The organism is Pseudomonas sp. MB-090624 (assembly GCF_003205245.1).
GTDB classification, from domain to species: Bacteria; Pseudomonadota; Gammaproteobacteria; order Pseudomonadales; family Pseudomonadaceae; genus Aquipseudomonas; species Aquipseudomonas juntendi.
Genome location: NZ_QJRK01000030.1, coordinates 19,224 through 75,432, shown reverse-complemented (window position 1 = coordinate 75,432; position 56,209 = coordinate 19,224). Strand labels below are relative to the sequence as shown.

Genomic DNA, 56,209 nt, shown 5'->3' with positions numbered 1-56,209 from the left:
GGCACGGCCTGGACCAATGTGGGCGTTGGCCAGGTTGTCAGCCAGGCCAGCATCGAGGCCGGCAACCTGAAGTTCGTTCCGCTGCGCAACGAGTCTGGGACCGATAATTATGGCGGCAACGGCGTGGGCAACCAGCAAGCCGACTACGCGCAATTCAAGTTCAAGCCGAATGACGGCACCAACGTAGGCACAGATTCGACCATGAAGGTCGACATTCGCCCGGTTGCCGACAAGCCCACGCTGAGTTTCGGCAGCGCCGACATCGATTCCAAAGGCCTCACCAAGGAAGTCTGGAACAGCCTCAAAGGTCTTGGCACGGGTGGTAACGGCATTACCGGCGATGACCTGAAGACGGTCTTTGCCAACTCGGGCAGTGCCAGCTCCAGCAGCACCACGACCAATGTTCAGTCCGATGGCAGCGTTGCAGGTGGCACCGGCTCCAAAACCTCTGGCCTGATCTACCTCGAAGCCGGCAAGACCTACACCTTCAGCGGCACTGCCGACGACAGCTTCGTGGTCACCATCGGCGGTAAGACTGTGGTCACTGCCACCTGGGGTGCTGGTGGCCAGGTGTCGGGGACCTTTACCCCGAACACCAGCGGCTACTACCCGCTCGAGGTCTACCATGCCAACCAGGCCGGCCCAGGCAGCTATGACCTGAACATCAAGGTCGGCGACGGTGGCGTCACCGACCTGAGCAGCTCGAACATCAAGATGTACCAGAACGTGACCGAGATGGCCAAGGCTGGCCTGGGCGTGTCCGATCTGCACACTGTGAACGGGCAAAGCTACTATGACGGTTACAAGCTCAATGAGGGGCCGGAAGGCGGCTCGGTCAAACTGGTGGCTATCTCCACCGCCCTCACCGACACTGACGGTTCGGAAACCCTGAGCGTAAGCCTGAGCGGTATCCCCAAAGGGACCGTGCTCAGCGACGGTGCAGGCCATACTGTCACGGTAGGCAGCACGCCGGTGGATGTAACGGGCTGGAAACTCAGCAGCCTCACGCTGACGCCACCGACCTACTACAAAGGTTCGTTCGACGTTACGGTCATCTCGACTGCCACTGAAAGCGTGGGTGGTTCGGCTATTACCACCGGCAATATCCCGGTAACCGTGTATCCCGCGACCTACAAGGCCAGCGTAGGCACATCGGGCAACGACGCCATGACCGGCAGCGAAGGTAACGACATCATTGTTGCAGATGTTTCCGGGCTGAACGTTGTAGCGGGCAAGAACTACAACATCGCGTTTATCGTGGACAGTTCCGGCAGTATGACTGACGACTCGATTGCTGCTGCCAAGTCGCAGCTGGCTTCGGTGTTCTCCACGCTCAAAGCAAGCTTGGGTTCCGACACGTCGGGTACGGTAAACATTTTCCTGGTGGACTTCGATTCGCAGGTCAACATGAACGTTGCAGTGAACCTTGCCGACCCGAACGCCCTCAGCCAATTGCAGGCTGTTTTGAAGTCGATGCAAGGTGGGACAGAGGGTGGCGGTACTAACTACGAAGACGCCTTCAAGACTACTGCAAACTTCTTCAAGAGCACGATGGCTACCGGAAACGCCGGTGCGGACAACCTGACGTACTTCATCACGGACGGCAAACCGACGTTCTATCAACGCAATGAAGTTACCGACAAACGGCTGTGGACGGGTGGCAAGACCCTCGACGATGTTGTCAATGTCAACAACTACAAAGTGGGTGGCACCTTCAGCGAATGGGCTGATGCGACGCACAAAGTTGATATCAGCAGTACTGGCGTGGTCAAAGTCTCGACCTATGGCTATAACATATGGGGTAACTTCGTTCTTTACTCTAGCGACACGCTGGGTACGATTCATGCTCAAGGCGATGGTACCTACGAGTTTTCCAGCCAGGGCGGCACTGGTAAGGGCACGACCTCGAACTGGAATGATTCAGCCTCGAATACAACCGACAGCTTCGTGCTGTTGGGAGGCAGTTCTACAGTTCCCGGTTTGAGCAAGGTCTACGCTATTGGCTTAAACGACGACATCAGCCTCAATGATCTGAAGCCTTACGACAGCGCAGGCAAGCCGCAGACCAACATCGACCCGTCCGACCTGGCGAAGGCGATTCTCGGTCATACCGAAGCCACGGTGCCAGGTGCCGATACCATCGACGGTGGCAACGGCAACGACATCATCTTCGGTGACCTGATTACCCTCAATGGTGTCGTCAGCGAGGGCTACCAGGCCCTGCAAAGCTATGTCGCACAGAAGAGCGGCGTTGATGTCAGCTCCATCACCACCAGCAATGTCCACCAGTACATCACTGAGCATTACAACGAGTTTGACATCTCCGGCGCCAAAGACGGCAACGACATCCTGTCGGGCGGCAATGGCAACGACATTCTCTTTGGCCAAGGTGGTAACGACACGCTCGATGGTGGCAAAGGCAACGATATCCTGCTGGGCGGTACCGGGAACGACACCCTCATCGGTGGCCAGTGCGACGATATCCTGATCGGTGGCAGCGGCGCAGACACCTTCGTGTGGAAAGCGGGTGATTTCGGTAACGACGTCATCAAAGACTTCAAGATGGGGGACAAGGACAAGATCGACTTGAGCGATCTGCTGCAAGGCGAGAAGGGCAGTACCATCGACAATTACCTGAAGCTCACCACGGTTGAAGGTACGACCACCTTGCAGGTCAGCAGCGAAGGCAAGCTCAACGCCGCAGGCGGTATCGCCAATGCCGATGTGACCATCAAGCTTGAAGGGGTGAACTGGTCCAACACCACGATCAACTCGTTGATCAGCGGTGCTGACCCGACCATCATCATCCACAACAAGGACAGCTGATGTGTTGAAGGGGCCGCGCCTGACCGTCGCGGCCCCTGTTTCATTCCACAAGGCCGCGCCCGCAAGGGCCCCATCAACCAAGTAATGGCCGTGCCGGCTCTTTCCTGGCACCTTCCGACAGCGCATACTCAGGCGCTGGGCCTGCGTGCCTGCTGATCTTTGCCTATGCTGCTGCCTACCAACAAGGAACCAAAGTGACGAGGGACACCGCCATGTTCTACGTGCAACGCAATGCCGCCGGTAAGTTGCTGCGTGTAGAGGCAGCCGCTTTTGATGAGTTCACCGAGATGCTCCCAGCCGACCATGCGGATATTCAGGAATGGTTTGCCGATGATGTCGTGGAAAACAGCCTCAATCAGCTCAAGCAAAGTGACCTGGACATGATCCGCGTACTTGAAGACCTGATCGATGTGCTGACTGCCAAGGGCGTGTTCAAGATCACCGACCTGCCCGCCGGCGCGCAGGCCAAGCTGCTCAACCGTTCCACGGCGCGCAAGGCGCTCAGCAGCCTCAACAACCTGATTGACGAAGAAGAGCAGGGCGGGCTGATCTGACTGCAGGCGGTCCCCGCGGCAGGACAGTTCTAGGGCTGTACTTCAAGTGTATCTGGTGTTTGCGACCTTGCCGTCAATCAAGCTGTGTGCCGGGTTGGCGGTGGTGTCTTCTGGCGGAAGGGCTCGTGTTCAATAACCTGGAGCGGTTGACCGTGCTGCGTTGGGAGACGCCGCGTGGATGACCCGCACAAGCACAGCGGTAAATCAAACTTATCAATATACGCTAGCCGCTCGCGCAGGTCCCTTCCACGGAGCAAAACGATGGGGTGGTTACATACGTATGCTGAAGCCGTCATCTTCAGAAAAATTGAAGATGAATTCTTAAGTGCAGCTGGCTAAACTTGACGTGCAAGGATAAATCAAGTCTCACGGTTTTTGCCGGATGGTAACTGCTTTAAGTTTATCATGATATTTAGAATCGTCTATGCCAGTCATTTTTTTTATGGTGTTTGCTGGGTCTTTATCTAGAGTGTCTGCCAATTCCTTTATGTGGCTGGCATAGCTGGATCTGGACGCTATGCCCGTAACTGCTGTTGTGCCTAAACCGTATTCGTCTGCCATTTTCCACATTGATGCGGCCGCAAGGTCTATGCGGTCATTCTTATTTTTTAGCTCGCTGTTCCGGATCGAGATAATTAGCTTTTTAAGAGAGTTTATTTGTTTTGCGACAGGTTTAAGTTTTGGATCTGAATATAGCGGGGTGGGAGTCACTTTTTTATTGAACATTTCTCTTTGTAAGGGAATCTTGGCTTCGCGGTAGGCCTGCTTGTCAGCAGCTTCTTTAAGTAATTTTAGATTGGGGCTAGAGGGACCAGCGCTTTTGTTAGAAACTTTACCGTGCCCGCTAGGGTCCGAGTGGTTTAGTGGATCATTTTCACAATAAGCGTAGGCATTGCGACCGCCAGCACCAAAGGGGCTCCAGGCATCAGGAGTGAAGAAACGCATTAAACACGAGCTGAACAGTCTGTAACTGCCCAGCAAATAGCAGCTTATCGAGGCTTCGGGTAGCTGCCCATTAAATTGCAATCGACCACTGCCCTGGAATCGTTCTTTAATGTAACCATATGGCGTGTAGGCTAGGTTCGTTAACGCTTTGGCTCTTTTTGTGCAGATGACACTCCGGCTTGGGTCCGCACCCGGTAAAATGGTGTAAGGTGCCCTCCCTTGCGGGAGGAGCCGTTCGCTGATGAGCTCTCTGTTGGCACGCAATGCCATCCAGGCTTCGTCTTGAGTCAACAATGTGCACAGCTGTCGGCCTTGATAGAAACGCCTGATATTCTGATCGCGACGTGACATTGTTAATTTCCTGTGATTCCGCGGGGCTGTAGAGTCAGCATAGATGCGGACGCCACTCCCAACAACTGGTAAAAATACTAGTTTCAATGCGCAGGAGAGTGAAACTCTTGGTGAAAGTGAATGGCTGTCGAACTTTGATTGTTTGCAGTCTTGTGCTCAAAATATTGAGCAGCTGAGATACGGTAAGATGCAGAACTAATGTGTAATCCTGTTTACACCTCTTCGCGGGAAAGCTCGCGTCTATAAGTATCCGATCAACTTGTGTAGGCGCGGGTTTACTGGCGAAGAGGCCGGTACAGGCTACAAATTCTGGTACTGAGCTGCCGCATTGCTAAGAATCCTGCCAATCTCCTCCCGCAAGGCGGCAGGCTGCTCTACCACCACCCTGTCCCCATGGCTCAAGAGCCACCAGCGTAATGGCCAGCCGTCACTTACCGTGCCGCGTAACCGATGCCCATGCTCCAGTGCCGTCAGTTGCATGTCGCTGCTCAATGGCGCATCCCGCAACTGCCGCGCCAGTGCATCGCTGATTCGCGCAACCAGCTCCACGCCCTCACCCTGCGATGGCTGCAACGCATCCCCTCGCAGATGTGTCAGCAAGTCGAAATTACCGCGCAGTTCGCCCACCGCACTGGCCGCCCAGTGCCAGCCGAACGGTATGCTCTTGTCATTGCGCTCCAGCGGAAAAATCAACGAAAGCTCATTCAGGTCGCGTTCAACGGTACGCTTGCTGACAGTGAAGCCCACGTCGCGCAGGCGCCACACCAGCTCGGCGCTGGTAATGCCCGGGGAGCGACTGGGTAGCTGACGCAGCAGCGCCCATTGGCGGCTGAGGGTGGCGCGAGTGGTGGCGAACGGCAAAAGATAACGTCCTTGTCTAGGCTTGCCGTCATAGCATGGCGGCAGGCGAGGGGCATGGCAATTGGCCACGCCCTGCTCAGATCAAGTAAGTCGCATTTGGTTGCCTGGTGCCGAATCGTTCGCGACAGGTTTTGACGTGACATCACGCAGAATCACGCCTCATCACAGCCGAAGGTTGGGGTTGTGCGTCGTTCAATGAGGATGAACATGTCTGCTGCCAGCAATATCCATTCGCTGCTTGCCCGCCTTTTGCCCGAACGGGTCATCGCCGCCCCGGCACCGGCCGGCAGGCGGCATCGGTTGTTCGCCGGGGTAGGCTTGCCCAGCCAGCGCTCGCTGCTGATCAACCGCCTGGACGAAGCCAGTGACCTGCAGGCCGTTTACGCCGACCTGCGCCGCCAGGCATTGCAAGGTAGCGTAGCGGCGCTCAACGACCTGGGCTGGATCTGGCTCAACGGCAAGTATTGGCGCGCTGATACCGTGCTGGCCGGGCACCTGTTGCGCATGGCGGCGCTGCAGGGCAATGCTGCCGCGTGGTTCAACCTTGGCCAGCAGCATTACTTCGGCAAGGGCGTAGACCCCTCCTATGCCCAGGCGGCGGATTGCTACCGGCAGGCCTTTGAGCGCGGCATGCTGCATGCCGCGGCGGCCTTGGGTGACCTGTATGAAGAAGAAGTGTGCGATGGCGAGCAGCAATGGCAGGTAGACCTGGTGCAGGCCTACCAGTGGTTCATGCGCGGGGCCGAGCGTGGCGAAGCGCGTTGCCGCTTCGAGGTGGGTTATCGCTTGATGCACGGGTTGTACGTGGAACCCGACATCAAGGCCGCATTGTACTGGCTGGAACTGGCGGCAGCCGCAGGGGTGGTACAGGCGGCCGAAGAGCTGGCGGTGCATTTCAGCAGCCGTGACAGCGTGCGCTACCTGCAGTGGCGCGACCGCGCCTTGCAGATGGGCAGCACACTCGCCCTGACCATGAAGCTGGAAGACCAGATACACCCCTGATTCCCCCGCTCGCACAGGCGACCACAGGCTGCAGTATGTGTGCACTACCTGTGGGAGATCACTCAGCCCTACGGCCTGCGCTGTCGCGCAGAGAACTCAGTTCGTAAGCGCGACGCGGCCTGTGTGGGAGCGGGCGTGCCCGCGAAGAATCCAGCGCAGTGGCTGGCACCGGCTACGCCGGTGTTCGCGGCGGTTCGACGCTTCGACACGCCCGCTCCCAACAACCCGGCTGAATCCGGCAATAACGCCAGCACAGGCAATCCACCCTCCAGCGTGCACACCCATTCACCCATACCCCTCGTCACCCGCTGTTGACGACAGGGGGAGGTACGAGCGTATATTGATAGTTAGCAAACTATGAATATACCTGGATACTGTTCATGTCCCTTGATCTCCTGCGCCTGCAGGTCAGCAGTGGCATGGTAGTTGCGGCTCGCCATTGGCGGCGCATCTGCCATTGCGCGTTGACCAGTTACGGCATCTCCGAGGCCTGCGCTGCGCCGCTGCTGATGATCGTGCGCCTCGGCGACGGTGTGCATCAGGTGGCGGTGGCCCAGGCAGCCGGCCTGGAAAGCCCGTCACTGGTACGCCTGCTCGACCAACTGTGCAAGGCTGGCCTGGTCTGCCGCAGTGAAGACCCCCTCGACCGTCGCGCCAAGGCCCTGAGCCTCACCGCTGAAGGCCGCCGCTTGGCCGAAGCCATCGAAGCCGAACTGGTGCGCGTGCGCAGGGATGTGCTGCAAGGCATCGACCAGGCTGACCTGGAAGCCGCCTTGCGCGTGCTGCGCGCCTTCGAGGCTGCCGGCCTGGGCGGTGCAGGCGGGGTGGCATGAACGGCTTCTTCAGCTCGGTCCCCCCGGCGCGGGACTGGTTCTACGGTGTGCGCACCTTCGCGGCCTCGATGATCGCCCTGTACATTGCCCTGCTCATGCAGTTGCCGCGGCCCTACTGGGCCATGGCCACGGTGTACATCGTTTCCAGCCCCTTCGTTGGCCCAACCAGCTCCAAGGCGCTGTACCGTGCCGTGGGCACCTTGCTCGGTGCCGGGGGGGCGGTCCTCCTGGTGCCACCGCTGGTACAGTCGCCGTTGCTGCTGAGCATTGCCATCGCCCTGTGGACCGGCACCCTGCTGTTCCTCTCGCTGAACCTGCGCACGGCCAACAACTACATGCTGATGCTGGCCGGCTACACCTTGCCGATGATCGCACTGGCGGTTGTGGATAACCCCCTGGCGGTGTTTGACGTCGCGTCTTCCCGCGCCCAGGAAATCTGCCTGGGGATTGTCTGCGCAGCCGTCGTTGGCGCCATTTTCTGGCCTCGCCGGCTGGCCCCAGTGGTGGTCGGCGCCACCGGCAACTGGTTTACCGAGGCCCTTAACTACAGCGATACCTACCTGGCCCGCGCTGGCAGCACCGACAAGGTCGGCGGCATGCGCGGGGCGATGGTCACCACCTTCAACTCGCTGGAGCTGATGATCGGCCAGCTCGGCCACGAAGGGGCTGGCCCGCACACCCTGAAAAACGCCCGTGAGCTGCGTGGGCGGATGATTCACCTGCTGCCGGTCATCGATGCGCTCGATGATGCGCTGGTCGCCCTGGAGGGCCGGGCCCCGGCCCAGTTCGCCCAGTTGCAGCCTGTGCTCGCCGCCGCTCGCGAATGGCTGCAAGGGACTGCCGCCAGCCCTTCTGTCGCCCGCTGGGCTGCGCTGCACGAGCAGATCGAGCGCCTGCAGCCCGCTGCCGCCATGCTCGACCAGCGCGCCGAGCTGCTGTTATCCAACGCCCTGTACCGGCTGACCGAATGGGCCGACCTGTGGCAGGACTGCTGCACCTTGCAACATGCCCTGCGCACCGACGATGCCACGCCCTGGCGGGCCGTGTACCGGCACTGGCGCCTGGGCCGGCTGACACCGTTCTTCGACCGTGGCCTGATGCTGTACTCGGTGGCCACCACGGTGCTGGCGATCATCGTCGCTTGTGGCCTGTGGATTGGCCTGGGCTGGAACGACGGCGCCAGCGCGGTAATCCTCGCGGCCGTGTCGTGCAGTTTCTTCGCGGCCATGGACGACCCGGCACCGCAGATCTACCGGTTCTTCTTCTGGACCTTGCTGTCGGTGATCTTCTCCAGCCTGTACCTGTTCCTGGTGCTGCCCAACCTGCACGACTTCCCGATGCTGGTGCTGGCCTTTGCCGTGCCGTTCATCTGCGTCGGCACCCTGACCGTGCAACCGCGTTTTTACCTGGGCACGTTGCTGACCATCGTCAACACCTCGACTTTCATCAGCATCCAGGGCGCCTATGATGCCGACTTCTTCACCTTCCTGAATTCCAACCTGGCCGGCCCCGTCGGCCTGCTGTTCGCCTTCATCTGGACGTTGGTCATGCGCCCCTTTGGGGTGGAGCTGGCTGCCAAGCGCATGACCCGCTTCGCCTGGCGCGACATTGTCGAAATGACCGGGCCGGCGACCCTGGCCGAACATCGCAAGCTTGGCGTACAGATGCTCGACCGCCTGATGCAGCACCTGCCGCGCCTGTCGCAAACGGGCCAGGACAGCGGTGTAGCGCTGCGTGACCTGCGTGTTGGGTTGAACCTGCTCGACTTGCTGGCCTACCTGCCGCGCGCTGGTCAGCAGGCCCGTGAGCGGCTCAATACCGTGGTTGCCGAAGTGGGTGCGCACTACGCCGCCTGCCTGCACGCTGGCCAGCGCCTGCATGCACCGGCTGCGCTGCTGCGCAACATGGAGCGGGCGCGGCTGGCGCTGAATCTGGATGAACTGTACGAGCGTGGCGATGCCCGCACCCACCTGCTGCATGCGCTGAGCGGCCTGCGCCTTGCCCTGCTGCCAGGTGTGGAGGTGATGCTCGAACCCGCCGAACAACTGCAACTGCCTGCCGGCCTCGACGGAGCGCCCCTGTGATTGGTGAACTGGATATCAGCGGGGTGTTCCTGCCCACGCTGTTGGTGATGATGCTTGGCACCTACCTGCTGTTCCTTGGGCTGCACGCGGTGCTGGTGCGTATACATTTCTACCGCCTGGTCTGGCACCGGGCGTTGTTCAACGTTGCCCTGTATGCCGTGCTGCTTGGCGCGGTGGACCACTTTTGCCGAAACCTGATGCTGCCATGAAAAAACCTTTGCTGACCCTGGGCCGTGTGGTCCTGACCTTGCTGGTAGTGACCTTCGCCGCCGTGCTCGTATGGCAGATGGTCGTCTACTACATGTTTGCGCCCTGGACGCGCGACGGCCATATCCGCGCCGACGTGATCCAGATCGCCCCCGATGTGTCGGGCTTGATCCAGAAAGTCGAGGTGCACGACAACCAGACCGTCAAGCGCGGCGACGTGCTGTTCACCATCGACCAGGACCGCTTCACCCTGGCCCTGCGCCAGGCCAAGGCCACCCTCGGCGAGCGCCAGGAAACCCTGGCCCAGGCCTCCCGCGAAGCGCAGCGCAACCGCAAGCTGGGCAACCTGGTGGCGGCCGAGCAACTGGAGGAAAGCCAGTCCCGCGTGGCCCGCGCCCGCTCGGCCGTCAGCGAGGCACAGGTGGCGGTCGATACCGCCCAGCTCAACCTCGACCGCTCGGTGGTACGCAGCCCGGTAGGTGGCTACCTGAACGACCGGGCGCCGCGTAACCACGAATTCGTCACCGCCGGCCGCCCGGTGCTGTCGGTGGTCGACAGTGCCTCGTACCACGTCGATGGCTACTTCGAAGAAACCAAGCTTGGCGGCATCCATATCGGCGATGCCGTGGATATCCGCGTGATGGGCGACAACACCCGCCTGCGCGGCCATGTGCAGAGTTTTGCCGCCGGTATCGAAGACCGCGACCGCAGCAGCGGCGCCAACCTGCTGCCCAACGTTAACCCGGCGTTCAGCTGGGTGCGCCTGGCCCAGCGTATTCCGGTGCGCATCGCGTTTGACGAAGTGCCAGAGGACTTCCGCATGATCGCCGGGCGTACCGCCACGGTGTCGATCATCGAGGGCCAGCACCCATGAAACAGCTCATCCTGGCTGGCCTGTGCCTGTCGCTGGGGGCCTGCATGATGGTCGGCCCCGACTATGAGGTGCCGAAGGACGCGGCGGTGCAACGCAGCGACCTTAATGGCCCGTTGCGCCAGGATGCCGACAGCGTGGTTTCGGCGCCGGTGCCCGAGGACTGGTGGCAGCTGTATCAGGATCAACGGCTGAACGAGCTGGTGCGCCAGGCCCTGAGTGCCAATACCGAGCTGCGCGTAGCCGCGGCCAACATCGCCAAGGCCCGCGCCCAGGTCGAGGTGGCCGAGTCGCAAGGTGGCTTGAACGGCGGCGTCAAACTGGGTGCCCAGCGCTTGCAGGAGTCTGGCGAAGCCTTCCTGCAGCCTGAGAAGGTGCCGGTGGCCAACATTGGCGAGGCCATCATCAGCGCTTCGTATCAGTTCGACCTGTGGGGCACGTTCAAGCGTGGCACCGAGGCTGCAAAGGCCAATGCAGACGCGGTGCAGGGTGCTGCCGATACCGCCCGCATCACCTTGGTGGCCGACGTGGTCAAAGCGTATACCCAGGTGTGCTCGGCCAACGAGGAATACCACATCGCCCGCCAGTCGCTCGACTTGCAGGAGCAAAGCGTGAAGCTTAACCAGCGCTTGCGTGATGCAGGTCGTGGCGATGAAACCCAGGTCACCCGCTCGCAGACCCAGTTCAAGTCCTTGCGCGCCGAACTGCCGCGCTTCAAGGCCGAGCGTGAAACCGGCCTGTACACCTTGGCTGCGTTACTGGCCAAACCGGTAGACCAGTTGCCCGCCGGCACCGCCGATTGTGCCGAGCTGCCGCACCTGAACCAGTTGGTGCCGGTGGGCGACGGTGCTGCGTTGCTCAAACGCCGGCCTGATGTGCGCCAGGCCGAACGCCAGCTGGCCGCAGCAACTGCCTCCATCGGGGTTGCTACCGGCGCGCTGTACCCGGACATCAGCATCGGTGCCCAGGTGGGCACGATTGGTATTCTGGAAAACCTTGGTGAGCCGTCGACCAACCGCTGGGGTTTCGGCCCGCAGATCAGCTGGAGCATCCCCACCAACGGCACACGCGCCCGCATCCGCATGGCTGAAGCCTCTACGCAAGCTGCCTTGGCGAATTTCGACGGTGTGGTGCTGAACGCCATCCGCGAGACCCAGACTCGCCTGGCGCAGTACAGTGCCCTGCTGGACCGGCGTGACGCACTGGCCGAGGCAGAGAAGTCGGCCAAGGATGCGGCAGACCAGACGCACCGGTACTACCAGGCCGGGCGTGAGTCGTTCCTGGCGGACTTGCAGGCGACCCGCACCTATACCGACATGCGCGCGCAACTGGCAGCGGCCGATAGCCAAGTGGCGTTGGGGCAAATTGGCGTGTTCCTCGCCCTCGGTGGTGGCTGGAAGGACACCTCAAAGCCTTGAGGCCCAATCGCCGGCAAGCCAGCTCCCACAGGGATCGCTTTAGGGCTGACAGGTGTTTGCCACAAGGTATGGCAGCGCCTGTGAGATCGAGCGCCGCCCGCGCGGCGCAATCGCGAGCTGCGCTCGCTCCTACGTTTGTTTCGGGCCAGTAACCCCTGTGCCAGATGCGCGCGGCCGCCTTGTTCGTACGACGCGATTTTGAGGCATGCGCCAAGGCGTTCGCGCGCAAATCCCACAGGAATAATTGGCCCGAAACAAACGTAGGAGCGAGCGCAGCTCGCGATGCGCCGCGCGGGCGGCGCTCGATCTCACAGGCGCTGCATACCTTGTGGCAAACACCTGTCAGCCCTAAGGCGATCCCTGTGGGAGCTGGCTTGCCTGCGATAGGGCCCCCGCAGGCAACATCTGGTCAGAGCCAAATCGCATCCCAATGCCGATAATCCCCAGCCCTCGTAACAAGACCCGCCCGCTTGGGGTTCATGACGATATACCGCGCCACATCCTGCACATCCTCCTCACGCCGCACGGCCCGGTCATGAAACCCCTTATGCCAGAGCTGGCCGCTTCGCCCTCGATGCCTGTTGATCATCATGGTGCTACGGGACTTCACCCTGCGCATCAGCCGCTTCAGGCTGGCCGGCCCGAGCTCGACCAACCAGTGGAAATGGTCAGGCATCACCACCCAGGCAAGCGATCGGGCGCTACCTTCCTCTTCAGCCTGGCGGAACTCGGCCACCAGCAAGCGGGCTGAGCGAAAGTCATTGAAGATTGGGGCTCTTGCCAGGGTGGTGCTGGTAAGCAAATACAACCGACGGGTTTCCGAAAACCGGCCAAGCCGTAGCTGCTTTGAATGGGGACGATCCATGTTCCCTGCCTCTTGAATAGTGGCTCAACAGGCTAGTGGGTAAGGACCTACCCGCGGTGAATCATTTGGTACCCGGTGTTTCCTGTGGCATCGGTGCCTCCTTCATCGCCGGCAAGCCTGCCCCCAGGTACCGTGCCATCCCGCTTGATCTTATTTGTACCAAGATTTTTCATGAAATCCGCCCAGCACCCTTGAGTGAAGCAAAGTGGAAGTGAACAATGTTCTCTTTCGCATTCCCTTCGAGACTGGCCATGAAAACCCGTTCCCGTCCGCTTGCCTGGCTGCCGGCTTTATTGCTCGGCACGGTGCTGGCGCTGTGCAGCGCTGCGGCATTGGCCGAAGCCCCCGCCGAGGCTACCAAGGCCCTGCACCTGCTTGACTACATTGGTGCCGACTACCCGCCAACCGTGAGTGACGGCAAGGTGGTCGACAGCGGCGAATACGACGAGCAGCGCGAGTTCGGCGCGGTACTGGCCGAACTGGTCAAAGGCCTGCCTGCAAATGCCGAGCACGCGGCACTGGAGCAGGGCGTGCAAGCGCTGCGCCAGGCCATCGACCAGCGTCTGGACGGCCCAGCGGTATCCAGGCAGGCCCGGCAACTGGGCGCACGCCTTGCGGTGGCTTATGAGGTGAGCCAAGCCCCGATAATCACCCCGGACCCGGCCCGTGGTGCTGCCCTGTACGCACAAAACTGTGCCATCTGCCACGGTGAAAGCGGCGCGGGCGATGGCCCGGCAGGCGTCGGCCTGGAGCCCGCGCCGGCCAACCTGCGCGACGTCGCGCGCCTTGACCAGTTGAGCCTGTTCGACCTCTACAACACCCTTGCCCTGGGCATCGACGGCACCGAGATGCCGTCCTTTGCCGACCAGCTGGACGACCGCCAGCGCTGGGACGTGGCGGCGTACATCGCCAGCTTCACCGCCAAGGCGGAAGCCGGCAAAGGCGACAAAACCTGGAACATCGCCGACCTGGCCCGCCAGACCCCGGCCGAAATCGCCGCCAACGAAGGCACCGCGGCCGTGGAAGCATTCCGCGCCCAGCGTGCCCAGCCGCCGCAGGTCAAGCGTGGCCCTGCGCAATTGCTTGAATACACCGCCAGTACGCTCGACAAAAGCCTGGCCGCTTACCGTACAGGCGACCGCGACCAGGCTTATGACCTGTCGGTTGCGGCCTATCTTGAGGGCTTCGAGCTGGTAGAAAGCTCGCTGGACAACATCGATACCCAGGCGCGCAAGGCCACTGAAAAGACGCTGATGGCTTACCGCCAATCCTTGCAGGATGGCCTGCCCGTGGGCCAAGTCGAGCAGCGCCTGGGCGAAGCCAAGGTCAAGCTTGAGCAAGCGGCAAAGCTGCTGGGTAGCGACGGCCTGAGCTGGTCGCTGAGTTATGTCTCTGGCCTGCTGATTCTGTTGCGTGAAGGCCTTGAGGCGATTCTGGTGCTGGCGGCGATCCTGGCGTTCCTGCGCAACACCGGCCAGCAGTCAGCGGTACGCAGCGTCAACATCGGCTGGGGCCTGGCGCTGGTCGCTGGCTTCGCTACCTGGGCGCTGGCGGCCTATGTGATCGATGTCGGTGGTGCCCAGCGTGAGTTGCTGGAGGGCTGCACGGCGCTGTTTGCGGCCGTGATGGTGCTGTGGCTTGGGGTATGGATGCACGACCGACGCCACGCCGCTGCGTGGACGGACTACATCAAGAACAGCCTGGTCAGTGGTGGCGGGCGCTTTGGCTTCGCGGTGCTGGCGTTCTTCTCGGTGTACCGCGAGTTGTTCGAAGTGATCCTGTTCTATGAAACCTTGTGGCTGCAGGCGGGCCCTGCCGGGCACCAGGCGGTGCTGGCAGGCGGCGCCACGGCATTGGTGCTGCTGGTGGGCCTGGCTTGGGTGATATTGCGCGGTTCGGCCAAGCTGCCCCTGACGCTGTTCTTCAGCATCAATGCGGCACTGCTGTGCACGTTGTCAGTGGTGTTCGCCGGGCACGGCGTGAAGGCGCTGCAAGAAGCCGGGGTGCTGGGCACGCGCCCGGTAGCGTTCTTCGAGTTTGACTGGTTGGGGATTCATCCCGACGTCTACTCGCTGTCGGCGCAGGCGGTGGCGTTGCTGGCGATCATCTTGCTGTACGGGCGCTCGCGCCTGGCAGAGAAGCGCAGGGCAACTGCTAACTAAAACCTTGCGCCGTCCCCCTGTAGGAGCGGCCTTGTGTCGCGATCGGGCCGCAAAGCGGCCCCAGGATTTCGGCAGCGCTGCACAAATTGTCGGGGCCGCTCTGCGGCCCGACCGCGACACAAGGCCGCTCCTACACACTTGACCGCGAAGGGCACTCAGGCCAGCTGCGGCGCCTTGAGAATATTCTGCAGCAACTGCACACTTTCAACCGCGTCATGACCCAGGCTGGTCAGGTAGCCGCCATCCGGTTGATCGGTCAGCCCCTTTTCATGCAGGCGCTGCGCAGCGGCGACCAGGGCGGGGGATGCGGTGCTGGTTATCTTGATGCCTTCCTGGCTGCTGTCGTGCTTGAACAGCGCGAGTACTTCCATTTCATCGATAAGATCGGGGGTAAAAGGCATGGTAACTCCTGACTTCCAGACGAGGATTACGGCACTTTCTACGGTGCCTGATCTTCGAGTGTAGCCGGGTTATTCGTACTCGCCTTGATCCATCTCAGGTGGCAGCTCGGGCAGCGCACGCAGGGCATTTTCGTACCACTCGCCGTTGAACGCGCGGTCTTCTGCCAGCATGTTGTCAATCTCGTAGGCCAGCACATGGGCCATCACGTTGAGAATGTCTTCACGTTCCCAACCAACCAGGGTCAGCTTGTTGAAAGTGGCCTTGGCCGCCGGCGGCTCGCCGCTTTCGATCTGGTTCTCGATGGCTTGGGTCAGCGTTGCCTCGGCGAAGGCTTCGTCGTCATTGTCGATGTCGGTGGGCTCGCTCATTGGCGGTACTCCTGTGGTGGGATGCACAGTGTGCCACGCCTGTAGCGGCAATGCCCGGGCATTGACGAGGTGCATGACGCTAGTCAGGAACAGGCTTACGGTCTATAAAAGCCGAGCCAAACCCCTTACGGCCCGGAGGCTGTTACTTCATGCTCAAGCTTCATGGATTCTCGGTCAGCAACTACTACAACATGGTCAAGCTGGCGCTGCTGGAAAAAGGCCTGCCTTTCGAAGAGGTCACCTTTTACGGCGGCCAGGCGCCAAAGGCGCTGGAAGTGAGCCCGCGGGGCAAGGTGCCGGTGCTGGAAACCGAACACGGTTTTCTCAGCGAAACCAGCGTGATCCTCGACTACATCGAGCAGACTCAGGGCGGCAAGGCGCTGCTGCCGGCCGACCCGTTCCAGCAGGCCAAGGTACGCGAGTTGCTCAAGGAAATTGAACTGTACATCGAGCTGCCAGCCCGTACCTGCTACGCCGAGTCCTTCTTTGGCATGGCGGTAGAGCCACTGGTCAAGGATAAGGCACGTACCGACCTGCTGGCCGGCTTCGCCACGCTCAAGCGTAACGGGCGCTTTGCGCCGTATGTAGCGGGTGAGCAACTGACGCTGGCAGACCTGATGTTCTGCTTCTCGGTCGATCTGGCTTATGCGGTGGGTAAGAAGGTGCTGAACATCGACCTGCTGGCGGACTTTCCGCAAGCCAAGGCGTTGCTCCAGCTGATGGGTGAGAACCCGCACATGGCGCGGATCGTGGCAGACAAGGAGGCAGCGATGCCGGCCTTCATGGAGATGATTCGCAGCGGTAAGCGCTGAGCCCTTCGCGGGCACGCCCGCTCCCACTGTGGGAGCGGGCGTGCCCGCGAACGAGGGCGAAGCCCTCGCCTTGGGGCTTAGCGAGACGCCAACAGGGCTTTGCCACGAACAACGGCAGCCCGCACCTGCGCCGGCGCCGTACCACCAATATGGTCACGCGCATTCACCGACCCTTCCAGGGTCAGTACCGCAAACACATCCTGCTCGATCTGGTCGCTGAACTGACGCAGTTCGTCCAGGCTCATCTCGGCCAGGTCCTTGCCGGTATCCACCCCATACTTCACCGCATGGCCAACGATTTCGTGGCAGTCGCGGAACGGCAGGCCACGGCGTACCAGGTAGTCGGCCAGGTCGGTAGCCGTAGAGAAGCCACGCAGCGCCGCTTCACGCATGATGGCGTGCTTGGGCTTGATCGCCGGGATCATGTCGGCAAAGGCACGCAGCGAGTCGCGCAGGGTATCGGCAGCGTCGAACAGCGGCTCCTTGTCTTCCTGGTTGTCCTTGTTGTAGGCCAGCGGCTGGCCTTTCATCAGGGTCAGCAGGCCGGTCAAGGCGCCGAACACGCGGCCGGTCTTGCCACGTACCAGCTCTGGCACGTCGGGGTTCTTTTTCTGCGGCATGATCGAGCTGCCGGTGCAGAAGCGGTCCGGCAGGTCGATGAACTGGAACTGCGCGCTGGTCCACAGCACCAGCTCTTCGGAGAAGCGCGAGAGGTGCATCATCGCCACGCTGGCTGCAGCGCAGAATTCGATGGCGAAGTCACGGTCCGAAACGCCGTCCAGCGAGTTGCCGCCCACGGCCTCGAAGCCCAACAGCTTGCAGGTCAGTTCGCGGTCGATCGGGTAGGTGGTACCGGCCAGTGCGGCGCTGCCCAGCGGCATGCGGTTGGTGCGCTTGCGGCAATCGACCAGGCGCTCGTAGTCGCGGCTGAGCATTTCGAACCAGGCCAGCAGGTGGTGGCCGAAGGTGACCGGCTGCGCGGTCTGCAGGTGGGTGAAGCCCGGCATGATGGTTTCGGCTTCGCGCTCGGCCTGCTCCAGCAGGCCCTGCTGCAGGCGGGTGATTTCGGCCAGGATAAGGTCGATTTCATCGCGCAGCCACAAGCGGATATCGGTTGCCACCTGGTCGTTGCGGCTACGGCCGGTGTGCAGCTTCTTGCCGGTGATGCCAATGCGGTCGGTCAGGCGTGCCTCGATGTTCATGTGCACGTCTTCAAGGTCGACGCGCCAGTCGAAGTTGCCGGCCTCGATCTCGGCCTGGATGGTTTTCAAACCATCGATAATGGTGTCGCGCTCGGCATCGCTGAGCACGCCGACTTGCGCCAGCATGGTGGCATGGGCGATCGAACCCATGATGTCGTGGCGGTACAGGCGCTTGTCGAAATCGACCGAGGCGGTGAAGCGGGCGACGAAGGCGTCGACGGGCTCACTGAAGCGGCCGCCCCAGGACTGATTGGTCTTGTCGGTGCTCATGGATTCACTCATTGCAGGCGTGAACGAAAAAGTGGCGCCGATAATAACAGGGTTGGGACGGCTGCCGCAGGGCGCCGGTCGACAGAAATGCCCGGAAAATGGCAGTGAATCATTTGAAGGAATGAACGGCAGTGTTCCACGGACCGTCTACAGTTGGACAGAAGACTGGCAGTGAATCTGCCGGCCGAGTGAATCTTTGGCCATCGCACCGGTCTAGAGCGTGACCGCAGTGTCGCTCGAACCACACCTGTCTACGCTATACCTGTGCGAGACTCATTCAGGAATCCAGCGCAATTATGAATGTCCTGATCGTTGATGACGAACCCCAAGGCCGTGACCGCCTTAGCCGGCTGCTCGGCGAACTGGAGGGTTACACCGTGTTGGAGCCCAGCGCTACCAACGGGGAAGAGGCCCTGACCCTGATCGACAGCCTCAAGCCCGACGTGGTGCTGCTGGACATCGCCATGCCAGGCCTGGACGGCTTGCAGGTCGCGGCCCGCCTGTGCGAGCGCGAGGCGCCGCCAGCGGTGGTGTTTTGCACCGGGGATGACCAATACAGTGCCGAGGCATTCAAGGACAGTACCCTCAGCCATGTCGCCAAGCCCGTTCACCCTCAAGCGCTGCGGGATGCACTGCGCAAGGCCGATAAACCCAACCGGGCGCAACTGGCGGCACTGACGCGGCCGGCCAATGAAGGCGGTGGCCCGCGCAGTCATATCAGCGCCCGCACCCGCAAAGGTATCGAGCTGATCCCATTGGACCAGGTGGTCTACTTCATTGCCGACCACAAGTACGTGACCTTGCGCCACGAAGGTGGGGAAGTACTGCTCGACGAGCCGCTCAAGGCGCTGGAAGACGAGTTTGGCGACCGCTTTGTACGTATTCACCGCAATGCCTTGGTTGCCCGGGAGCGCATCGAACGCCTTCAGCGCACGCCCCTGGGCCACTTCCAACTGTTCCTCAAAGGCCTGAACGGCGATGCCCTTACCGTAAGCCGGCGTCATGTGGCCGGTGTGCGCAAGATGATGCAGGCCCTCTGAACCGGTGCCCGCATGGCAAGGGCTGGGCCCTTGCTGGCCGGCAGGTCGGCACCACCGTCAGGGTGCAGGGCAGCCCTGAAGGGGCCCTTAGCTGATCCACATCTGCTAGCGATCCTTGCGATGCTGTTATGATCCACGGCATTTCTCTGGATCGGGGCGTTTCATGTCCACTCGCGAAATCCGCATTGCCACCCGTAAAAGCGCCTTGGCCCTGTGGCAGGCCGAATACGTCAAAGCCCGCCTCGAGCAGGCCCACCCTGAGCTGCGGGTGACCCTGGTGCCCATGGTCAGCCGCGGGGACAAGCTGCTCGACGCGCCGCTGGCAAAAATCGGTGGCAAGGGGTTGTTCGTCAAGGAGCTGGAAACCGCCCTGCTGGACAACGAAGCCGACATCGCCGTGCATTCGATGAAGGATGTGCCCATGGACTTCCCCGAGGGGCTGGGCCTGTACTGTATCTGCGAGCGGGAAGACCCGCGCGACGCCTTTGTCTCCAACCATTTTGCCAGCCTTGAAGCGCTGCCTGCCGGCAGCGTGGTCGGCACCTCCAGCCTGCGCCGCCAGGCCCAACTGCTGGCGCGTCGCCCGGACCTGCAGATCCGCTTCCTGCGCGGCAACGTCAACACTCGCCTGGCCAAGCTCGACGCCGGCGAATACGACGCCATCATCCTCGCGGCCGCCGGCCTTATCCGCCTCGGTTTCGAAGACCGCATCACCGCCACCATCAGTGTCGACGACAGCCTGCCTGCCGGTGGCCAGGGGGCGGTAGGCATCGAATGCCGTAGCGCCGACCACGCGATCCATGCCTTGCTGGCGCCTTTGCACCACCGTGACACGGCTGACCGGGTGGTGGCCGAACGCGCCATGAACAAACGCCTGAACGGCGGTTGTCAGGTGCCGATCGCTTGCTACGCGGTGCTGGAAGGCGACCAACTGTGGTTGCGCGGCCTGGTCGGCCAACCGAGTGGCGGCACCCTGCTGGTGGCCGATGCCCGGGCCCCCCGTGCAACTGCCGAGGCCCTTGGTGTAGAGGTCGCCGAACATCTGCTGGGGCAGGGTGCCGAGGCCATCCTCAAAGAGGTCTATGGCGAGGCCGGCCACCCGTGAGCCAATGGCGCCTGTTGCTGACCCGGCCTGCCGAGGACTGTGCGGCGCTGGCGCAAAGCCTGGCGGCAGCGGGGGTGGCCAGCCACTGCTTGCCGTTGCTGGAGATCGAACCCGTGCAAATCCAGGCTGGGCAGCGCGCGTTGCTGCAGGGCCTTGGTGGCTTCCAGGCGATCATCGTGGTCAGCAAGCCAGCTGCACGGCTGTTGCTGGAACAGTTGGCCAACGCCAGCCTGCAGCCGCCCGTTCAAGGCTGGTTCACCGTAGGCGAGGCCACTGCCGCAGTGTTGCAGCAGGCGGGTCTGAGGGTGAGTTGCCCGCCGCGTGGCGACGACAGCGAAGCACTGCTGATGCTGCCGGCACTGCGCCAGGCGGTTGCCGTGCCAGCAGCGCGGGTATTGATCGTTCGCGGCGTTGGAGGTCGCGAACTGCTGGCAGAGCGTCTTGCAGAGCAAGGTGCTAGTGTCGATTATCTGGAACTGTATCGTCGCTGCCTGCCGGTTTATCCCGCAGGCACGCTGATGCGCCGCATCGAAGCGGAACGCCTCAATGGCCTGGTGGTCAGCAGTGGGCAGGGTTTGGAACATTTGCAGCAACTGGCTGGCGCCGATTGGCCACAGCTGGCCCGGTTGCCGTTGTTCGTGCCGAGCCCGCGGGTAGCCGGGCAGGCCAGGGCCGCTGGGGCCCAACAGGTTGTGGATTGCCGTGGCGCCAGTGCCGCGGCCTTGCTGGCAGCTGTGCAGTCTTGCACTGCACCTGCCTCTTAAGGCGCTAAGCTGAACGCGATGCGCCCCCATGCAAAGGATGGATACGTGAGCGAGACTGTCTTGTCCAATAACGATCAGCCGTCGGCGCAAACGCCGGCGGATCCCGTTACCACCCCGCCTGCCAAGCGCTCCGGCAATGGCCTTGCTGCGCTGGCCTTGCTGCTCGGCGCGGCCGGGGTGGCGGTAGGTGGCTGGGGTGCCTGGCAGGTGCGTCAACTGCAAGGCAGCGAGTTCGACCAGGGCCAGCACATCGAGGCGCTTAACCAGCGCGCCGAGGCCTTGCAACAGCGTGAGCAGCAGATCAGTGCGCAACTGGCCAGCCTGCCAGCCGCCAGCGAACTGGAAGACCGCCGGCGGCTGGTAGCGCAGTTGCAGGGCGACCAGCAGCGCCTCAGCCAGCGCCTGGAAACCGTGCTCGGCGAAAGCCGCAAGGAGTGGCGCCTGGCAGAAGCCGAGCACCTGCTGCGCCTGGCTACCCTGCGCCTGTCGGCCTTGCAGGACATCACCAGCGCCAAGGCCCTGGTCGAAGGTGCCGACGAGATCCTGCGCGAGCAGAGCGACCCAGGTGCCTTTGCCGCCCGCGAGCAACTGAACCGCAGCCTGGCCACGCTCAACAGCACCCAGCAACCAGACCGCACGGGCCTGTTCCTGAAGCTGGCTGCGCAGCGTGACTTGGTCCAGCAACTGAGCGCGCAGTCACCGGAGTTCGACAGCAATGCCGATGCCCTCGGCGCCTTGACCGCCGATGGCGACGGTGTCAGCCGCCTGTCGCAGTGGTGGGCGGAAATCTCCAAGTATTTCCAGGTTGACTTCAATGCCGACGAAAACGTGCGCCCATTGCTGGCCGGGCAGCAGCTCAACCAGTTGCGCCTGGCATTGAGCCTGACCATCGAGCAGGCCCAGTGGGCGGCGCTCAATGGCGACGCGAAGGTCTATACCCAGGCGCTGGATGATGCCCGCAGCGTGCTGCTGGCCAACTTCAATGCCGACAACCCGCAAAGCAAGGCCATGCTCGACAGCCTGAATGCCTTGGCCGAGCAGCCAGTGTCGGTGGTCACCCCTGACCTCAGCGAAAGCCTGGCAGCCGTGCAGGCCTACATTCAGCGCCGCCATCTGCCGGCCGAGGCCGAGGGGGGCAAGCCATGAAGCGAGTCTACCTGCTGGCCGTACTGGCCATCGTGGTCGCTGCTGCGCTGGGTGTCGCCGTCGCCAAGCACAGCGGTTACGTACTGGTTTCCTACGGTGGTTTCCGTTATCAATCGGGGCTGTGGGCGGCGTTGGGGGGGCTGCTGGCGGTCGTTCTGGTGTTGTGGTTGCTGCGCTACCTGGTGGGGCTGTTGCTGACCTCCAGCGGCGTGGTCAACCCTTGGTCGCGGCGCAACCGCCGCCGGCGTATTCGCCTGGCAATCGAACAGGGCCAGCTCGACCTGGCCGAGGGTCGCTGGGCCAGCGCCCAGCGCCATTTGCACCGTGCCGCGGAGGCCGAGCGCCATCCCTTGCTGTACTACCTCGGTGCAGCGCGTGCCGCCAACGAGCAAGGTCGCAGCCAAGACAGCGACAACTTGCTGGAGCGTGCCCTGGAGCGCCAGCCACAGGCAGAACTGGCCATTGCCCTGACCCATGCCCAACTGCAGATGGACCGGGGTGAAAGCGATGGCGCGCTGGAGACCTTGCTGGCCATGCAGGAGCGCCACCCGCACAACAGCCAGGTCCTGCGGCTGTTGCAGCGCCTGTACCTGGAGCGCGGTGATTGGTCCGCCTTGATTCGCCTGTTGCCCGACCTGCGCAAAGGCAAGGTTCTACCGGCCGCCGAGCTTGCTGCCCTCGAGCAGCGCGCCTGGGGCCAGAACCTGAGCCTGGCCACAACCCGTGGCGAGGACGCGCAAAGTGCACGGCAGGCCCTGGAGCGCGCCTGGCAGCAACTGACTGCCGCCCAGCGCCAGGAGCCGCAACTCGTGCTGGCCTACGCTGAACAGCTACGCCAGGTAGGTGCCGAGAGTGATGCCGAACAGGCGCTGCGCACGGCCCTCAAGCGGAATTACGAAAGCCATCTGGCTCGCCTGTATGGCCTGGTGCGTGGCGATGACCCGGTGCGCCAGTTGCAAACCGCCGAAGGCTGGCTCAAAGACCACCCGCAAGATGCCAGCCTGTTGCTCACCCTTGGCCGCTTCAGCCTGCAGAACCGTCTGTGGGGCAAGGCGCGCGATTACCTGGAAAGCAGCCTGCGCATGGAGCGCAACCCCGAGGCTTGCGCCGAACTGGCGCGCCTGCTCGCCGGCCTGGGTGAGACGGAGCGCAGCAACCAACTGTTCCAGGAGGGCCTTGGCCTGCTCGACGAACGCCTGCTGGCGTTGCCGCTGCCAGAAGGCGTGCGCGCCTGACCTACCCCATAGCCCGCGGCAAGGCGCGGGCTATGGGGGCTGGTGATTTATCTTCCGTTGCATGCTGAATCTGCATTCCCAGTCCTCAGTCGCCTCCTATCGAATAGACGGAAATTTCTTACGCGTTTCAGCGACTTGTCGTTGCTGTAGCGCCTTGAAACAAAGCCCGTCTTTCCTCTACCGTTCCAGGCCACACTCTCATCCCGGGACCTTCACCACCCATGCTGCTGGCCCGTTTGCGCACCTTGTTTCTTCCTGCTTGCCTGGCCGCACTGGCGGTGCTGGCTGCGTCCTTCCAGTTGGATAACATGCTTGGGCTGGTGCCATGCCCGTTGCGCTTGAGCCAGCGGTTGCTGCTAGCCCTGTATGCCCTGCTGAGCCTGGCCAGCGTGCTGCAGGCACCGCGTGCACGTGGCCTGCGGCGTTACGCATGGGCTACGTTGGCCTGCTCGCTGGGCGGGGCGGCGCTGGCCGCGCGGCAGGTCTGGCTGCAGGGTGCTGAAAGGGTTGTAGATGCATGCCCGCTGCCGATCGGGCGTGTATTCGAGCAGGGTTGGGTGGAGGCGGCCCGGCAACTGCTATTCGGCGGCCCGGAGTGCAGCGCGCTGAGCTGGAGTTTTCTCGACCTGACCCTTCCCGAGTGGAGCCTGTTGGCTTTCCTGCTGCTGGCGGCGCTGCCCGCGAGCTGCCTGCTGGCGTATCGTTTCCGCACCCTGGCAGGCGCTTGACCTGGCGCAAGGTTGGGTCATCAGAATGACCAATGGCCATGTAACACGCTATTAAACACTTGTATGAAGTTTGTCCACTGCGTACCTTGAAGGGCAACACGTGCGGGAATAATCTCGCAGCACGGATACTCAAAACACAACTGCTCGATGCCGTCCTGCTGATATCACCTTTGTGCGCGCCTTCGCAGCGCGAGGTGCAGCGGCATCTACCCAGAAGGGAAGAGATCGCCATGCTCGATAGTTGTCAGAACGCTCAGGAACGCTGGGGTGGGGTTCACGAACTTATTGATCGTTGGCTGAAGGAGCGCAAGGAATTGGTGCAGTCTTTCCGCGCGTTGCGCGCCCAAGAGCTGGCCTTCGCCGACAAGGATACGAACGGGGATTTCTGTGGCCTGCTTGTGGACTACTGTTCGGCGTGGCACTTCGAGGTCTGCGAGCAGCTGGTCAGGGAAGCCAAGGCTTTCGGTGACGAGAAGGCACTGAAGCTGGCCGAAGAGATCAACCCACGCATCAATGACATCACGCAGATCGCGTTGGCTTTCAACGACCATTGTGCGAAAGCTGAGTGCAAGGACACAGAGCGCTTTGGCGAAAAACTGGGCAAGCTCGGTGGCCTGCTGCATGAGCGCTTCGAACTGGAAGACTGCCTGATCGAGGTGCTGCACAACGCGCACAAGGAAGAGGGCGCGGTACAGGCCTGATGGTTGGTGTCAGTCGCCAACCCCCAGCAGTTCGATCTCGAATACCAATGGGGTATAGGGTGGAATCAAGTCGCCTGCGCCCTCGGCCCCATAGGCTTGTGCGGATGGAATGACAAGGCGCCACTTGGCGCCAACGTGCATCTGCGGCAACGCTACCTGCCACCCCTCGATCACCGAACCCAGGCTGAACCACTGTGGCGTCTGGTTCTGGTCGAATACCGAGCCGTCCGGCAACCTGCCTACGTAGCGCACCTGCACTTTGCCACCGGCTTTCGGCTGCGCGCCACTTCCTGCCTGCAGTTCGTTGTAAAGCACCCCCTCTGGCAGCTCATGCACGCCAAAACGCCCCCGCTCATTGGCCATGAAGCGTTTTTCCGCCGCTTGCTGCTTTTGCGCCTCGTCATTGCTTTCCTGTGCATCATGCTGCTGCAGCACGGCCTGCATGCGTGCCTTGTCGAGCTTCAGCGGCTGCCCTTGGTAGGCCTGGCGCAAGCCATCGACCAAGGCATCCAGTTGCAGGCCAGGCATGTCCTGGCGCAGCCGCTCGCCCAGGCTGGCCCCAAGGCTGTAGGCGAGATCGTGTTCATCACCGTCGGCCAAGGCGAGGGGCGCCAGCAGGCATAAACCTAAAACAAGAAATCGAGGCATGGTCAGTTCCTGCGCCAATGAGCGTGGAAGTATGCCAGTGTTGAATATGTGTATTGGCTTTTTCGCGGCTTTGCGTGAGCGCGGCTTTGAGTCGCAACAGGGCAGCGGCGCGGCAAGGCTTTGTCCAGCATCTACACTTACCCGCAGCTGCAAGCTTACAACGTTGCCCAGGCATGCAACGCGGCGTAACTATTACGGTCAACATGCCCTAGCGGCGGTAGCAGCAGAAGCATAGTATGAGCCGCACTCTCGTCAGCCAGGAGGTAAACCATGTCGGCCAAAAAGAAGCCAGTAAGTACGCCGTTACACCTGCTCCAGCAACTTTCGGGTAGCTTGCTCGAACATTTGGAAGAAGCCTGCTCGCAAGCGCTGGCTGATGCGGAAAAACTGCTGGCAAAGTTGGAAAAGCAGCGTGGCAAAGCGCAGGAAAAACTGCACAACGCTCGCTTGAAACTGCAAGGTGCAGCCAAGGCCGGTAAAGCCAAGGCACAGACCAAAGCGCAAAAAGCCAGCGCTGAACTTGAAGAACTGCTGGACTCCCTCAAGGAGCGTCAAACGCAGACGCGCGCCTACATTCAGCAACTCAAGCGCGATGCCCAAGACAGCATCAAGTTGGCCCAAGGTGTAGGCAAAGTGCGTGAAGCCGCGACCAAGGCCCTTGACCAGCGTGCAGCCAAAACGGCCAAGCCAGCTGTTGCCAAGCCGGCGACCAAGCCAGCCGGTCGAGCCACTACCGCAGCCAAGCCAGCAGCTAAAGCCACCGCCGCCGCAAAACCTGCGTCTAAGCCAGCCGCCAAGGCCACCTCCGCCGCAAAACCTGCGCCCAAGCCAGCCGCCAAGGCCACTGCCGCCGCAAAACCTGCGGCCAAGCCAGCCGCCAAGGCCACTGCCGCCGCAAAACCTGCGGCCAAGCCAGCCGCCAAGTCCACTGCCGCCGCTAAACCTGCGTCCAAGCCGGCCGCCAAGGCCGCTGCCGCCGCAAAACCTGCGTCCAAGCCAGCCGCCAAGGCCACTGCCGCCGCAAAACCTGCGTCCAAGCCAGCCGCCAAGGCCACTGCCGCCGCAAAACCCGCAGCCAAGCCAGCCGCCAAAGCAACAGCCGCCGCTAAACCTGCGGCCAAGCCAGCTGCAGCCAAGGCGCCAGCACGTACCGCAGCGAAACCGGCTGCCAAGCCTGCCGCCAGCAAGCCAGCCGCTGCCAAACCGGCTACGCCTGCCCCCAGCACTCCGGCCGCTGATGCCAACTCGGCCACTTCGGTAGCACCATCGGCGCCGGCCAGCACGCCTGCTCAGGCACCGTCTTCGGCGTCCTGAAGCGCTGCAGCCGCGGCGCGTAGCTGCAGCAACGCGTCATGTTGTCGGCCCTGGTCCGGCACCAGCCGGGCCAGCCAGTCGCCCGTGGGCTCAGCAGAGTCCGCGGGCCACTGCTGGGCACGTTCTTGCAAGCGTTCCAGCAACGCTCTTTCTGCCTGTAATTCCAACCCTTTCACTTGCTCGCGCACATGTGCCAGCCGGCTATCCAGCTGTGCTGCCGCGCGCCATTGCTGGCGCAGGTCGCGTAGCGGGGTGACCACTGTCCGTTGCCAGGGGTCGGCAATGCCTTGCAATGCCTGCGCGCGCTGGTCTGTCACGGCAACCCCACGCGCCTGCAACCAGGTGGCGCACAGCAGCAGGCAGACATCGCCACCCAGTGTTTGCAGTTCAAGGCAGGCGGCTTCTACGCCAGGCCTGGCGTACAAGGCCAGGGCGTGATTCCACAGGTCGGTGTGCATGGTTCCACTCGCGCTATGGGCCGAGGAAGCTGGTAGACTCCGCGACCATCATGATCAGACTATCCAACCTCACTTTACAGCGTGGTCCGCAGCGCTTGCTAGAAGGCGCCGAGATGACCCTGCACGCCGGTCACAAGGCCGGTCTTATCGGCGCCAACGGTGCCGGCAAATCCAGCCTGTTCGCCTTGCTGCGCGGTGAGCTGTCGCCCGATGCCGGCGACTGCCAGCTACCCGGCGACTGGCGCATCGCCCACATGCGCCAGGAGGTCGATACCCTCGATCGCCTGGCCGTGGACTATGTGCTCGACGGTGACGTGCGCCTGCGCAAGGTCCAGGCCGAATTGGCGGCTGTCGAGCAAGCGCACGACGGCACCGCCCTGGCGCGCCTGCACAGTGAGCTGGAAAGCGCTGACGGCTACACCGCCGACGCTCGCGCCCGCAAGCTGCTGGCCGGCCTGGGCTTTACCAACGAGCAGATGGACCGCCGAGTCGGTGACTTCTCTGGCGGCTGGCGTATGCGCCTCAACCTGGCCCAGGCGCTGATGTGCCCGTCCGACCTGCTGCTGCTCGACGAGCCCACCAACCACCTGGACCTCGACGCCATTCTGTGGCTGGAAGACTGGCTCAAGGGCTACCCTGGCACGCTGCTGCTGATTTCCCACGATCGTGACTTCCTCGATGCCGTGGTCGACCATGTGCTGCATGTAGAGCAGCGCAAGCTGAACCTCTACAAGGGCGGCTATACCGCCTTCGAGCGCACCCGTGCCGAACGCCTGGCGCAACAGCAACAGGCCTACGAGAAGCAGCAGGCGCAGCGCGCGCACATGGAAAAGTACATCGCCCGCTTCAAGGCCCAGGCCACCAAGGCGCGCCAGGCGCAGAGCCGGATCAAGGCCCTGGAGCGCATGGAGGAGCTGTCGGCGGCGCACGTCGATTCGCCATTTGACTTCGTCTTCCGCGAGTCGCAGAAAATCTCCAGCCCGCTGTTGAGCATGTCCGAAGGCCGCCTGGGGTATGGCGACAAAGCCATCCTCGACAAGGTCAAGCTGCAACTCACCCCGGGCGCGCGTATTGGCCTGCTCGGCCCGAATGGCGCAGGCAAGTCGACGCTGATCAAGAACCTTGCCGGTGAGCTGGAGCCGTTGTCCGGCCGGCTGGTCCGCGGCGAGAACCTGGCCGTGGGTTATTTTGCCCAGCACCAGCTGGACTCGCTGGACGACAAGGCCAGCCCGCTGCTGCACTTGCAGCGCATTGCCCCCGCCGAGCGCGAGCAGACCCTGCGCGACTTCCTGGGAGGCTTCGATTTCCATGGCGCCCGTTGCGACGAGCCGGTGGTGAACTTCTCTGGTGGCGAGAAGGCCCGGCTGGCGCTGGCGCTGATCGCCTGGGAACGGCCGAACCTGCTGCTGCTCGACGAACCCACCAACCACCTCGACCTGGAAATGCGCCTGGCGCTGACCATGGCCTTGCAGGAGTTCGCCGGCGCCGTGGTAGTGGTATCCCACGACCGTCACCTGCTCAAGAGCACCACGGACGACTTCCTGCTGGTCGCTGACGGCAAGGTCGACACCTTCGACGGTGACCTGGACGACTACAGCCGTTGGCTGGTCGAGTATCGCCAGCGCAGCGCGCCGGCCAGTACTGCGCCGGTCAACCCGGACAAGACCGACAAGAAAGCCCAGCGCCAGGCCGCCGCGGCCTTGCGCCAGCAATTGGCCCCGCACAAGAAGGCCGCTGACAAGTTGGAAGCCGAGCTCAATCAGGTGCACGCGCAGTTGGCCGAAATCGAGACGGCGCTGGGCGACGCCGGCCTTTACGACGCGGCGCGCAAGGATCAATTGCGTGACCTGCTGGCGCGCCAGACCAAGCTCAAGCAACGTGAAGGGGAGCTGGAAGAGGGCTGGATGGAAGCACTGGAAACCCTCGAAAGCATGCAAGCCGAGCTTGAGGCGCTGTCCTGATGGAGGAGCTGCGTGGGTTGCTGCCTGGGCAGTGGATGGACACCTTATGGCTGGGCTTGCAGATCCTCCTTATCCTGGCGGTGGCTTTTGTCCTGCAGCGCATCGTGGCCCGTGGCCTCAGCCGCCTGGGCCAACGCTACCCCTTGCCACCGGAGTTGCTCGTGCCCGTGCGCGGTGGCCTGCGCTGGTTGATCATGGGCAGCGCGCTGCTGTTCGTGCTGGAGCGCCTGGGGGTTTCGGCGACGGTGCTGTGGACGGCCCTGTCCGGTTTCGTGGCGGTGGCGGCGGTGGCGTTCTTCGCCATGTGGAGCGTGCTGTCCAACCTGCTGTGCGCGGTGCTGATCTTCACGGTCGGGCCGTTTCGTATTGGTGATGTGGTCGAGCTGGTCGACACCCTCGACAAGCCGGGCGTAAAGGGCCGGGTAATCGCCATCAACCTGCTGTTCACTACCCTGCTGGAAGTGCCCGAGGCAGGCGGGGCATTGGTGCAGGTGCCGAACAGCCAGTTCTTCCAGAAGTCGGTGCGGCGCTGGCGCGGGGCCGAAGTGCAGGCCATGCACAAGGACGTGTTGCTCGAGGCGGACTGACATGGCCCGCACAAGCACGCTGAATTCTGCAAAATTTGCTGGTCATTTTTTCACCAACACCTTAGCTTAATCTTTTGCAACATTAGTGCGAGCGAGGTGTGTGATGTCGATGGAAGTATGGCTGGGCTTTTTTGCCGCCTGCTGGGTGATCAGCCTTTCCCCTGGTGCCGGGGCGATTGCCTCGATGTCCAGTGGCCTGCAATACGGCTTCTGGCGCGGTTACTGGAATGCCCTAGGCCTGCAACTGGGCCTGATTTTGCAAATCGCCATCATCGCCGCCGGCGTGGGCGCCGTGTTGGCCGCCTCGGCCACGGCGTTCCAGTTCATCAAGTGGTTTGGCGTCGCTTACCTCGTTTACCTGGCGTACAAGCAATGGCGAGCGCTGCCGATGGACATGACCGGTGAGTCGGGCGTTCGTCCCATCGGCAGGCCGTTGAGCCTGATGTTCCGCGGTTTCCTGGTCAACGTCAGCAACCCCAAGGCGCTGGTGTTCATGCTTGCGGTACTGCCGCAGTTCATCAACCCGCATGCACCGCTGCTGCCGCAGTATGTGGCAATCACCCTGACCATGGTCAGTGTCGACCTGCTTGTAATGGCGGGCTACACCGGTTTGGCCGCGCGGGTATTGCGCCTGCTGCGTACTCCCAGGCAGCAGAAGCGCTTGAACCGCACGTTTGCCGGGTTGTTCATTGGTGCAGCGGCGTTCCTGGCGACCTTGCGCCGCGCACCCGTCTGACAGGCGCGCTGCGATAAATGCAGGTTCGATCGAGTCTTGTCCGTCGGGGTGCTGTCTATCAGGGGGCGGATGATCACGATCATCCGTTTCACATGAGCATGGAGCCGAACCTGCAACTGGTGCTCTCAACCCATGCCGGGCCGGCAGCTTCGATGCACGCCCCGGCACCGAGGAGGAAACATGGACAAGCCGATTCATCCTTTGTCGGAAATCTTCAAACAGTTGGGGCTGTCTGACGACCCGGTCGAAATCGACCGCTTCATCACGACACACTCACCGCTCGAGGACGATGTGAAACTGGTCGATGCGCCTTTCTGGAGCGATTCGCAGCGCGCGTTCCTGAAAGAAAAATACATCGCCGATGACGACTGGATCCCGATGATCGACCAACTCAACGAGGCGCTTCACCCCCAGAAAAAATAAAGCGCCGAGCGGCACCTGACGAGTGAATGGCCGTTGCTATGCTCAGGAAAACAATCGGGGGATAGCGCGATGAAAGATCCCTACGTATCAGGTTTCTGGTGCTCCGTTTCCATCCTGGGCATTCTGACGGCCAGCTACTTCTACGGCATCAGGCAGGCGCATCAATTGAACCAGGCGGTGCAGTTCCTCTACGCCGCCGCCGCGGTCACCGTGGCTGTCGCCGTGGTGGCGCTGGCCTGGGTCGCCTGGCAGCAGTTGCACCTGAACAAGCGCGAAGTGATCCAGGGGCGCACGTTGCTGACCATCTGGAACACCAAAGTTGCGCTACGCCGCGTCGAAACGGTCTTCGATCGTTATTTCTGGGGCAGCTACTGGCATTCGGGGCGCACTTTCGAAGAGGTCATGGGCGAACTCAAGGGCACCCCGCTGGAGCAAAGCCTTGATGCGCTGAAGCGCCAGTGCCGGGTGCTCGACCGCGAGATCCACGACCACCATCATCATTGGCTGGCCAACGCCCGCGACCTATCCAGCGTGGCCCAGGCCATGGCCCGCGAGCGCTACCAGCTGGACCTGGGCGAACCCACGCAAAGCGGGCATGGCAATACCGCTGTGCTCAATCGCGACCTCGAAGTGCTGGTCTACACCTGGTCGGCGCGCCTGCGCAGTTTTGACCACCAGCTGGACGAACTGGAGCGCGGCTACCACTGAATGCGCTTATTCGCCGCGGATGTACTGCTCCAGCTGCTTGATCAGGCTGGCCTGCTCGGCAATGGTTTCCTTCACCAGGTCGCCGATCGACAACAGCCCTAGCAGCTCGCCATTGCTCACGACCGGCAAGTGGCGCAGGTGGCGGTCGGTCATCAGGTTCATGCAGTACTCGAGGTTCTGCCTGGGCTCGACCGTGACCACTGGTGCACTCATGATTTCCCGTACCGGGGTGGCGGCAGAAGAGCGGCCCTTGAGCACCAGCTTGCGTGCATAGTCGCGCTCACTGACGATACCCACCACCTGCTTGCCCTCGACTACCGGCAGTGCACCGATGTTTTTCTCCGCCAGCATTTTCAGGGCGTCGAGCACCGAGTCATCCGGGCCGATGGTGTACACGGTCTGGTGCTGGGACTTGGTCTTGAGGATTTGTTCGACGGTCTTCATACGGGCCTCTGCGGGTGGAAAAGCGCTGTCTCGGTGTAACTAAAGCATCCGGTACGGCGCTCTGCACGGCAATGCAGGAAACGGCATGGAGTCGATTGAAAAACGTCATCGGTGTTCGCCTATGCGGGCCTCTTCGCGGCTAAAGCCGCTCCCACAGGTGTGTCATTGGCCTCAGAGCCTGTGATGCACCCTATGGGAGCGGCTTTACCGGTGCAGCCGATCAGAGCTTCGGCATTTGCCCGATCCGCGCGACCATTTCGCTGACGACCTGCAGGTCCAGCATGAACTGCTCTACCGTCTTGAACTCGTTGTCGTTGTGCCCGGTGTACTTCACGTCTGGCATGGCCAGGCCGAACTGCACGCCGTTGGGCAGGTCGTGTACCGACGTGGCACCCGCCGAAGTGCCGAACTCATGCTTCATGCCCAGGTTCTCGCTGGCCACCGCCAGCAGAGCCTTCACCCACTCGCCCTCGGGGTTGCGATACATCGGTTCGTCCAGGCTATAGTCGAAGGCCACCGAGGTGCGGCTCTGCCGGGTCCATTTGTCCAGTCTGGTGGCCAGTTCGTCCTTGATCGTGGCAAGCGGCTTGCCCTTGGGAATGCGCAGGTTCACCGCCAGTTTCAAGCCTTTTTCGTCCACCCCTACATAGGTCAACGACGCGGTCAGCGGGCCCATGAATGGGTCTTTGAAGGCCACGCCCAGCTTGTTGCCCAAGTAGTCCAGGCCCCAGTTGTCGGCAGCGTAGCGGGCGGCGTCGGTGAATTGGTTGTGCTTGAGCGGTACCTGCTGGCCCAGGCCAGCAAGGAAGTCGAGCATGCGTGCAACCGGGTTTACCCCGGACTCCGGCTCCGAGGAATGCGCGGAAACCCCGGTTACTGTCAGCACCACCTGCTTGCCGTCGGCCTTGGCGTCGATGCTGAAGTCACCACCGTGCTGCTGTACATACCCGGCGCCGGCTTGCTGCAGTTGTTTGGCGAGTGCTACCGGTTTGTCGCTGACCAGGGTTGCGACCGAGGTGGTGGGGATCTGGTTGGTGGCCAGCCCGCCAGTCAGGTTGATGATTTCAGCACCTTCACCCGTGGCCGGGCGTTTGCTGAAGCTGGCCATGATCGTACCGTAGCCCTTTTCGGCAATGACCACCGGGTAGCCGCCATCCAGCGCCAGGTTGTAATCAGGCGTGGGGTTGCGCTCGAAGTAATAGGGGATCGCATCCCCACTGGTTTCTTCCGTCGTGTCGATCAGCAGCTTGAATTGGCGGGCCAGTGGCAGGTTCTCGTCCTTGGCCACTTTCAGTGCGTACATCGCGACAACGATGCCGTTCTTGTCGTCTTCGGTGCCGCGGCCATACATGCGGTCGCCAACCAGGGTGACCTTGAACGGGTCAAGGCGGGTGCCGTCGGCCAGCTTCCAGTTGTCCGGATTGACCGGCACCACATCGGCGTGGGCATGGATGCCGATCACTTCCTTGCCGCTGCCGAGCGAAATTTCGTAAACCCGGTTATCGATGTTGCGGAACGCCAGGCCGAAACTGTCGGCCAGTGCTTTGATCTTGTCGGCGATTTTCAGGAACGCCGGGTTTTCGTACTGCGGCGTACCCTCGACGTTGTAGGTTGGAATAGCCACCAGTTCGCGCAGGGTTTCAGTGGCAGCCTTGCCGTACTTGATGCGGGTATACAGGCCAAGCAGGCGGTTGATCTCGTCCTGTTGCCCGGCGGCCAGCGGTTTGCCGTTCAGGTAGGCCTGCAGTGTCGCCTCAAGGTTATCGGCCTTGGCCAGGTCACTGCCTTTGAGCTTGCCGAGGAACTGCTTGAAGTCACGCGGGTCGCTGCCGTCGAAGGTTTTGACAATTGCCGCGGCCTGTTGCTGAGTGAGGTTGGCCTGGGCCGGTTGGGTGAACAGGCCGATGGTGGCCAGCAGCAGGGTGGTGGCGGTGAGTTTTTTCAGGTGCATGGTTGCGCGCATTCCTTCGCCATGGATTGTTATGGGGTACCCGTTGGAGCAACGGGAGGACGCCCACGCTAACATCAATGGCCAGTGGCACGGGAGTGCCAGAAACGCGACATGTCGCACAAATGAAAAAGCCCCGGGCACAGGCCCAGGGCTTTTTGATATGGCGCACTCGGCGGGATTCGAACCCACGACCCCTGCCTTCGGAGGGCAGTACTCTATCCAGCTGAGCTACGAGTGCAACGCGCACGCATGATACCCATCTGCGCCGGTCGCGTCCATCGCCTTGATCTGTAGCCTTTTTTCCCGGTTGTTTGTGCCGGCCGGTTCGCGGCTGAAGCCGCTTCCGCCCAGTGGGAGCGGGCGTGCCCGCGAAAGGGCCGGTTGCCAGTACGCAAATGATGACTTTTCCGCCCGGCTGTTCAACCATTCGTTCTTTTTTTCGAACAGCCTATTGTCCAACACCCCAGCAGCCGCTTAGCATTCGTTTGAGATTTCAAACGCTCGATGCCCTGCCTTGGGCGCTTTTCAACAATCAACAATTCGGGAAGCCGACATGCAGCTCAAAGACGCTCAGTTGTTCCGCCAGCAAGCCTACATCAACGGTGAGTGGCTGGATGCGGACAATGGCCAGACCATCAAGGTGACCAACCCGGCCACCGGTGAAGTCATCGGTACCGTGCCTAAGATGGGCACCGCGGAAACCCGCCGCGCCATCGAAGCTGCCGACAAGGCTCTGCCGGCCTGGCGTGCCCTGACCGCCAAAGAGCGCTCGACCAAGCTGCGTCGCTGGTTCGAACTGATGATCGAAAACCAGGACGATCTGGCTCGCCTGATGACCACCGAACAAGGCAAGCCGCTGGCCGAAGCCAAGGGCGAAATCGCCTATGCCGCCTCGTTCATCGAGTGGTTCGCCGAAGAAGCCAAGCGTGTCTATGGCGACACCATTCCGGGCCACCAGCCAGACAAGCGCCTGATCGTCATCAAGCAGCCAATCGGCGTAACCGCGGCCATCACCCCGTGGAACTTCCCGGCTGCCATGATCACCCGTAAAGCCGGCCCGGCCCTGGCCGCTGGCTGCACCATGGTGTTCAAGCCTGCTTCGCAAACTCCGTACTCCGCCCTGGCCCTGGTCGAACTGGCCCACCGTGCCGGTATCCCGGCTGGCGTGCTGAGCGTGGTTACCGGCAGCGCTGGTGAAGTTGGCGGCGAACTGACCGGCAACTCCCTGGTACGCAAGCTGTCCTTCACCGGCTCGACCGAGATCGGTCGCCAGCTGATGGAAGAATGCGCCAAGGACATCAAGAAGGTTTCCCTGGAGCTGGGTGGCAACGCCCCGTTCATCGTGTTCGACGACGCCGACCTGGACAAGGCGGTCGAGGGCGCGATCATCTCCAAGTACCGTAACAACGGCCAGACCTGTGTCTGCGCCAACCGTATCTACGTGCAGGACGGCGTCTACGACGCGTTCGCCGAGAAGCTGGCGGCTGCGGTGGCCAAGCTGAAGATCGGTAACGGCCTGGAAGATGGCACCACCACTGGCCCGCTGATCGACGGCAAGGCTGTCGCCAAGGTTCAGGAGCACATCGAAGACGCCGTTTCCAAAGGCGCCAAGGTACTGTCCGGCGGCAAGCTGATCGAAGGCAACTTCTTCGAGCCGACCATCCTGGTTGATGTACCGAAAACTGCTGCTGTCGCCAAGGAAGAGACCTTCGGCCCACTGGCGCCGCTGTTCCGCTTCCAGGACGAAGCCGAAGTCATCGCCATGTCCAACGACACCGAATTCGGCCTCGCTTCGTACTTCTACGCCCGCGACATGAGCCGTGTGTTCCGTGTTGCCGAAGCCCTGGAGTACGGCATGGTGGGTATCAACACCGGCCTGATTTCCAACGAAGTGGCGCCATTCGGTGGCATCAAGGCTTCTGGCCTGGGCCGCGAAGGTTCCAAGTACGGTATCGAGGACTACCTCGAAATCAAATACCTGTGCATCAGCGTTTGATCGCACGGTAACGGCTTTACCTCTGCCAGCGGGGCGCGAGAGCGACGTCTCGCTGGCCTTTTTTACATTGCAGTACCTGGTGGCCAGGGCGCTTGTGGCAGTCGATCAACGAATACTGTTCGCGAGCACTCCCAGCCACCCCCGAATAAAAGCGCCATTACTGTCGGCGCAATGAGGGCATTATGAGCAAGACCAACGAATCCTTGATGCAACGTCGTGTAGCTGCCGTCCCGCGTGGCGTTGGCCAGATTCACCCGATCTTCGTCGACAGCGCGAAGAACTCGACCGTGATCGACGTTGAAGGCCGCGAACTGATCGACTTCGCCGGCGGTATCGCAGTGCTGAACACTGGCCACCTGCACCCGAAAGTGGTTGCGGCCGTGCAAGAGCAGCTGACCAAGGTCAGCCACACCTGCTTCCAGGTGCTGGCCTACGAGCCTTACGTCGAGCTGTGCGAAAAGATCAACAAGCTGGTCCCAGGCGACTTCGACAAGAAGACCCTGCTGGTCACCACCGGCTCCGAAGCCGTTGAAAACGCCGTGAAAATCGCCCGTGCCGCCACTGGCCGTGCCGGCGTTATCGCCTTCACCGGCGGCTACCACGGCCGCACCATGATGACCCTGGGCCTGACCGGCAAGGTCGTGCCGTACTCCGCAGGCATGGGCCTGATGCCAGGCGGCATCTTCCGCGCCCTGTTCCCGAGCGAGCTGCACGGTGTGAGCGTTGACGACGCCATCGCCTCGGTCGAGCGCATCTTCAAGAACGACGCCGAGCCACGCGACATCGCTGCAATCATCCTGGAGCCTGTACAAGGCGAAGGCGGCTTCCTGCCAGCGCCTAAAGAGCTGATGAAGCGCCTGCGCGCCCTGTGCGACCAGCACGGCATCCTGCTGATCGCCGACGAAGTTCAGACCGGCGCTGGCCGCACCGGCACCTTCTTCGCCATGGAGCAGATGGGCGTTGCGCCTGACCTGACCACCTTTGCCAAGTCCATCGCCGGCGGCTTCCCGCTGGCCGGTGTATGCGGCAAGGCCGAGTACATGGACGCTATCGCTCCGGGCGGCCTGGGCGGCACCTACGCCGGCTCGCCGATCGCTTGCGCCGCAGCCCTGGCCGTGATCGAAGTGTTCGAAGAAGAGAAACTGCTGGACCGCAGCAAGGCAGTGGGTGAGCGCCTGACCACCGGCCTGCGTGAAATCCAGAAGAAGCACCCGATCATCGGCGACGTTCGTGGCCTGGGTTCGATGATTGCCGTCGAAGTCTTCCAGAAAGGCACCCACACCCCTGACGCCGCTGCTGTTGGCCAGGTTGTGGCCAAAGCCCGCGAAAAAGGCCTGATCCTGCTGTCTTGCGGCACCTACGGCAACGTTCTGCGGATTCTGGTTCCGCTGACCGCCGAAGACGCGCTGCTGGACAAAGGCCTGGCCATCATCGAAGAGTGCTTCGCTGAACTTGCCTGATGTGATGCGCTTCAGAAAAAACCCGCCTCGGCGGGTTTTTTTATGCCCGGTGATGCGTCGGAGGCTATGGTTGTTGGATGATGCGCCCAGCACGTTGTAAAAGGCTGAGGCAAGGATTTACAGGAGTAGTTGGCGATGAACGCTGCAGAGCCCACCCCACCGAGCGTACTGATCGTCGAAGGCGACCCATGGGTGCGCGACATGCTCAGCGAGATGCTGCTGAGCGTTCGCTGCGATGCCCGCCTTCAGGTCTGTGCCGACGGATCGCAGGCGCTCAGCGCCCTGGCCGCCAAGCCGGACCTGATCATTGCAGCACGTGAGCTGGCTGGCATCGATGGCCTCGACCTGCTGCGCAAAGTTCGCGCCAAAGGGTCGGGGTTGCCGTTCATCCTCATGAGCAACCGCAGCGACAGTGCGAGTGTGCGCGAAGCCCTGCCGCTGCACCCCACGGCGTACCTGAGCAAGCCCCTGAACCTGGGTAACCTGCGCAAGCGCCTGGAACAGTTGCTGCTGGGCGTGGGCGAAGAAATCGCCTGCCCGGTGCCGCCCTTGCAGCCCGGTGCCAGCCTGCGCGCATACCTCGAACAGCGCCGGGCTACTGCCGATGGCGGGCCGCTGCTGGCCGACTTGCAGGTGGCGATCAAGCGAGCCCTGAACCCTGAAGGCCTGAACCTGAAGGTGCTGGAAGAAGAAGTCTGCCGTGACCCACAAGTGACCGCGGTGCTGATAGCGGCTGCCAACAGCGCAGCGCTGCACCGTGAAGCACCGGTGCAAACCCTGCTGCAAGCCCTGAACAAGCTGGGCAGCACGCAAAGCATGAACCTGATTCTGGGCATGACCCTCAAGCGCAGCGCCCGCCTCAGCGACCCCTTGCTGGCGCAGCATGCGGCGCAGTACTGGGACTTGTCCCTGCACACCGCCGAATATGGCCGTACGCTGGCGCGCCTGCTGGCGCTGGACGAAGGGCTTTGCTATTGCGCAGGGTTGCTGCATTGCCTGGGTGATCTGGCGGTGCTGCGCTGCCTGCAGGAATGGCGCCTGGCGGGTGGCGAGCTGGACGAGGACAAGGTCCAGTTGTCGCTCAACGAGTTCGGTGCCGCTTTCGGCTCGGCGCTGCGCACCCGCTGGCGCTTGCCGTTGGCTTTACGCGAGCTGATCGCGGCGATCTATCAACTCGGTGGCGGGGTGTACTCGCGCGATATTCTGGCCATGAACCTGGCCGGGCAGTTGGCGCGGCTACCGGCTGGGCAGGGGCTGGCGAAGATTGCCAGTGGCAAGACGGCGCGTTTGCTGAAGATGGGCTTGCCGGAGCTGACCCGGTTGCGCAAGGTGGAGAACCCCGAAACCAGTTCGCAGCCCGCGGCTGAAGGCCCGATACAAGCCGACGATGCTCCTTGAGCCGGGCAGGCGTAAGGGGGTTCAACCGCGCACGATCTGGTTCTTGCCCTGCCGCTTGGCCTGGTACATCGCCGCATCGGCGCGGGCATACAGGCTGTCCAACGCCACATCTTCAGCGGTCAACCCGGTAAGCCCCTGGCTCACCGTTACCCCGTAAGTGTGCGCCCCGTGGCTGAAGCTCAAACGCTGAATCTGCCGCTGCAGCCGCTCGGCTATCTGCCCGGCCAGCTCGGCATTGCACCCTGGGAAGACTGCCGCGAACTCCTCGCCGCCAATACGCCCGAACAGGTCGCCACGGCGCAACACGGCCTTGCCGCTGTCGGCGATGTGCTGCAGCACCTGGTCGCCTTCCTGGTGGCCATAGCTGTCGTTTATCTGTTTGAAGTCGTCGATGTCCAGTAACAGGAAGGCCAACGGCGTGCCGTTTTCCCGGGCGCTGTCAAACGCCGCTTGGGCGCATTCGAAGAAGTGCCGGCGGTTGCTGCTTTGGGTCAGTACGTCAATGGTGGCCAGGCGCTGCAACTCGCCTTCCAGCTGCTTTTTCTCGGTGATGTCTTCGGCAATGCCGACGATGATCACGCGGTCGCCGTCATGCTGCTGGTTGATGTAGCACTTGTCGCTCAACCAGCGCACTTGCCCGTCGGCATTGATGATACGGTACTCGCGGTCCTCGACCGCGCCTTTGAGCAGCACCTGGGCCAGGCTGCGCTCGGCGTATTCCAGGTCGTCGGGGTAGATGCTGTCGCGCCACTCGTTGAAGTCGGCCAGTACCAGGCTGGCCGGGCGGCCGAAGATGCGCTCGTAGGCGGGGCTTACGTACAGCACTTCGCGTGTTTCCCAATCGAAGGCCCAGAGCACCGCGTTGACACTCTCGAGCAACGAGCTGAACAGCTGTTCGCGTTCGCTCAGGCGGGCGACTTCACCTTGCGCATGAAGGAGCGCCAGTAAAGTGCGGGCGGCTCCCGGTGGTACCGGGCCCGGCGATGTCATTGGAATATTCTTGGCCATGTGCACGTAGCGAGTCTCGACGTGAAAGCGTGCGGCCAGCATCCTGCCCGCCACGCGGGCGATGTGCGGGGTTTGAGTGGGGGCGAGGTGGGTAAGTTCCAGCTGGCACGCCCCATGCTGGGGCGTGCCGATTAACGGCGATCAGGCGCCGATCGGGCGCAGGGAATAGGTTTTCAGCTGTGCCGCGAAGTCGCGCAGGGCTTGAATACCACTGGTTTCGGCTTCGTGTACCCAGTCCTTGATGGCGGCCAGCATGTCATGGCCGTTGGCGCTGGTGCGGGCCCAGATCTGCTGCAAGGCCAGGCGCTTTTCGTAGATGGTCTTCAGGGCCTGGCTGTGCGCAAGCATCGATTCGATGCGCACATGGTGGCGGTCTTCGAGCAGGCTGGTTTCACGGGACAGCAGGCGCTTGGCACGGCGGAAGTGGTGGCGCACCGAGGCGTCGACACGCGCCAGTTCCAGCTTGACCAGCGGGGCGATCACCAATTTGCGGTACTGGGCCATGATCTGGAAGCGGTTGTTGAGGATCGCCATGGCGGTGTCCATGTCCAGGCTACCTTTGCCTTCCACCCGATGGGCGATCGGCGCCACACGCTGCACCTTGGCCAGGCGCAGCAGGCAGAACAGACGGATCCACGCCCAACCCATGTCGAACTCCCAGCGCTTGACCGACAGCTTGGCCGAATTGGGGTAGGTGTGGTGATTGTTGTGCAGCTCTTCACCGCCGATCACGATGCCCCATGGCACCAGGTTGGTGGCCGCGTCACGGCATTCGAAGTTGCGGTAGCCGAACGCGTGGCCCAGGCCGTTGACGACACCGGCAGCCCAGAACGGGATCCACATCATCTGGACCGCCCAGATGGTGATACCGAGGGTGCCGAACAGCAGCAGGTCGATCACGGCCATCAACGCGATGCCGCCCAGTTTGTAACGCGAGTAAAGGTTGCGCTCGATCCAGTCATCAGGGCAGTTCTTGCCGTAGATGCGCAGGGTGTCTGGGTTGCGGGCCTCTTCACGATACAGCTCGGCGCCTTTGCGCAACACCGTGCTCAGGCCTTTGTGCACGGGGCTGTGCGGGTCGTCGGGTGTTTCGCACTTGGCGTGGTGCTTACGGTGGACCGCCGTCCACTCGCGGGTGTTCTGCGCCGTGGTCAGCCACAGCCAGAAGCGGAAGAAATGCTTGAGCGCGCCGTTGAGCTCAAGGGCTCGGTGCGCAGAGTAGCGATGCAGGTAGACCGTGACGCTGACAATGGTCACGTGGGTCATCAACAGGGTGATGCCGACCAGTTGCCAGGCCGACAAGTCGAGCAGGCCGTTGTACCACATAGATGTAAATGCCCTCGAAATGCGGGGGGAAGGGTCGATTATCCCTTGGTGGGGAAATAAAACCAGTCAACTGTTCAGACAGGAGGTCACGACATGTTTCAGCCTTTATAATGCCCCTTTCTTTTCAATGGGCTATCCCACCCGACATGTCTGTTTCCGTTCGCGACGCCTTGCGCATGGCCGCGCTCTATGTGGTGCTCTCGATCCTCTGGCTGGTGCTGGCCGAGGTGATGCTGCAGAGCATGACCGACGACCCCCTGGCATTGACCGTGGGGCGGCAGATCAACGTGGTGGTGTGGGTGCTGTGCAGTGCCTTGCTGATTTATCTGTCCAGGGTGCGGCTGCTGCATTTCATCGGCCATGGCGCGCGGTTGCGCTGCGAAGACCGGGAACGCCTGCGCATGGCCGCCGCGGTGTTCGACAGTACCCTGGAAGGGGTGCTGGTAACCGACCGCCAGGGCCTGATCGTGCACGTCAACCGTGCCTTCATGCGCATTACCGGTTACCAGCAGCACGAGGTGATCGGCCAGCGCCCGAGCAAGTTCAAGTCGGGCCGCCATGGCCAGGCCTTCTACCAGCAGGTCTACGCCACCCTGGCTGAAAAGGGCGAGTGGAGCGGCGAAATCTGGAACCGGCGCAAAAGCGGCGAAATCTACCCGCAATGGCAGACCATCTGCGCTATTCACGATGACGAGGGTGAGCTGAGCCATTACGTGGCCGTGTTCAGTGACATCAGCGCGATCAAGCATTCGGAGCAGGAACTGGCCTACCTGGCCCACCACGACCCGCTGACCGGCCTGCCCAACCGCTTGCTGTTCAACGACCGCGTCGAGCAGGCCCTGGCCGCGGCGCAGGCCAACAAGCGTGGGTGCGCCCTGCTGCTGCTGGACCTGGACCACTTCCAGAGCATCAACGATGGCCTTGGCCACACCATCGGTGACCAGTTGCTGAGGCTGGTGGGGGAGCGCCTGGGCAAGATACTGGGCAATGGTGTGACCTTGGCCCGGCTGGGCGGTGACGAGTTCGGCGTGCTGGCCGAAGGCTGCCAGCAAGTCGGCCAGGCAGGCAAACTGGCGCAGGGCATCATCGAGCGCATGCGCGAGCCGTTCCTGTTCGATGGCCATCGGTTGTTCATCAGTGTCAGTGCCGGTATCAGCCTGTTCCCCAGCGATGCCTTGTGTGCCGAACAGTTGCTGCGCAACGCCGATTCGGCGTTGTACAAGGCCAAGGGCAATGGGCGAGCCTGCTATGCGCTGTACACCGAAGAACTGACGGCCCACGCCCAGCACCGGGTTGAAACAGCGGGCGAGTTGCGCCGCGCACTGGAGCACGACGAACTGCGGGTGTTTTTCCAGCCAGTCCACGACCTGGCGACCGGCAGCCTGGTCGGGGTCGAGGCGTTGGTGCGCTGGCAGCATCCGCAGCGCGGCCTGGTGCCGCCGGGCGAGTTCATCCCGATCGCCGAGCGTACCGGCCTGATTGCCGAGATCGATGCCTGGGTGCTGCGCCAGGCCTGCCGGCAAATGGTGCAGTGGCAGGCGCAAGGCCGGCAATTGGCGTTCGTGGCGGTGAACATCTCCAGCCGGCTGTTTGGCCAGCATGAGTTGTACCGGCAAGTGGCCGACGTCCTGCACGACACCGGCCTGGCCCCCGCCTTGCTGGAGCTGGAAGTGACCGAAAGCGCTGTGATGGAAGACCCGGAGGTGGCGCTGGAGCAACTTCACCGCTTACGTGAGCTTGGCGTGACCCTGGCCATTGATGACTTCGGCACCGGCTATTCTTCGCTGCTGCGGCTCAAGCGTTTGCCCGTTCAGAAGCTGAAAATCGACCAGGGCTTCGTTGCCGGGTTGCCGCTGGATGAGGATGACATCGCGATCGTGCGGGTGATCATCGCCCTGGCCCGCAGCATGGGCATGCAGGTGCATGCCGAGGGTATCGAGCAGGCAGAGCAGGCCGCCTTCCTGCTGCAGGAGCAGTGCCAGCTGGGGCAGGGGTACTGGTTCGGGCGGCCGGTGCCGGCTGCCGATTTGCGCTGGGGTTGAGTGCCTCTTCGCGGGTTGGGCCGCGAAAAACTCAACGCTTGTTCAAGCCTTTTGCCAATCGGTCGCCACCCAGCTGGATCAACGCCACCAGCGCCACAAGCATGGCGATCACGGTCAGCATGATCTGGCTGTCGAAGCGCTGGTAGCCATACCGGTAGGCGATGTCGCCTAGCCCTCCGGCACCGATCGCCCCGGCCATGGCCGAGGAGTTGATCAGGGTCACCAAGGTGATGGTGAAACCGCCGACAATGCCCGGCAACGCTTCGGGCAACAACACATGCCAGACAATGTGCCAGCGCCGGCAACCCATGGCCTGCGCGGCTTCCACCAAGCCATGGTCGACTTCGCGCAGGCTGACCTCGGCGATCCGGGCAAAGAACGGCGTGGCGGCGATGGTCAGCGGGACAACCGCCGCCCACACACCATAGGTCGTACCCACCACCAGCCGGGTGAACGGGATCAGCGCGACCATCAGGATCAGGAACGGGATTGAGCGGAACAGGTTGACGAAGGCGCCCAGTACCCGGTTCAGCAAGGCTGCCTCGAATATGCCACCCCTGCCGCTGGTGACCAGCAGCAGTGCCAGGGGTACCCCCAGCAGCAGGGCGATAAGCGACGACACGCCAACCATCAGCAGGGTATCGAGCAAGCCTTCCAGCAGACGATCAAACCACATGGCCCAGCACCTCCACGTTGTCCGCCCAACGGCGGGCGCGTTGCAGCAATTGTTGGGTATCGTGCGGTGCGTGCTGCACCGACAGGATCAACTGGCCCAGGGCGTGCTCGCCAATGGTCGCCACGCCGCCCTGTAGCAAGCGCACGCGACCGCCCAGGTCGTGGAACAGGGCAGAAAGTTCAGGCTCGCCAAGTACACTCAGTTGCAATACCACGGCGCAGTCACGGCTTGTGGGGTGGGCCTGCAGGCTGGCTTGCAGCGCCGCAGGCAGCCGCGCTTGCAGCGGCGCAAGCAGGGTTCGGGTGACCTCGTGGTGAGGGGCGCCGAAGACACGCCAGACTTCGCCCTGCTCGACCACCTCGCCGCGGTCCAGCACCACCACCCGGTGGCAGATATCACGGATGACCGCCATCTCGTGGGTAATCAGCACGATGGTCAGGCCCAGGCGCCGGTTGATATCGCGCAGCAGTTCCAGGATCGAGGCCGTGGTCTCCGGGTCCAGCGCGGAGGTGGCTTCGTCGCACAGCAGGATCTCGGGGTCATGCACCAGTGCCCGGGCAATGCCCACGCGCTGTTTCTGCCCGCCTGACAATTGCGCGGGGTACACGTGGTGTTTCTCCTGCAGGCCGACCAGTGCCAGCAGCTCCCGGACCTTGCGTTGTCGCTCGCCCTTGGCCACGCCCGCCACCTTCAAGGGCAGCTCGACGTTCTGCCACACCGTCTTCGCCGACAGCAGGTTGAAATGCTGGAAGATCATGCCGATACGCCGGCGCAGCGCCACCAGCTGGTCGTCATCGAACGCCGCGATGTCCACCTGGTCGATCAGTACCCGGCCGTGGCTGGGGCGTTCCAGGCGGTTGATGGTGCGTAGCAACGAAGATTTGCCGGCGCCGCTGCGGCCGATGATGCCGAACACTTCGCCCTGGCGAATGTTCAGGTCAATGCCGTGCAAGGCGGGTTGCGCCTGCCCAGGGTAGGTCTTGCCCAGGCCGATGAAGCGTACATGGGCTTGATTGATTTCCGGGTGCAGGGCGTGCTCCCTGGCCGTTGACGCTCGCGGTTGGGGGGTGGGCGCCTTGAATGCGCTGGCCTGGCTCATGTCAGCCTTCCCAACCGGCCTGGTACAGCTTGCCGTGAGCCTTGTCCAACGCTGCGCGTACGGCAGGCGAATGTTGGTAGATGTCGACGAACTGTGCCAGGCGTGGGTCGTTTTTGCTCTGCGGGCGAATCACGAATTGAATCACGTACTCCTTGTTTTCCAGACCGTCGAACAGCAGCGCTGAACTGGCATCGAAGCTGTTGGCCAGGCGAATGTATGCCGGGTACCCCTGCACCAGGTCGGCGTCGTCATAGGCACGCACCAGCTGCACGGCTTCGACTTGCAGGATCTTCAGCTTTTTCGGGTTGGCGACAATGTCGTCCTCGGTGGCTTTGTAGCCAACCCCCGGCTTGAGCGTGATCAACCTGGCCTTGGCCAGCAGTTGCAGGCCGCGGCCACTGTTGATCGGGTCGTTGGCGATGGCCACGCTCGCCCCTTCAGGCAGGTCGGCGAAGCTTTTGTACTTTTTCGCGTACAGCCCCACGTTGTTGATGATGCCCGGTGCATAGGGCACCAGGTCGAAGCCCGCAGCCGCCTTGGCATTCTCCAGGAACGGGATGTGCTGGAAGTAGTTCACGTCGATGTCGCCGCTGTTGAGGCTGACATTGGGCGCGATCCAGTCGCTGAACTCGATCAGCTTCACCTCCAGGCCTTGCTTGTGGGCTTCTTCCACGGCGGCTTCCAGTGGGATCGCAAAGGCCGAGGTAGTGCCGATCTTCAGGGGTTCGGCGGCCTGGGCAGTGGCGCACAGGCCGAGGGACAGGGCGATGGCCACGACGGGCCGGAACAGTTTTTCAAGCATGGTGCAGGGCTCCAGTCGGTGCAGGGGTAGGGGTGCGGGTAAAGCGGTAAGCCGAACCAGGGTGGTCGGCGGGCAAGTGCGGGTGGTCGGCCTGGAACAGTTTCTGGCGCAGGGTGCCCTCGGCGTACGCGGTCTTGTAGCGGCCGCGTTGTTGCAGTTGAGGAACGACCAGGTCGATGAAGTCTTCAAAGCTCTCCGGGGTGACGGTGCGGGTCAGGTTGAAGCCGTCCAGGCCGGTCTCGTCGAGCCAGGCGATCAACTGTTCGGCGACCTGCTCGGGGTCGCCGACCACCTTCACGTAGCGCCCGCCCAGCGCGTGCTGTTGCAACAGGCGCCGGCGGGTCCAGGCGTTGCCCTGCAACTGGCGCGTGGCTGACTGAATGGCGTTGCCCTGGCTGAAGGGGATCGGCTCGTCCAGTGCATAGGCCGCGAAGTCAATGCCGGTCGAGGCCGCAAAATGTGCGACGCCGGCCTCGGCGCTGGCGTGCTGCAGATACTCGGCATGCTTGGCCTGGGCCTGTTGCTCGGTCGCCGCGACGATCACCGTGATGCCCATGAATACCTTGACCGCCTGTGGGTCGCGCCCGGCAGCCGAGGCAGCCGCGCGTACCTGCTCGACCTGGGCGCGGGCTCCGGTCTTGTCCTGAGCGCTGATGAACACACATTCGGCATGTTGCCCGGCGAAGCCCAGGCCGCGTTGCGAACTGCCTGCCTGGAACAGTACCGGGGTGCGCTGCGGCGAGGGCTCGCACAGGTGGTAGCCGTCGACCTTGTAGAACTCGCCATGGTGCTGCACTTTGCGCACCTTGTCGGGGCGGGCATAGATGCGCTGCTCGCGGTCAGCGACCACCGCGTCGTCGGCCCAGCTGCCCTCCAGCAGCTTGTACAACACCTGCAGGTATTCGTCGGCCTGGTCGTAGCGGCGGTCATGTTCGGGTTGCTGTGCCAGGCCCATGGCCCGGGCGGCACTGTCGAGGTAACCGGTGACGATGTTCCAGCCAACCCGGCCCTGGCTCAGGTGGTCCAGGGTGGATAGGCGTCGGGCGAACAGGTACGGCGCCTCGTAGGTCAGGTTGGCGGTAAGGCCAAAACCCAGGTGGCGAGTGACGGCGGCCATGGCCGAAACCAGCAGCAAGGGGTCATTGACTGGCAACTGGATGGCCTCCTTGAGGGTGACGTCCAGCGATTGCCCATAGATATCGTAGGTACCGACGATATCGGCGATGAACAGCCCATCGAACAGGCCGCGCTCCAGCAGGCGTGCGAGCTGGGTCCAGTACTCCAGGCTGGTGTACTGGGTCGAGGTGTCCCGTGGGTGGGTCCACAGGCCGTGGTTGATGTGCCCTACGCAGTTCATGTTGAAGGCATTGAGCAGGATATGCTTGGCCATCAGAGGGTCCCCCGGCGTGGCGGGTTGACGTCGTTGAGGTAGTAATTGCCGATGGCGTGGTATTTCCAGCGGACCGGGTCGTGCAAGGTGTGCACGCGGGCGTTGCGCCAATGGCGGTCGAGGTTGTGCTCGGCCAGCGTCGCTTGGCTCCCACTCAGCTCGAACAGGGCAGTGCCGGCGGCAAGCGCGATTTCCGTGCTGATGGCACGCGCTTCGGCCACGGCGATGGACGCCGCGGCGACGGTGTCGGCGGTGCTGTCGTTGCGGGCGCGGTCGAGGTATTCGCCAGCGCGTTCCAGCAGGGCTTCGGCCGCGTGCAGGCGGATCGCCAGGTGGCCGAAGCTTTTCAGCGTCAGTGGGTCATCGCTTGCCTTGTCCAGGCCTGCGTCGACCCATGGTCGGCTGCGGGTGCGCACGAAGTGCAGGGCATCCTCGTAGGCGGCGCGGGCGATGCCGGTGTCGATGGCGGCGTGAAGAAGCTGCGCCAGCGGGCCGACCGGGGTGGGGCGCTCGAAGGCGGTCTGGAAAGGCACCACGTCCGCTGCGCTGACGTAAACGTTGTCCAACAGGACCGAGCCGCTGCCGGTGGTGCGCTGACCGAAGCCGCTCCAGTCGTCGATCACCTGCACGCCCTGGCTATCGGCCGGCACGAACACCAGGTGCTGCACGCCCTGTTCATCGACCACCGACGTGGGAATACGCTGGGCGTAGATGGCGCCAGTCGCGTAGAACTTGCGGCCATTGATGCGAAAGCCGTCACCGTCACGGCTCAGGCGGGTGGTGCGTTCGTTGGCGGTCTTGGTACCCAGTTCGGCCAGGGCATTGCCGAAACGGCGGCCGGCCAGTACTTCGCCATACAGCCGCTTCTGTTGTTCGGGGCTGCCGTTTACCCGCAGTACTTCCAGGCTGTAGAAATGATTCTGTGGGATCTGCCCCAGCGAGCCGTCGGCCTGGGCGATGCGGGCGATGACCTTGGCCAGGGTGACGTTGGAAACGCCAGCGCCGCCGAAGGCCTTGGGCACACTGATGGCCCACAGGCCGGAGCGGGTGAACAGGTCCAGTTCGCTGTGCGGCAGCCGGCGTTCGCGGTCGCGCAGGGCGCTGTCGCGGCGCAGTTGTTGGGCGATTTCGTCGGCGACATGCAGGGCTTGGGTGTCGCTGGTGATGATTCTGATGGTCATGGGTTTCTCCGGGCCTTGGGAGCGCTATGCGGCCCATCGCGACACAAGGCCGCTCCTGCAGGGATACGCGGTTCCATGCCGGTCCGCGCCACGGGTAGGAGCGGCCTTGTGTCGCGATGGGCTGCAAAGCAGCCCCCAAGGCCATTGAATTCAGATCCAGGAATGCCGCGCGGGCAAGGTCCCGTTAAGGTGGTAAGCCCCAACCGCGTGGTACTTCCAGCGCACCGGGTCATGCAGCGTGTGCACCCGGGCGTTGCGCCAGTGGCGGTCGAGGTTGAATTCGGCAAGGGTGGCGCGGCTGCCAGCCAGCTCGAACAGCTTTTCGCTGGCCTGCAGGGCAATTTCAGTGGTCAGCACCTTGGCTTCGGCCACCGCAATGGACGCGCGCGCCGCGCTCGCGGCATCCACGGGCGCGGCGCTGACCTCGTCAAGCACCTGCGCGGCCTTGCGCAGCAACGCTTGCGCCGCATGCAGTTCAAGCTTCAGGCGCCCGACGTCAGCGATCACGTAAGGATCGTCGCTGGCGCGCTCGACATTGGCGTCGACCCAAGGCCGCGACTTCTCGCGAACGAACTTGATCGCATCTTCGATGGCCGCTTCAGCGATACCTGCATCGATTGCTGCCTGGATCAACTGCGAGACCGCGCCCTGGGTATTGGGTATATCGCGCTGGCGCCAGTTGTCGATCACCAGCGCCGCCTCCACCGGCACCTGGTCCAGCAGTACCGTGCCGCTGGCGGTGGTGCGCTGGCCAAACCCGGACCAGTCATCGACGATGCGCAACCCCGGGCTGCCTCTACGTACGAACGCCAGGCGCTGACGGCCGTCGTCGTCCAGGGCTTTGACCGCCACCCAATGGGCGAACAGGGCGCCGGTGGAATAGAACTTCTCGCCACTGATGCGATAACCGTCGCCGTTGCGGGTGATACGCGCGGTGAGCGTGAGGGTGTCCTTGCTGCCGCGCTCGGGCCCGGCATTGCCGATGCGCCAGCCTTCGAGCACGCTGCGGAAAACAAACGCCTGTTGCGCTTCGCTTGCCGTCAGGCGCAGCAATTGCAGGATGCCGAACTGGTTCTGCGGGATCTGCCCCAGGGCCGGGTCGGCGGCGCTGATCAGGCGGAACACTTCGGCGATGGTGGCGAACGAAACATCGGGGCCACCGTGGGCCTTGGGTACGCTGATGCTACCCAGCCCGCTGCGGGTGAACAGCTCGACCTCGGCCCATGGCAGCTTGCGTTGCTGGTCGCGGCGGGCGGCATGCTCGCGGGCGACCTCGGCCAGTTCGCGTGCCGCTTGCAAGGCTTCGGCGTCGTTGCGCAACACCTTGGCTGGCAGCAACGGGGGAGCGCTGTCGAGATCGCTGTGTAATAGGCTGTTGGGTTGGCTGGACATCAGTACCGCTCCTTGGCTGTACTCAATGCCCTGGCGTTACGCACTGGGGAAATTGTGATGCTGACCATTCCTGACCTCGCGAAAAGTAAAGCCGCTACAGCTGGTCGCGGCGAACGTGTGCTGGTCCGGTGGTCCGGTTGATATACCCTAAAGCTTTATAAAAATTTAATGAACTAACTCTTTGGAATATATATAGAAGGAGAGATTTCCGCGGCTACGCCGACCTCTTCGCGGATGAACCCGCTCCCACAGCGTTAACCCTGTGGGAGCGGGCGAGCCCGCGAAGGGCCCAGAGCAGGCCTACTCGGAAGCAGCAGTCCCAAGGAACTTGCGCAAGAACTGCCGGGTACGCTCTTCCTTCGGCGCCGCAAACAGCGCTTTGGCCTCGCCTTGCTCCACGATCACGCCTTTGTCGAAGAAGATCACCCGGTTAGCCACGTCCCGGGCAAAGCTCATTTCGTGGGTGACGATGACCATGGTGCGCCTTTCTTCCGCCAGGCCGCGAATGGTCGCCAGCACTTCACCCACCAGTTCCGGGTCCAGCGCCGAGGTCGGCTCGTCGAACAGAATCACCTCGGGCTCCATGGCCAAGGCGCGGGCGATGGCCACCCGCTGCTGCTGGCCACCGGACAGGCGACGCGGGTAGGCATCTTCCTTGCCCGCCAGGCCAACCTTGGCCAGCAAGCGGCGGCCCAGTTCGACAGCCTGTTCGCGCGGGGTCTTCTTGACGATCACCGGCCCCTCGATCACGTTTTCCAAGGCTGTGCGGTGCGGGAACAGGTTGAAGTTCTGGAACACGAACCCGGCCTGCTGGCGCAACCGGCGGATCGCACTTTGCTGCCCCCCCAGTGGGCGGTTGGCATCGATGCTGATGGCGCCGATCTTTATCTGCCCGGCGTCGGGCGTTTCCAGCAGGTTCAGGCAGCGCAGGAAGGTGGTCTTGCCCGAGCCGCTGGGGCCGATGATGGCCACCACCTCGCCGGGCTGTACGGTCAGGTCAATGCCGTTGAGCACGGTCTGGCCCTTGAACCGCTTGGTCAGGCCTTTGACTTCAATCATGCTCAATGCTCCTGGTCATGCTGGTTGACCCGCGCTTCCATACGGTTCTGGAAGTGCGCGAGGATGCTGCACAGCACCCAGTAGATAACCGCCACCGCCACGTACATGGTGAACACTTCGAAGGTGCGTGCGGTAATCAGCTGGGCCTGGCGGAACAGCTCGGGTACCTGGATGGTGGCTGCCAGGGCGGTGTCCTTGACCAGCGAAATGAAGCTGTTGCCCAGCGGTGGCAGGGCGGTGCGCAGGGCCTGGGGCAGGATCGCCCGGCGCATGGCCTGCACCCGGGTCATGCCGATGCTGGCCGCAGCTTCCCATTGGCCACGGTCAATCGATGAAATCGCCGCGCGCAGGATTTCGCAGATGTAAGCCGCCATGTTCAGCGACAGGCCAATCAGCGAGGCCGGGATCGGGTCGAGTTCGATCCCGATCTGCGGCATGCCGAAATAGATCACGAACAGTTGCACCAGCAGCGGCGTGCCGCGAAAGAACGACACATAGATCCGCGCCAGCCAGTTGAGCGGCAATATCTTAGACAGCCGCATCAGCGCCAGGGCAAAGCCCAGCACCAGGCCGAAGAACATGCCGCCCACGCTGAGCAGTACGGTGTAACCCGCGCCCTTGAGCAGGAAGGGCGCGGAGTCGGCTACGAGTTGCAGGCTTTCGGCGATCATTTAGTGACATCGGCACCGAAATATTTTTCCGACAGCTTGGCCAGCGTGCCGTCAGCCTTGAGCTTGTCGATGGCCTTGTTGATGGCCGCCAACAGTTCAGGCTCGCCCTTGCGCAGAGCCACGCCGCTTTCCAGGCGCGAGAAGGCAGGGCCGGCCAGTTCTGTGTCCTTGGCTTTCTGCGCGTATTCCAGCGCCGCCAGGCGGTCGATCAGGATGGCGTCGATGCGGCCGTTGCGCAGGTCGGCGAATTTGCTCGGGTCGTCTTCATAAGTGCGCACTTCGGCTTTCGGTACGTCTTGTTTCACCCACTGCTCGTAGTTGGTGCCCAGACCCACGCCGACCTTTTTGCCGGCCAGATCCTGCGCACCGTTGATATTCAGCTGCTCGGCCTTCTTCTTGAGGATCAGCGCCTGGATGCCGGAGATGGTGTAAGGCTCGGAGAAGTCATACTTCTTCTTGCGTTCTTCCGAAATGGTCACCTGGTTGACCACGATGTCCAGCCGTTTGGACTCCAGCGCGGCGAGGATACCGTCCCACTTGGTTGGCTGGATCTTGGCCTTGACCCCCAGCTCTTTGGCCAGCAGTTCGGAGAGCTCGACTTCGAAACCGGTCAGCTTGCCGTTTTCATCCTGAAAGCTGAACGGCGGGTAGGTGCCTTCGAGGCCGACGTTGATCACGCCTTTTTCCTGAATGGTTTTCAGCTCTTCGCCGGCGAAGGCCTGGCCGAGCAGACCAGCACCCAGCACAAGGGCCAGGCTGGCATTGAGTAGCGGTTTGGCGAACTTCGACATGGCAGAGCCCCGCGCGTGTTGTGTAGGGAGAGGGTGGCGACTATAGAGTTGGCTTTTTAGGCCTGGAAATAATAAAAAATTATTTTGTTATTTCCATTTTGTTCGTTATCAGAGCGTGATTGCTTTGAGGGTAGGCGAGGTTGCCTGCGCCGTCACCGCAGGGTGTGCCCGACAGGGCGCAGGATGGAATAAAGCGTAGTTTTTTCCAAGAGGCGGATTTGCCGTAGAGTGGATTGCACGCAGGCACGCCCGGCCCTTTCGCGGGCATGGCGAAACAACCCGATGGCCTATACGGCAGGAGAAAACCGTGAGCGAACAACCATTATCCGGGCGCTGGCAGTTGCAGAGCATCGTAACCGGCCTGCGCGGCGCGCGTGAGCAGTGGCGCACCCGCAATGGCCGCAGCAGCGGCGAGCAGGGTGGCCGCGAGCTGCCGTCGCGCGAGGCGATGCGGCAGATCCTCGAGCAACTCTGTGGTGCGCTGTTCCCTATGCGCCTGGGCCCGGTCGACCTGCGCGAAGAAAGTGAAGATTTCTACGTGGGCCACACCCTCGATGCCGCCCTGACCGCCTTGCTGGCCCAGGCCCGCCTGGAGCTGCGTTACGCCGCCCGGCAAAGCCAGGCCGAGCTGGCCGGTGTGGATGCTCACGCGCTGAGGCTGGTACAGGATTTCGCGGCAGCCTTGCCAGCGCTGCGGGTGTTGCTCGACACCGATGTGCTGGCTGCCTACCACGGCGACCCGGCGGCCCGTAGCGTCGATGAGGTACTGCTGTGCTACCCGGGCATCCTGGCGATCATCCACCACCGCCTGGCGCACCATCTGTACCGGGCAGGCCTGCCACTGCTGGCGCGCATCAGTTCGGAACTGGCGCATTCAGCCACCGGTATCGACATTCACCCTGGCGCGCAGATCGGGCCGAGTTTCTTCATCGACCACGGTACGGGGGTGGTCATCGGCGAAACCGCGATCATCGGCGAGCGCGTGCGTATCTACCAGGCTGTGACCCTTGGCGCCAAGCGTTTCCCAAGCGACGAGTCGGGCACCTTGCACAAAGGCCTGCCACGCCACCCAATCGTCGAAGACGATGTGGTGATCTATGCCGGCGCCACGGTACTGGGGCGCATCACCATCGGTAAAGGCTCGACCATTGGCGGCAACGTGTGGCTGACCCGCAGTGTGCCAGCCGACAGCAACATCACCCAGGCCAACTTGCAGTTGGATTGCCAAGACAAGCATTGACCTGAAATTTGCCTGGCGTGCACCGGCACTTTTCAAGGTGAAACGGGCTCTTACAAGGACCGCACAGCGAGCGACCGATGTGCGCGCCAGGCGCGGGTTCACCCGCGAAAAGGCCGGGCCAGAAGCGCGCCAGTCGGCGCCCCAATTCGCATTGAACACCGATCCATGTTTAACTTGAACGCTTGTTCAATGAAAAACGCTGGTCCGCTGCCGGTGTTCAACAGGAGGATTCCTTTGCTGAACCCGTTCATTCCGAACCTCACGTCTTTTGACGAGGTGCCTGCCCCATGAGTGCACCGACCCCATCCCTTTCCAACAGCAAGATCCGCATGAACCCGCCGGTGTTCTACTTTGCGGCAAGCTTCATCCTCATTTTCGGCCTGGTGGTCATCTCCAACCCGCAAACCGCAGGCGACTGGTTGCTGGCGGCGCAGAACTGGGCGGCCAATACGGTCGGCTGGTACTACATGTTGGCAATGACGCTGTACCTGGTCTTCGTGGTGGTCACCGCCTTGTCCGGCTACGGCAAGATCAAGCTCGGTGCCGACCACGACGAGCCCGAGTTCAGTTACCTGTCATGGGCCGGCATGCTGTTTGCGGCTGGCATCAGCATTACGTTGTTCTTCTTCTGTGTGTCCGAACCGCTGACCCATATGCTGCAGCCGCCCCAAGGCGAAGCGGGCACTGCCGAGGCCGGGCGCCAGGCCATGCAGATCCTGTTCCTGCACTGGGGGTTGCATGGCTGGGGCGTGTTCGCCTTCGTCGGCATGGCGCTGGCCTACTTCGCCTACCGCCATAACCTGCCGCTGGCGCTGCGTTCGGCGCTGTACCCGCTGATCGGCAAGCGCATCAACGGGCCGATCGGTTATGCGGTGGACGGCTTCGGCATCATCGCCACCGTGTTCGGCCTGGGCGCCGACATGGGCTTTGGCGTGCTGCACCTGAACGCCGGCCTGGATTACCTGTTCGGCATCAGCCACAGCCAGTGGGTGCAGGTGATCCTCATCACCCTGATGATGGGCGCGGCGGTGGCCGTAGCCGTTGCCGGGGTAGAGAAGGGCGTGCGGGTAATGAGCGACGTCAACCTGTTCCTGGCCTGCGCATTGCTGCTGTTCGTGCTGTTCGCCGGGCCTACCCAGCACCTGTTCAACACCCTCATCCAGAACCTTGGCGATTACCTGGGCGCCTTGCCGCGCAAGAGCTTCGACGTGTATGCCTACGGTGAGAACCGCGACTGGCTGGGTGGCTGGACAGTGTTCTACTGGGCCTGGTGGATTGCCTGGGCGCCGTTCGTGGGCTTGTTCATTGCGCGCATTTCCCGCGGCCGTACCATCCGCGAGTTCGTCTTTGGCGTGCTGCTGATCCCGCTGGGCTTCACCCTGGCGTGGATGTCGATCTTCGGCAACAGTGCCCTGGACCAGGTCATCAACCACGGCATGACCGCGCTGGGCCAGTCGGCCTTGGACAACCCGTCCATGAGCCTGTACCTGCTGCTGGAAACCTACCCCTGGAGCAAGGTGGTGATCGCCACCACGGTGTTCATCAGTTTCGTGTTCTTCGTCACCTCGGCCGACTCTGGCACCGTGGTGCTGTCGACCTTGTCGGCCACCGGTGGGGATGCCGATGAGGACGGGCCGAACTGGCTGCGCATTTTCTGGGGCGCGATGACCGCGCTGGTCACCAGTGCGCTGCTGTTCGCGGGCAGCATCGATTCGCTGAAGTCGGCGGTGGTACTGACCTCGCTGCCGTTCTCGTTGATCTTGCTGTGCATGATGTGGGGGTTGCACAAGGCGTTCTACCTGGAGTCGCAACGGCAGATCGCGCAAATGCACTCGCTGGCACCGTTCGCCCAGTCACGCCGCGGCCGTGGCGGTTGGCGCCAGCGCTTGAGCCAGGCGGTGCACTTCCCGTCGCGTGACGAGGTGTACCGCTTCATGGACGATGTGGTGCGTCCGGCGATTGCCGATGTGCGTGAGGTGTTCGAGCAAAAAGGCCTGGTGCTGATTACCCAGGATGACCCAAGCCACGACAACGTCAGCCTGAAAGTGGGGCATGGTGAAGAACAGCCGTTCATTTACCAGGTGCAGATGCGTGGCTACTTCACGCCATCGTTCGCCCTGGGTGGGCTGGGCACGCAGGAGTTGAAGAACCGCCGCTACTACCGGGCGGAGGTGTACCTGAGCGAAGGCAGCCAGAACTACGACCTGGTTGGCTACAGCAAGGAGCAGATCATCAACGACATCCTCGACCAGTACGAGCGGCACATGCAGTTCCTGCATCTGGTCCGCTGACCAGGCTTTCCTGCTCTGGCCTCTTCGCGGGCACGCCCGCTCCCACAGGTACATCACAGGTTTCGAAACCGGTGCCGGACCTGTGGGACCAGGCGTTCCTGTTCTGGCCTCTTCGCGGGCACGCCCGCTCCCACAGGTACATCACAGGTTTTGAAACCGGTGCCGGACCTGCGGGACCAGGCGTTCCTGTTCTGGCCTCTTCGCGGGCACGCCCGCTCCCACAGGTACATCACAGGTTTCGAAACCGGTACCGGACCTGTGGGACCAGGCGTTCCTGTTCTGGCCTCTTCGCGGGCACGCCCGCTCCCACAGGTACATCACAGGTTTCGAAACCGGTGCCGGACCTGTGGGACCAGGCGTTCCTGTTCTGGCCTCTTCGCGGGCACGCCCGCTCCCACAGGTACA

The 56,209-nt window shown here is 62.5% G+C and carries 51 protein-coding genes and 1 tRNA gene (1 of these 52 running past the window's edge); 30 read left to right on the top strand and 22 right to left on the bottom strand.

What is annotated here, in order from left to right; translation table 11 throughout:
* Positions 1-2,826 carry part of the coding region annotated (locus tag DMX12_RS17530; RefSeq protein ID WP_371928273.1) for an immunoglobulin-like domain-containing protein on the top strand (this coding region is incomplete at its 5' end). 11,894 nt of the annotated region lie to the left of the window's left edge, so 2,826 of the 14,720 annotated nt are shown.
* Positions 2,827-3,038: 212 nt separating this feature from the next.
* A complete protein-coding gene (locus DMX12_RS17525; RefSeq protein WP_110678983.1) occupies positions 3,039-3,380 on the top strand; it encodes a tryptophan synthase subunit beta in 342 nt (113 codons plus the stop codon).
* A gap of 366 nt (positions 3,381-3,746) precedes the next feature.
* Here the strand turns inward: DMX12_RS17525 and DMX12_RS17515 are convergent, their stop codons facing one another.
* Positions 3,747-4,676, bottom strand: a complete 930-nt coding sequence (locus DMX12_RS17515; RefSeq protein ID WP_110678981.1) for an RHS repeat-associated core domain-containing protein — start codon at positions 4,674-4,676, stop codon at positions 3,747-3,749.
* Between the two features lie 300 nt (positions 4,677-4,976).
* Complete coding sequence (locus tag DMX12_RS17510; protein WP_110678979.1) at positions 4,977-5,537, bottom strand: WYL domain-containing protein; 561 nt, start codon at positions 5,535-5,537, stop codon at positions 4,977-4,979.
* A gap of 207 nt (positions 5,538-5,744) precedes the next feature.
* Between DMX12_RS17510 and DMX12_RS17505 the strand changes: the two genes are divergently transcribed.
* From DMX12_RS17505 to DMX12_RS17475, 6 genes are all read left to right on the top strand, one after another.
* A complete protein-coding gene (locus DMX12_RS17505) occupies positions 5,745-6,539 on the top strand; it encodes a tetratricopeptide repeat protein (RefSeq protein WP_110678977.1) in 795 nt (264 codons plus the stop codon).
* 380 nt (positions 6,540-6,919) lie between these two features.
* Positions 6,920-7,372 carry a MarR family winged helix-turn-helix transcriptional regulator gene (locus DMX12_RS17495; RefSeq protein WP_029885345.1) on the top strand — a complete coding sequence of 151 codons (453 nt, stop codon included), beginning with the start codon at positions 6,920-6,922 and terminating at the stop codon, positions 7,370-7,372.
* Positions 7,369-9,456: an FUSC family protein gene (locus DMX12_RS17490; RefSeq protein ID WP_110678973.1), complete on the top strand. Its 2,088-nt coding sequence runs from the start codon at positions 7,369-7,371 to the stop codon at positions 9,454-9,456. The genes DMX12_RS17495 and DMX12_RS17490 overlap by 4 nt, the downstream gene beginning before the upstream one ends.
* Complete coding sequence (locus tag DMX12_RS17485; RefSeq protein WP_110678971.1) at positions 9,453-9,665, top strand: DUF1656 domain-containing protein; 213 nt, start codon at positions 9,453-9,455, stop codon at positions 9,663-9,665. Before DMX12_RS17490 ends, DMX12_RS17485 begins: the two co-directional genes overlap by 4 nt.
* Positions 9,662-10,537 (top strand): HlyD family secretion protein, encoded by an 876-nt coding sequence (locus tag DMX12_RS17480; RefSeq protein WP_110678969.1) that lies wholly within the window; start codon positions 9,662-9,664, stop codon positions 10,535-10,537. The genes DMX12_RS17485 and DMX12_RS17480 overlap by 4 nt, the downstream gene beginning before the upstream one ends.
* Positions 10,534-11,952: an efflux transporter outer membrane subunit gene (locus tag DMX12_RS17475; protein ID WP_110678967.1), complete on the top strand. Its 1,419-nt coding sequence runs from the start codon at positions 10,534-10,536 to the stop codon at positions 11,950-11,952. The genes DMX12_RS17480 and DMX12_RS17475 overlap by 4 nt, the downstream gene beginning before the upstream one ends.
* A 409-nt stretch (positions 11,953-12,361) precedes the next feature.
* Here DMX12_RS17475 and DMX12_RS17470 read toward each other — a convergent pair whose 3' ends face one another.
* On the bottom strand, positions 12,362-12,817 hold the full coding sequence (locus DMX12_RS17470; protein WP_110678965.1) for a transposase: 456 nt from the start codon (positions 12,815-12,817) through the stop codon (positions 12,362-12,364).
* 218 nt (positions 12,818-13,035) lie between these two features.
* Here DMX12_RS17470 and DMX12_RS17465 point away from each other — a divergent pair, with 218 nt between their 5' ends.
* Entirely contained in the window at positions 13,036-14,979 is a 1,944-nt protein-coding gene (locus DMX12_RS17465; RefSeq protein WP_110678963.1) for a cytochrome c/FTR1 family iron permease, read from the top strand.
* Between the two features lie 155 nt (positions 14,980-15,134).
* Here DMX12_RS17465 and DMX12_RS17460 read toward each other — a convergent pair whose 3' ends face one another.
* Positions 15,135-15,380, bottom strand: coding sequence for a TIGR02647 family protein (locus tag DMX12_RS17460; RefSeq protein WP_110678961.1), 246 nt, complete (start codon positions 15,378-15,380; stop codon positions 15,135-15,137).
* 69 nt (positions 15,381-15,449) lie between these two features.
* Positions 15,450-15,749, bottom strand: a complete 300-nt coding sequence (locus DMX12_RS17455) for a hypothetical protein (RefSeq protein WP_110678959.1) — start codon at positions 15,747-15,749, stop codon at positions 15,450-15,452.
* Between the two features lie 149 nt (positions 15,750-15,898).
* On the opposite strand from DMX12_RS17455, the gene DMX12_RS17450 reads away from it, so the two are divergent.
* Positions 15,899-16,561, top strand: coding sequence for a glutathione S-transferase (locus DMX12_RS17450; RefSeq protein WP_009682192.1), 663 nt, complete (start codon positions 15,899-15,901; stop codon positions 16,559-16,561).
* Positions 16,562-16,638: 77 nt separating this feature from the next.
* Here the strand turns inward: DMX12_RS17450 and argH are convergent, their stop codons facing one another.
* Positions 16,639-18,033: an argininosuccinate lyase gene (gene argH, locus DMX12_RS17445; protein WP_029887272.1), complete on the bottom strand. Its 1,395-nt coding sequence runs from the start codon at positions 18,031-18,033 to the stop codon at positions 16,639-16,641.
* On the opposite strand from argH, the gene DMX12_RS29330 reads away from it, so the two are divergent.
* The 8 genes from DMX12_RS29330 (at position 18,032) to rsd (ending at position 24,752) form a co-directional block, all read left to right on the top strand.
* Positions 18,032-18,208 (top strand): hypothetical protein, encoded by a 177-nt coding sequence (locus DMX12_RS29330; protein WP_156089072.1) that lies wholly within the window; start codon positions 18,032-18,034, stop codon positions 18,206-18,208. The two genes, argH and DMX12_RS29330, sit on opposite strands and share 2 nt — an antisense overlap.
* Positions 18,209-18,329: 121 nt before the next feature.
* Entirely contained in the window at positions 18,330-19,073 is a 744-nt protein-coding gene (locus DMX12_RS17440; RefSeq protein ID WP_054912030.1) for a LytTR family DNA-binding domain-containing protein, read from the top strand.
* A 163-nt stretch (positions 19,074-19,236) separates the two neighbouring features.
* The gene (hemC, locus tag DMX12_RS17435) at positions 19,237-20,178 is read left to right on the top strand and encodes a hydroxymethylbilane synthase (RefSeq protein ID WP_110678957.1); all 942 of its coding nucleotides are present in this window, start codon (positions 19,237-19,239) and stop codon (positions 20,176-20,178) included.
* On the top strand, positions 20,175-20,942 hold the full coding sequence (locus DMX12_RS30005; RefSeq protein WP_029887269.1) for a uroporphyrinogen-III synthase: 768 nt from the start codon (positions 20,175-20,177) through the stop codon (positions 20,940-20,942). Before hemC ends, DMX12_RS30005 begins: the two co-directional genes overlap by 4 nt.
* Before the next feature lie 45 nt (positions 20,943-20,987).
* The gene (locus DMX12_RS30000; protein WP_047150044.1) at positions 20,988-22,088 is read left to right on the top strand and encodes a uroporphyrinogen-III C-methyltransferase; all 1,101 of its coding nucleotides are present in this window, start codon (positions 20,988-20,990) and stop codon (positions 22,086-22,088) included.
* Positions 22,085-23,323, top strand: coding sequence for a heme biosynthesis protein HemY (locus DMX12_RS17425; protein ID WP_110678956.1), 1,239 nt, complete (start codon positions 22,085-22,087; stop codon positions 23,321-23,323). The genes DMX12_RS30000 and DMX12_RS17425 overlap by 4 nt, the downstream gene beginning before the upstream one ends.
* Positions 23,324-23,544: 221 nt before the next feature.
* Positions 23,545-24,051 carry a disulfide bond formation protein B gene (locus tag DMX12_RS17420; protein WP_009682202.1) on the top strand — a complete coding sequence of 169 codons (507 nt, stop codon included), beginning with the start codon at positions 23,545-23,547 and terminating at the stop codon, positions 24,049-24,051.
* Between the two features lie 230 nt (positions 24,052-24,281).
* Positions 24,282-24,752, top strand: a complete 471-nt coding sequence (gene rsd / locus DMX12_RS17415; protein ID WP_110678954.1) for a sigma D regulator — start codon at positions 24,282-24,284, stop codon at positions 24,750-24,752.
* Positions 24,753-24,761: 9 nt separating this feature from the next.
* Here rsd and DMX12_RS17410 read toward each other — a convergent pair whose 3' ends face one another.
* Positions 24,762-25,400: an FKBP-type peptidyl-prolyl cis-trans isomerase gene (locus tag DMX12_RS17410; protein WP_110678952.1), complete on the bottom strand. Its 639-nt coding sequence runs from the start codon at positions 25,398-25,400 to the stop codon at positions 24,762-24,764.
* A 270-nt stretch (positions 25,401-25,670) separates the two neighbouring features.
* On the opposite strand from DMX12_RS17410, the gene DMX12_RS17405 reads away from it, so the two are divergent.
* Entirely contained in the window at positions 25,671-26,714 is a 1,044-nt protein-coding gene (locus tag DMX12_RS17405; RefSeq protein WP_110678950.1) for an AlgP family protein, read from the top strand.
* Here the strand turns inward: DMX12_RS17405 and DMX12_RS17400 are convergent.
* Entirely contained in the window at positions 26,690-27,172 is a 483-nt protein-coding gene (locus DMX12_RS17400) for a TIGR02444 family protein (RefSeq protein ID WP_110678948.1), read from the bottom strand. The two genes, DMX12_RS17405 and DMX12_RS17400, sit on opposite strands and share 25 nt — an antisense overlap.
* A gap of 50 nt (positions 27,173-27,222) precedes the next feature.
* Between DMX12_RS17400 and DMX12_RS17395 the strand changes: the two genes are divergently transcribed.
* The 5 genes from DMX12_RS17395 (at position 27,223) to DMX12_RS17375 (ending at position 31,587) form a co-directional block, all read left to right on the top strand.
* A complete protein-coding gene (locus tag DMX12_RS17395) occupies positions 27,223-29,133 on the top strand; it encodes an ATP-binding cassette domain-containing protein (RefSeq protein ID WP_110678946.1) in 1,911 nt (636 codons plus the stop codon).
* The gene (locus DMX12_RS17390; protein WP_009682209.1) at positions 29,133-29,720 is read left to right on the top strand and encodes a mechanosensitive ion channel family protein; all 588 of its coding nucleotides are present in this window, start codon (positions 29,133-29,135) and stop codon (positions 29,718-29,720) included. The genes DMX12_RS17395 and DMX12_RS17390 overlap by 1 nt, the downstream gene beginning before the upstream one ends.
* Positions 29,721-29,823: 103 nt before the next feature.
* Entirely contained in the window at positions 29,824-30,456 is a 633-nt protein-coding gene (locus DMX12_RS17385; protein ID WP_110678944.1) for a LysE family transporter, read from the top strand.
* A gap of 180 nt (positions 30,457-30,636) precedes the next feature.
* Positions 30,637-30,879, top strand: a complete 243-nt coding sequence (locus tag DMX12_RS17380) for a DUF2789 domain-containing protein (RefSeq protein WP_029884786.1) — start codon at positions 30,637-30,639, stop codon at positions 30,877-30,879.
* A gap of 69 nt (positions 30,880-30,948) precedes the next feature.
* Complete coding sequence (locus DMX12_RS17375) at positions 30,949-31,587, top strand: hypothetical protein (RefSeq protein WP_009682212.1); 639 nt, start codon at positions 30,949-30,951, stop codon at positions 31,585-31,587.
* A 6-nt stretch (positions 31,588-31,593) separates the two neighbouring features.
* Here the strand turns inward: DMX12_RS17375 and DMX12_RS17370 are convergent, their stop codons facing one another.
* The 3 genes from DMX12_RS17370 to DMX12_RS17360 form a co-directional block, all read right to left on the bottom strand.
* Positions 31,594-32,031: a CBS domain-containing protein gene (locus DMX12_RS17370; RefSeq protein WP_009682213.1), complete on the bottom strand. Its 438-nt coding sequence runs from the start codon at positions 32,029-32,031 to the stop codon at positions 31,594-31,596.
* Between the two features lie 220 nt (positions 32,032-32,251).
* The gene (locus tag DMX12_RS17365) at positions 32,252-33,982 is read right to left on the bottom strand and encodes a dipeptidase (RefSeq protein WP_110678942.1); all 1,731 of its coding nucleotides are present in this window, start codon (positions 33,980-33,982) and stop codon (positions 32,252-32,254) included.
* Positions 33,983-34,143: 161 nt separating this feature from the next.
* A tRNA-Arg gene (locus DMX12_RS17360) sits at positions 34,144-34,220 on the bottom strand.
* Positions 34,221-34,535: 315 nt separating this feature from the next.
* Between DMX12_RS17360 and gabD the strand changes: the two genes are divergently transcribed.
* From gabD to DMX12_RS17345, 3 genes are all read left to right on the top strand, one after another.
* The gene (gene gabD, locus DMX12_RS17355) at positions 34,536-35,978 is read left to right on the top strand and encodes an NADP-dependent succinate-semialdehyde dehydrogenase (RefSeq protein WP_110678940.1); all 1,443 of its coding nucleotides are present in this window, start codon (positions 34,536-34,538) and stop codon (positions 35,976-35,978) included.
* A gap of 182 nt (positions 35,979-36,160) precedes the next feature.
* A complete protein-coding gene (gene gabT, locus DMX12_RS17350) occupies positions 36,161-37,438 on the top strand; it encodes a 4-aminobutyrate--2-oxoglutarate transaminase (RefSeq protein ID WP_029884784.1) in 1,278 nt (425 codons plus the stop codon).
* A gap of 135 nt (positions 37,439-37,573) precedes the next feature.
* Entirely contained in the window at positions 37,574-38,836 is a 1,263-nt protein-coding gene (locus DMX12_RS17345; RefSeq protein ID WP_009682218.1) for a response regulator, read from the top strand.
* A gap of 21 nt (positions 38,837-38,857) precedes the next feature.
* On the opposite strand, the gene DMX12_RS17340 is transcribed toward DMX12_RS17345, so the two are convergent.
* Positions 38,858-39,886: a sensor domain-containing diguanylate cyclase gene (locus DMX12_RS17340; RefSeq protein ID WP_110678938.1), complete on the bottom strand. Its 1,029-nt coding sequence runs from the start codon at positions 39,884-39,886 to the stop codon at positions 38,858-38,860.
* 99 nt (positions 39,887-39,985) lie between these two features.
* Positions 39,986-41,170, bottom strand: coding sequence for a delta-9 fatty acid desaturase DesA (gene desA / locus DMX12_RS17335; protein ID WP_110678935.1), 1,185 nt, complete (start codon positions 41,168-41,170; stop codon positions 39,986-39,988).
* A 146-nt stretch (positions 41,171-41,316) separates the two neighbouring features.
* On the opposite strand from desA, the gene dibA reads away from it, so the two are divergent.
* Positions 41,317-43,212 (top strand): phosphodiesterase DibA, encoded by a 1,896-nt coding sequence (gene dibA / locus DMX12_RS17330; protein WP_110678985.1) that lies wholly within the window; start codon positions 41,317-41,319, stop codon positions 43,210-43,212.
* Between the two features lie 31 nt (positions 43,213-43,243).
* Here dibA and DMX12_RS17325 read toward each other — a convergent pair whose 3' ends face one another.
* The 9 genes from DMX12_RS17325 to tcyJ form a co-directional block, all read right to left on the bottom strand.
* The gene (locus tag DMX12_RS17325) at positions 43,244-43,888 is read right to left on the bottom strand and encodes a methionine ABC transporter permease (RefSeq protein WP_009682222.1); all 645 of its coding nucleotides are present in this window, start codon (positions 43,886-43,888) and stop codon (positions 43,244-43,246) included.
* Complete coding sequence (locus DMX12_RS17320) at positions 43,878-44,987, bottom strand: methionine ABC transporter ATP-binding protein (RefSeq protein ID WP_110678933.1); 1,110 nt, start codon at positions 44,985-44,987, stop codon at positions 43,878-43,880. Before DMX12_RS17320 ends, DMX12_RS17325 begins: the two co-directional genes overlap by 11 nt.
* Position 44,988: 1 nt before the next feature.
* Complete coding sequence (locus tag DMX12_RS17315; protein ID WP_110678931.1) at positions 44,989-45,789, bottom strand: MetQ/NlpA family ABC transporter substrate-binding protein; 801 nt, start codon at positions 45,787-45,789, stop codon at positions 44,989-44,991.
* On the bottom strand, positions 45,782-47,179 hold the full coding sequence (locus DMX12_RS17310) for an LLM class flavin-dependent oxidoreductase (RefSeq protein ID WP_110678929.1): 1,398 nt from the start codon (positions 47,177-47,179) through the stop codon (positions 45,782-45,784). The genes DMX12_RS17315 and DMX12_RS17310 overlap by 8 nt, the downstream gene beginning before the upstream one ends.
* Positions 47,179-48,360, bottom strand: coding sequence for an SfnB family sulfur acquisition oxidoreductase (locus tag DMX12_RS17305; RefSeq protein ID WP_110678927.1), 1,182 nt, complete (start codon positions 48,358-48,360; stop codon positions 47,179-47,181). Before DMX12_RS17305 ends, DMX12_RS17310 begins: the two co-directional genes overlap by 1 nt.
* A gap of 150 nt (positions 48,361-48,510) precedes the next feature.
* Positions 48,511-49,752, bottom strand: a complete 1,242-nt coding sequence (locus DMX12_RS17300; protein WP_110678925.1) for an SfnB family sulfur acquisition oxidoreductase — start codon at positions 49,750-49,752, stop codon at positions 48,511-48,513.
* A 300-nt stretch (positions 49,753-50,052) separates the two neighbouring features.
* On the bottom strand, positions 50,053-50,811 hold the full coding sequence (gene tcyN / locus DMX12_RS17295; RefSeq protein WP_029884774.1) for an L-cystine ABC transporter ATP-binding protein TcyN: 759 nt from the start codon (positions 50,809-50,811) through the stop codon (positions 50,053-50,055).
* 2 nt (positions 50,812-50,813) lie between these two features.
* Positions 50,814-51,482: a cystine ABC transporter permease gene (tcyL, locus tag DMX12_RS17290; protein WP_054914110.1), complete on the bottom strand. Its 669-nt coding sequence runs from the start codon at positions 51,480-51,482 to the stop codon at positions 50,814-50,816.
* A complete protein-coding gene (gene tcyJ / locus DMX12_RS17285; protein WP_054914109.1) occupies positions 51,479-52,273 on the bottom strand; it encodes a cystine ABC transporter substrate-binding protein in 795 nt (264 codons plus the stop codon). Before tcyJ ends, tcyL begins: the two co-directional genes overlap by 4 nt.
* Before the next feature lie 307 nt (positions 52,274-52,580).
* Here tcyJ and epsC point away from each other — a divergent pair, with 307 nt between their 5' ends.
* Positions 52,581-53,513 (top strand): serine O-acetyltransferase EpsC, encoded by a 933-nt coding sequence (gene epsC / locus DMX12_RS17280; protein WP_110678923.1) that lies wholly within the window; start codon positions 52,581-52,583, stop codon positions 53,511-53,513.
* A 287-nt stretch (positions 53,514-53,800) separates the two neighbouring features.
* Positions 53,801-55,804 (top strand): choline transporter BetT, encoded by a 2,004-nt coding sequence (betT, locus tag DMX12_RS17275; RefSeq protein WP_110678921.1) that lies wholly within the window; start codon positions 53,801-53,803, stop codon positions 55,802-55,804.
* The last annotated feature ends 405 nt before the right edge of the window (positions 55,805-56,209 follow it).

Excerpts from the sequence above, each read along its gene's own strand:
- DMX12_RS17300 (WP_110678925.1), bottom strand. The coding sequence starts at position 49,752 with ATGTCCAGCCAACCCAACAGCCTATTACACAGCGATCTCGACAGCGCT.
- DMX12_RS17420 (WP_009682202.1), top strand. The coding sequence starts at position 23,545 with ATGCTGCTGGCCCGTTTGCGCACCTTGTTTCTTCCTGCTTGCCTGGCC.
- DMX12_RS17395 (WP_110678946.1), top strand. The coding sequence starts at position 27,223 with ATGATCAGACTATCCAACCTCACTTTACAGCGTGGTCCGCAGCGCTTG.
- DMX12_RS17315 (WP_110678931.1), bottom strand. The coding sequence starts at position 45,789 with ATGCTTGAAAAACTGTTCCGGCCCGTCGTGGCCATCGCCCTGTCCCTC.
- DMX12_RS17385 (WP_110678944.1), top strand. The coding sequence starts at position 29,824 with ATGTCGATGGAAGTATGGCTGGGCTTTTTTGCCGCCTGCTGGGTGATC.
- tcyL (WP_054914110.1), bottom strand. The coding sequence starts at position 51,482 with ATGATCGCCGAAAGCCTGCAACTCGTAGCCGACTCCGCGCCCTTCCTG.
- DMX12_RS17425 (WP_110678956.1), top strand. The coding sequence starts at position 22,085 with ATGAAGCGAGTCTACCTGCTGGCCGTACTGGCCATCGTGGTCGCTGCT.
- DMX12_RS17505 (WP_110678977.1), top strand. The coding sequence starts at position 5,745 with ATGTCTGCTGCCAGCAATATCCATTCGCTGCTTGCCCGCCTTTTGCCC.
- rsd (WP_110678954.1), top strand. The coding sequence starts at position 24,282 with ATGCTCGATAGTTGTCAGAACGCTCAGGAACGCTGGGGTGGGGTTCAC.
- hemC (WP_110678957.1), top strand. The coding sequence starts at position 19,237 with ATGTCCACTCGCGAAATCCGCATTGCCACCCGTAAAAGCGCCTTGGCC.
- DMX12_RS17465 (WP_110678963.1), top strand. The coding sequence starts at position 13,036 with ATGTTCTCTTTCGCATTCCCTTCGAGACTGGCCATGAAAACCCGTTCC.
- DMX12_RS17380 (WP_029884786.1), top strand. The coding sequence starts at position 30,637 with ATGGACAAGCCGATTCATCCTTTGTCGGAAATCTTCAAACAGTTGGGG.
- gabD (WP_110678940.1), top strand. The coding sequence starts at position 34,536 with ATGCAGCTCAAAGACGCTCAGTTGTTCCGCCAGCAAGCCTACATCAAC.
- tcyJ (WP_054914109.1), bottom strand. The coding sequence starts at position 52,273 with ATGTCGAAGTTCGCCAAACCGCTACTCAATGCCAGCCTGGCCCTTGTG.
- DMX12_RS17480 (WP_110678969.1), top strand. The coding sequence starts at position 9,662 with ATGAAAAAACCTTTGCTGACCCTGGGCCGTGTGGTCCTGACCTTGCTG.
- DMX12_RS17370 (WP_009682213.1), bottom strand. The coding sequence starts at position 32,031 with ATGAAGACCGTCGAACAAATCCTCAAGACCAAGTCCCAGCACCAGACC.
- DMX12_RS17365 (WP_110678942.1), bottom strand. The coding sequence starts at position 33,982 with ATGCACCTGAAAAAACTCACCGCCACCACCCTGCTGCTGGCCACCATC.
- DMX12_RS17440 (WP_054912030.1), top strand. The coding sequence starts at position 18,330 with ATGAATGTCCTGATCGTTGATGACGAACCCCAAGGCCGTGACCGCCTT.
- DMX12_RS29330 (WP_156089072.1), top strand. The coding sequence starts at position 18,032 with ATGGATTCACTCATTGCAGGCGTGAACGAAAAAGTGGCGCCGATAATA.
- DMX12_RS17375 (WP_009682212.1), top strand. The coding sequence starts at position 30,949 with ATGAAAGATCCCTACGTATCAGGTTTCTGGTGCTCCGTTTCCATCCTG.
- DMX12_RS17525 (WP_110678983.1), top strand. The coding sequence starts at position 3,039 with ATGTTCTACGTGCAACGCAATGCCGCCGGTAAGTTGCTGCGTGTAGAG.
- DMX12_RS17470 (WP_110678965.1), bottom strand. The coding sequence starts at position 12,817 with ATGGATCGTCCCCATTCAAAGCAGCTACGGCTTGGCCGGTTTTCGGAA.
- argH (WP_029887272.1), bottom strand. The coding sequence starts at position 18,033 with ATGAGCACCGACAAGACCAATCAGTCCTGGGGCGGCCGCTTCAGTGAG.
- DMX12_RS17515 (WP_110678981.1), bottom strand. The coding sequence starts at position 4,676 with ATGTCACGTCGCGATCAGAATATCAGGCGTTTCTATCAAGGCCGACAG.
- DMX12_RS17310 (WP_110678929.1), bottom strand. The coding sequence starts at position 47,179 with ATGGCCAAGCATATCCTGCTCAATGCCTTCAACATGAACTGCGTAGGG.
- DMX12_RS17450 (WP_009682192.1), top strand. The coding sequence starts at position 15,899 with ATGCTCAAGCTTCATGGATTCTCGGTCAGCAACTACTACAACATGGTC.
- DMX12_RS17325 (WP_009682222.1), bottom strand. The coding sequence starts at position 43,888 with ATGTGGTTTGATCGTCTGCTGGAAGGCTTGCTCGATACCCTGCTGATG.
- DMX12_RS17340 (WP_110678938.1), bottom strand. The coding sequence starts at position 39,886 with ATGCTGGCCGCACGCTTTCACGTCGAGACTCGCTACGTGCACATGGCC.
- DMX12_RS17460 (WP_110678961.1), bottom strand. The coding sequence starts at position 15,380 with ATGCCTTTTACCCCCGATCTTATCGATGAAATGGAAGTACTCGCGCTG.
- DMX12_RS17390 (WP_009682209.1), top strand. The coding sequence starts at position 29,133 with ATGGAGGAGCTGCGTGGGTTGCTGCCTGGGCAGTGGATGGACACCTTA.
- DMX12_RS17455 (WP_110678959.1), bottom strand. The coding sequence starts at position 15,749 with ATGAGCGAGCCCACCGACATCGACAATGACGACGAAGCCTTCGCCGAG.
- gabT (WP_029884784.1), top strand. The coding sequence starts at position 36,161 with ATGAGCAAGACCAACGAATCCTTGATGCAACGTCGTGTAGCTGCCGTC.
- DMX12_RS17305 (WP_110678927.1), bottom strand. The coding sequence starts at position 48,360 with ATGACCATCAGAATCATCACCAGCGACACCCAAGCCCTGCATGTCGCC.
- dibA (WP_110678985.1), top strand. The coding sequence starts at position 41,317 with ATGTCTGTTTCCGTTCGCGACGCCTTGCGCATGGCCGCGCTCTATGTG.
- betT (WP_110678921.1), top strand. The coding sequence starts at position 53,801 with ATGAGTGCACCGACCCCATCCCTTTCCAACAGCAAGATCCGCATGAAC.
- DMX12_RS17410 (WP_110678952.1), bottom strand. The coding sequence starts at position 25,400 with ATGCCTCGATTTCTTGTTTTAGGTTTATGCCTGCTGGCGCCCCTCGCC.
- tcyN (WP_029884774.1), bottom strand. The coding sequence starts at position 50,811 with ATGATTGAAGTCAAAGGCCTGACCAAGCGGTTCAAGGGCCAGACCGTG.
- DMX12_RS17400 (WP_110678948.1), bottom strand. The coding sequence starts at position 27,172 with ATGCACACCGACCTGTGGAATCACGCCCTGGCCTTGTACGCCAGGCCT.
- DMX12_RS17495 (WP_029885345.1), top strand. The coding sequence starts at position 6,920 with ATGTCCCTTGATCTCCTGCGCCTGCAGGTCAGCAGTGGCATGGTAGTT.
- DMX12_RS17490 (WP_110678973.1), top strand. The coding sequence starts at position 7,369 with ATGAACGGCTTCTTCAGCTCGGTCCCCCCGGCGCGGGACTGGTTCTAC.
- DMX12_RS17475 (WP_110678967.1), top strand. The coding sequence starts at position 10,534 with ATGAAACAGCTCATCCTGGCTGGCCTGTGCCTGTCGCTGGGGGCCTGC.
- desA (WP_110678935.1), bottom strand. The coding sequence starts at position 41,170 with ATGTGGTACAACGGCCTGCTCGACTTGTCGGCCTGGCAACTGGTCGGC.
- DMX12_RS17345 (WP_009682218.1), top strand. The coding sequence starts at position 37,574 with ATGAACGCTGCAGAGCCCACCCCACCGAGCGTACTGATCGTCGAAGGC.
- DMX12_RS17320 (WP_110678933.1), bottom strand. The coding sequence starts at position 44,987 with ATGAGCCAGGCCAGCGCATTCAAGGCGCCCACCCCCCAACCGCGAGCG.
- DMX12_RS17405 (WP_110678950.1), top strand. The coding sequence starts at position 25,671 with ATGTCGGCCAAAAAGAAGCCAGTAAGTACGCCGTTACACCTGCTCCAG.